Raw genomic sequence first — 56,246 nt, forward strand, 5'->3', positions numbered from 1 at the left:
TTTCAGTGAGGTGAGGTCCTCGGGTGACGCCATGCCGGGCATCCGCCCGTCGGGCAGCAGCGCCCTGGAACCGCCGGGCATCCAGGCCATCGGCGGCCTGGTGCCGGTCGGCAGGAGGTCCCACTGCACGAGCCAGGTCTGCATGGCGCCGATTTGCCATTGCTGCGTCGCGGCCATGTCGTACCCGACGGTGCGGACCACGGCGCTGTCGGCCCTGCGGAACGCGATCATCGACATCTCGACCGCCTGGCCGTGGTGCAGACTCATGTCCCGGGCGTATCCGGCGTCGACGGACTCGTCACTTGGTGCGCGCAGGATCGGCACCAGCACCCCGACGGCGACCCCGACGCTGAGCAGCAGCACCGCGGCGGCGATGCCGGCGAACCAGCGGACCCGTCCTGGCAGTTGCGTGAAGTTCACGGGTTCGTGCACCGATCTGTGGTGGGGACCGTGGACGACCAGCGTGCCACGACGACGATTCCCGCGCGCACGCCACCCGGCGGAATCTCGGGCGCCGGTCAGATCCTCATCAACGGCGAGTCGGCGACGAAGGCAGTCACCTCGCGCACCTCGGACGAGCGATCGCCTTCGCCCGGATCGCCGTCGGCGGCTGAGCGGGAAGCCGGGTCAGCGGCCCGTCAACCGGGCGGGGATCCGGTCGCGGGCGAACACCTCAGCCGGGGTCTCGGCGCGGCGGATCACCTCGACGAGGTCACCGTTGACCAGCACCGTCGCGGGCCGGGGAAACGCGTTGAAGTTCGTCGTCTGCGTCTCGACGTAGGCGCCGGTGTTGAGCAGCGCGACGAGATCGCCGGGCGCGACGTCCTCCGGCACGGTGACGCCGGCGGCGATGATGTCGAACCCGCAGCTGGATCCGGTCAGGTCGGCCGGCACGCCCGGGGCCGCCGACCCGCGACCGGCGAGGACGAAGGGATAGCGGGCGTGCTCCAGCAGCACATCGGCGAGGAACTGTTCCGTCGTGTCCAGCTCCACCCACTGCCGATCGGGACGCTCGGGTGAACGCCGGACGCTGACCACCCGCGTCAGGTGGACGCCGGCCGGCCCGTAGACGGCCCGTCCGGGCTCCAGCTGGAGCGCGACGCCCGTGCTGTCGAAGCCGTGTTGCCGCATGCCGGCGCGCAGGGCCTGTGCGATGACCTGCGTGTACCGCTCCGGCGACGGCGGCTCCGGGGCGGCTCCGCGACCCGCGACTGCTTGCCCGACGGGACTGCCGCGCTCCGCGTATCCACCGCCGAGGTCGATCTCCGCCGGCCGCCAACCGCCGCAGGCGGCTGAGATCCGCGCGATCTGGCGAACATGATCGCTGACCACGCCGGACCAGGTCGACAGGCTCGTGGTGTGCCGGCCGAGGTGCACATGGGTCCCGACAAGGCGCACGCTGCCCGAGTCCACGATCGAACGCGCCGCCCGTTCGGCGTCCGCCAGGGCGAAACCTGGGCGGTACGCCGCAGCGAGCCCGGCGATGGACTCACCACGGTCGGAGAAGTCGCTCGGCCCGGCGAGCGTTTCGCCGCCCGGACGAAGCCGCAACCGCACGAGGGCCGGTCGGCTCCCGCTGCCGGTCAGTGCCAGGACCGTTTCGACCTCGCGGGGACTGTCGAGCGTGATCCGCACGCCATGCTCGATCGCCAGCCGGATCGCCGCCTCGGACTTGTTGGTGCCGTTGAGCGACACGCGGGCGGGATCGACGCCGGTCGAGAGCGCGGCCCGCAGCTCATGCTCGCCGAAGGTGTCACACCCGACGCCCTCCCCGTTGAGCACATGGCGCAGCGCCAGACAGGTGTTGGCCTTGAAGGCCGGCAGCAGCGCGGCCGGACCGTCGGGCCACGCATCCTCCAGCGCCTGCCTCCACCGCCGGGTCTCACGGCGCAGCTGCGTCTCGGACACCGCGAAGACCGGGGTGCCGAACTCCCGCGCGATCCGTCCGGCGCTCACCTCGTCGAGGAACAGCTCACCATCGCGGAACGAAAGGTGCTCATGCAGCGGCATTCCACGATGATAGTCAACTAGAATTTTAGAGTCGACTTCAAAAGCGGGCCAAACCTAGGGGGCTGCCCCGGGGTTGCCCGGCGCTGGGGTCCTGATCACGTGCAGGACCTGGTTCAGTGCCGTGATCGCGAAGATGTGGGTCAGTCGGTCGTCTGGGTCGGCGATGCTGAACCCGCACCCGAGCCGGGCGGCGGTCTTGTGCGCACGAATGACGGCAGCCAGCCCGGACGAGTCGCTGAACTCGATCCCGGCCACATCCACAGTGACCGCGCGGGCGCCGGCGTCGAACGCCTCCAGCACCGCAGCGTAGAAGTCATCGGCTGCGGCGTAGTCGAGGTGCCCGACGGCGACCAGCCGCACCTCACCGGCCGCGCCGCCGCAGTTCGTGATCGTGAGTCCGGACTGGTTCGCCGGTTGTGGGTTGGTGTGCCGGTCATCGTTCGTGTGCATGGCCCCGTCGTCCCTGCGCTCGGCGGTGAGGCGTCAGCCTAACGCCGCGGCGGCCACGCCGCACGACGACGCAATACCAGGCCGTGCTGCCGGCGCGGTGCGCTGTTTCAAGCAGGCGTGGCGGCTGGCCGGCCACGACGACGACGCACCGAACGCCGCCGACGAGGACCGGGGCTGGGGCGAGATCCTCGCCGCAGCCGCGCTGCAGGGCGCCATCTTCGCGGTCGTCAAGGCGGCGGTCGACCGGGGCGGCGCGGTCGCGGTGCGGCGCACCACCCACTGGCCGACCTGAGCCTGCGCGGCTCTGGCGCCTCCGTCGTCCCGAACGGCGCGGAGGCAGCTCACATCTGGGTGGTGCCGGGCAGTACGTCGACGATGGTGAAGACGCGGTCCAGGGCGGTCAGCCGGAAGATCCGCAGCAGCCGCTCGTGCGGGGCGAACAGCGTCAACCCGCTGCCAGCCTCCTGGTGCAGGCGCTTGTGGACGCCGACGAAGACGCTGAGGGCGGTGGAGTCCAGGAACGCCACTCCGGTCAGATCGACGGTCAGCGCCGTCACGCCGTCGTCGAGGTAGGCGTGCAGGTACTGCCGCAGCTCGGCGCTGGTGGCGACGTCGAGTTCCCCGGTGGCTGCGACCACGGTCGGTGAGCCCGGTGTGGAGGTCACGGACAGCTGCATGACGGGCTCCCAACGGGCACCGGCGGATGGCACATAGTAGCTATCGCGCCGGGCTCGGCGGGGCGGCGCCCAGCGCGATGGTCCTCAGCCAGACTGGGCGCCGCCACTGACCATCTTGTACTCCTGGAGAGCGAGCGGCTCGCCCCCTCCGAGATCCGCTGCCGCCCTCTCGCCCACGAGGTGCTCAGCGACGTGCTGCGCCGCACCCGGGGTACGCCATCGGCCCCCGTCGCCCAACTCGCGACCCGCCTGAACGTCAGCATCTAAAACACGGGGTGCGTGACGTGCTCATCGCCTGCTGTGACGGTCACGGGCGAGCGCAAGGCGCCGTGGGCGAACAGCCGACAACCTCACGACGCCCCCCGATCCGACGATCGGCGACGCTGCATGGACCGGCACGCCGCGTCGCGTACGGGGGGCTCGTTCAGGCGAGGATGCCGCGGCGGCGGGCTTCGGCCACAGCGGTGGTGCGGTTGTCGACCTGCAGCTTGGTGAACACCTGGACCAGGTGGGACTTGACGGTGGCTTCGGTGATGAACAGGGCACGGCCGATGGCCTGGTTGGACAGCCCGTCGGCGACCATGCGCAGGATCTCCGTCTCCCGGACCGTCAGCGCTTGCTGCGGTGATCGGGTGCGTTCGACCAGCCGGGTGGCCACCGAGGGGGCCAGCACGGTGTGGCCGGCGGCGGTGTCGTGCACTGCGGACAGCAGCTGGGCCGGGGTGGCGTCCTTGAGGAGGTACCCGTTGGCGCCGGCCGCGATGGCCGGCAGGATGTCGGCGTCGCGGTCGTAGGTGGTCAGGATCAGCACCCGCGGCGGGTTGGGCAGCCGGCGGATGCGTGCGGTGGCCTCAGCGCCGTCGATGCCCCCGCCCAACTGCAGGTCCATCAGCACCACGTCCGGCCGCAGGGTTCGAGCCTGGGCCACGCCGTCCTCGCCGCTGGCGGCCTCACCGACCACGCTGACAGCCGGGTCGGCGTCGAGTGCGGCGCGCAGCCCGCCGCGCACGACCGGATGGTCGTCGACGAGCAACACGCGGATCTCAGGCATCGGTTGCCTCCCTGCGAGGCACGGTGAGGTTGAGCGCCGTGCCCCGGCCGGGCGCCGAGTCGACCTCCATGCTGCCGCCGACCTCGGCGGCGCGGGCCCGGAGGCCGGCCAGTCCCAGCCCGGTACCGGTGCTGGGCCCGACCGGCAGCGCGGGGTCGAAGCCGATGCCGTCGTCGACCACGTCGAGGCTGATCGACTCGGGCAGGAAGGTCAGCGTCACGTCCACCCGCCGGGCCCGCGCGTGAGTGCGCACGTTTGCCAGCGCCTCCTGCGCACCGCGCAGCAGTGTCACCGCGACCGGGGTGGGCAGGCCTACCGGTTCACCTTCCACGTGCAGCCGGGCGCCCAGGCCGGGCTGGTCGGCCACGATGCGGCCCAGCGCCTCGGGCAGCGACCGGCCGGCCAGCTCGGCTGGGGTCAGGGCGCGTACCAGCCGGCGGGTGTCGGTCAGCGCGGCACGGGCGGCGGTGATCGCGGTGTCCAGCTGGGCGTGCAGCACCGGGAGCTGGGCGGGGTCGGTGTCGCGGGCGGTACGCAGCACCAGGACGATGCCGGTCAGGCTCTGGGTGATCGTGTCGTGGATCTCCCGGGCCAGCCGTTCACGCTCGGCCAGTACCCCGGCCCGGCGCTCGGCTGCAGCCAACTGGTCACGGGCGGCGGTCAGCTCGTCGATCAGCTCGGCGCGCCGGCGCACCTGTTCGGCCAGGTCCCGGTACACCAGGGTGATGACCACGGCGATCGCCGCGCCCACCAGCGGCCCGACCACCGCCGGCGCGTCCAGCCGGCCCCGGTCAAGCGCGATGGCCGCGATGGTGCCGACGGTCACCAACGCCACCACCGGTACCGAAGCGGCCAGCGGCAGCAGCTGGGTGTAGAGCAGGAACAGGGGGAACGCGAGCCACACGAAGCTGACCGAACCGACGGCGAGTACCGCGCAGCCGGCGGTGAGCACCACCAGCCAGCCCGCGGCCTGCCACCGCGCTCGACTCCGCCGGGCCAGCAGCATCCCGACCAGGTACCAGCCGGCGACCCCGGCCGCGCCGACGGCCAGCACCCAGTGCCGCGGCCCCGTCCGCCACGCGCCGGCCACCCCCAGAATCAGCAGGGCGGCAAACAGCACATGCTCGCTACGGCGCAGCAGATCCAGCGCCACCGGCCGTGAGCAGCCATTCGACATGATACTGATCACGTTAGCCGGGCCGTGCGCCCGACCGAAGGGGGTTCACCGTCCGGTGCGCCCGGCCGCGCGGGGACCACCGGATTCCGACCGCGCCGGCTCGGCCACCAGATCCGGTCGCCCACCAGCGCCACCACCGCGGGTACCACGATGCTGCGCACCAGCAGGGTGTCGATCAGCACGCCGAGCCCGACGATGAGTCCCAGCTGGGCCAGCGTGGTCAACGGCAGCACGCCGAGCGCGGCGAACACGCTGGCCAGCACGACCCCGGCGCTGGTGATCACGGCGCCGGTGTGGCCTATCGCCTCGATCACGCCGGTACGGGTGCCGTGGGCGGCGGCTTCCTGCCTGGTGCGGTGGGCCAGGAAGATCGTGTAGTCGATGCCCAGCGCGACCAGGAACAGGAACGCGGTCAGGGGCACGTTGACGTCCAGCGCCGGGAACCCGAACAGCCGTGTACCGACGAACGTGCCGGCCCCGATGGCGGCCACTGCCGAGGCAACGTTCACCAGGACCAGCAGCAGCGGGGCCAGCAGCGCCCTCAGGAGCAAGATGAGCAGCAGCAGCGCCACGGCCAGGATGAGCGGTGCGATACGGAGCAGGTCGTCGCGCAACGCGGCCCGAACGTCCAGGTCCTCGGCGTCTGGCCCGCCCACGAACGCGTCGGCGTCTGGTACCGCGTGCACCGCGGCGCGGAGGTCGCGAACGGTGTTGAGGCTCGCGGTGCCGCCCGGCTGCGCCGAGCCGATCACGGTCAGCTTCACCAGCCCGCTGGTGGTGCCGGACGGGCGCACCGACGTCACACCCCGCACGGTACGCGCCGCATCCGCCACCGCGTCGGCGGCCGAGGCCTTGGCGATGACGGTCAGCGGGGCCAACTCGCCGGCCGGGAAATGGCGGGCCAGCACCTCCAGCCCGGCCGCCGACTCGGACTTCACCCGGAACTGCTCCAGCTGGCTGAGCCCGACCCGGGTGCCGGCCAGCCCGCTGGCCAGCGCCGCCATCCCGAGCAGCGAGGCCACCACGACCAGCGCTGGCCGTCGCGTCACAGCGCTCGCAATCCGCCGCCACACCCGGCCCACCGCCGGTGCGGTACCCGGCCGGGGCACGAACGGCCAGAACAGCCGACGCCCGCACACCACGAGCGCCGCCGGCAGCACCAGCAGCGCGAACAGCAGCACGATCGCCAACCCGGCCGCGGCGGCCACCCCCAGCCCACGCGTGTTGGGCATGGCGGCCAGCAGCAGCGTCAGCAGCGAGGCCACCACGGTGACGTTGCTGGCCAGGATCGCCGGGCCGGTGCCGCGCACCGCCGCGGCCAGCGCCGACCGGTGTTCGCCGGCCCGGTGCAGCTCCTCGCGGTACCGGGAGATCAGCAGCAGTGCGTAGTTGGTGCCCGCGCCGAACACCAGCACGCTGATGATGCCGGCATCGAACCGCAGGTTCGCCACCGCACCCAGCTCGGCCGTCACCGCCGCCGCGACCTGGTCGGCCAGGCCCACCACGGCCAGCGGTACCAGCCACAGGACCGGTGACCGGTACGTGATGAGCAGCAGCACTGCCACGATACCGATCGTCGCCGCCAGCAGCGTGAAGTTCGCGCCGTCGAACGCCGAGGCGATGTCGGCACCGAACGCCGGCCCGCCGGTGATCTGTACCGTCAACCCGGCCGGTGCCGCCTCCCGGACGGTGGCACGCAGCCGTTCGATCGTCTGGGCGACCTGGGCGTTCGGCCGGTCAGCGTCGACCATCACGTTGACCGCCGCAGCCTCGCCGTCGCCGGACACGATCGGCGGCGAGGGCTGCTGATGCATCTGCTGCCCCAGCCGCTGCCCGATGTCGCGGACCGCGGCCAGATCATCGCTGCTCAGCCGGGTGCCGTCGGGACGGGTGAAGACCGCCACCACCGGCGCCAGCTCGTGGTGCGGGAATCGTTCCGCCAACTGCCGCACCCGCGCGGACTCCGACCCGGTCGGCAAACTGTCGGCCGCTCCCGGAGCCTCCGCACCCCGCAGCGCTCCCGTCACGCCGGCCGCGACCACCAGGCCCGCGACCAGTACCAACCATGCGCCCTTCCGGCCGGTCACCAGCCGTGCCAGCCGATCCCACACGCCCGCCATCACGCCCCACCCTCGATTCGCAGTCGGCACAGCAACTGCCTTCGACGCTAAAAGCGCGGGCCAGCCGGTACATGGCGCGAAGGTGGGCGGTTGGAACCCAACGAAAGTTGGAGACCCGATGGCGCCGGCTACGGCACCAGCCGCAGCGTCCAAGACCTCCACCTGCGGAACGCCTCAGCGCGTATCACCGGACGGTGACGATGACCGACTCGGCTTCGCTGGAGACTTGGGTGCGGGCGCTGATGGTGGCCAGGCCGGTGGTGCCGCGCCGAGTCACCTCCCGATGCTGGCCAGCACCAGGGCCCCAGCACCGGTGCTCATGTTGGGCGCGTTGCCCGCCGTCACCGTGACACTGCCGTAATGCCAGCCTTCACAGAACAGCTACGCGTTGTCGAGCGGCGTGGGGTCGTCACCGGGTACCACGCGCTTGGCTGAACACGGCCCCATTCACCACATCACGCCCAAAGTGGGCGAGTCGACACCACTTCCGTGGACGTGACCGTGTCGGTCACGCCAGTAGCCGACGAACGACGACGGAATGGTTCAACTTTTGCATACCAAGAAGAAAGTTTTTGCTATCCCTTCTGTGAGTGCAAGGGCTGAGGGTGCTGGACTTTCGATGCAGAGTTTCGAGCTATGCGAGCGGATCGGCCGGTAGCCCGGCCCAGATCGTGACGGCAGGATGCATGCCGTCACGGAGTGCTGTTGTCCGCCGCAGAAGAGCGCGCGAGAGCCGCTCCTGCCATCACTACGCGTGACATCGTGGCGTGCGCCGCCGGTGCAGCCGCACCGGTTCACTTGGTCTGGCGTGGCCGGTCCTCGTAGCTCCACTTCCAACCTTCACGTGCAGGATTGCGCCGTATCATCAAGTTGTTGCGATACTTTGACTGGACTATTGCAAGAATGTGTCGACGGGTGGAAGTATGACCGGCCAGGAAAGTGAGAGGGGAGTGTCCATATGTCAATCTCACGTCGGAAGTTCGTCACCTCGGTCGCGTCCGGCACCGCCCTCGCCGCGGTCTCCACCGGCGAACTGGTCTCCGCGTGGACAGCGACGGCGTTCGCAGCGAGCCCGCCCGGTGACGTGGTCGGCAAGATCTCCGTCGGCTACCAGGGCTGGTTCGCCTGTATCGGCGACGGTTCGCCGATCAACGCGTGGTGGCACTGGAGCCAGAACAACAACACGCCGCCCTCGCCGTCGAACACGACGATCGTGGCGTGGCCGGACATGCGGGAGTTCACCAAGAAGTACACGACCGCCTACGCCAACCTCGGCAACGGTCAGCCCGCTCAGCTGTTCTCCTCCTACGACCAGCAGACCGTTGATACGCACTTCAAGTGGATGCGCGACTACGGCTGTGACACCGCCGCGTTGCAGCGCTTCAACCCCACCGGCGGCGAAGGCCCGATCCGCGACGCCATGACAGCCCAAGTGCGCAGCGCGGCCGAGGCCTACGGACGCAAGTTCTACATCATGTACGACGTCACCGACTGGACGAACATGCAGTCGGAGATCAAGACCGACTGGACCACGAAGATGTCGGCGTACACGTCCTCACCCGCGTACGCGCGCCAGAACGGTAAGCCGGTTGTGTGTATCTGGGGCTTCGGCTTCTCCGAGCCGAGCCGACCGTTCACGCCGGCGCCGTGCCTGGACGTGGTCAACTGGTTCAAGGCGCAGGGCTGCTACGTCATCGGTGGTGTGCCGACGTGGTGGCGCGCCGGAATCAACGACTCCCGGCCGGGTTTCCTCGACGTCTACCACGCCTTCAACATGATCTCGCCGTGGATGGTGACCCGGGCGAACAGCATCGGGGAGCTCGACTCTTACTACAACAACGTCAACGTCGGCGACCAGGCCGACTGCAACGCCAGAGGCATCGACTACCAGCCGTGCGTCATGCCCGGCACCCTGCATGCCGGCGCCCGCGCCCACGGCGACTTCTACTGGCGACACATCTACAACATGACCCGCCTCGGCGCACAGGGCCTCTACGTGTCGATGTTCGACGAGTTCAACGAAGGCAACCAGATCGCCAAGACCGCCGAGAACGCCTCAATGCAGCCGACGAACTTCGGCTACCCCGCCCTCGACGCCGACGGCACCGCCTGCTCCTCGGACTACTACCTACGCATCACCGCCGACGGCGGCAAGATGTTCAAAGGCCAGACCCCGCTGACCGCCACCCGCCCGACCCAACCCAACGGTGGCACGACACCACCCCCGACCGGGAACCTCGCGCTGTCCAAGCCGACGCAGGAAAGCAGCCACAATCAGACGTTCGTGTCGGCCAACGCCACCGACGGCTCTCAGGCCAGCTACTGGGAGTCGGTGAACAACGCGTTCCCACAATGGGTGCAGGTCGATCTCGGGTCGGTACTCGCGGTGGACAAGGCGGTGCTGAAACTGCCGGCCTCGTGGGGCTCGCGGACGCAGACGCTGTCGGTGCAGACGAGCGTCGACGGCGGCACGTTCACCACCGTGGTGAACTCCGGTGGCGTCGGCTTCAACTCGGGCAACGCCAACACAGCCACGCTCAGTTTCGCGCAGGCCAACGCCCGCTACGTCCGGGTCAACTTCACCGCCAACACTGGCTGGCCCGCCGCGCAGTTGTCGGAGCTGGAAGTGTACGGCCCGGTGACCGGCGGCGACACCCAGCCGCCGAGCACGCCCGCCAACCTCACCTCGACCGGGAAGACCTCCAGCAGCGTCTCGCTGTCCTGGACGGCCTCCACCGACAACGTCGGCGTCACCGGATACCAGGTACGCCAGGGAAGTGCCGTCGTCGGGACGACCGCCGCCACATCGTTCACCGTCACCGGATTGAACCCGTCAACGTCGTACACCTTCACCGTCACCGCCCAGGACGCGGCTGGCAACACGTCCGCCGCCTCGAACGGCGTCACCGTCACCACCGACCCGGCACCCAACACCAACCTGGCCCGCGGGAAGCCCACGTCGGAGAGCAGCCACACGCAGGTCTACGGCTCCGGCAACGCCGTCGACGGCAACCAGGACACCTACTGGGAGTCTGCGAACAGTGCCTTCCCGCAGTGGTTGCAGGTCGACCTCGGCTCGGCAACGTCGATCGGGCGGATCGTGCTGAAATTGCCGGCGTCGTGGGGTGCTCGAACCCAGACACTCTCGGTGACAGGCAGCACGAACGGCACAAACTTCACCACGCTCAAAGCATCCGCCGACTACACCTTCAGCCCGAGCGTCAACACCGCCACCATCACCTTCACCGCCACCGCCACCCGCTACGTCAGGCTCAACTTCACCGCCAACACCAGTTGGCCCGCCGGCCAGGTTTCCGAGTTCGAGGTGTACGCCTCCTGACACCGGCCAGAGGCCATCGACCAAACGCACGGACTGCGTACCGGCGGGGTGCCCAGGTCAGTCGTCCTGGACCTGCCGGTGTGCCGACCCAACGCACTGGTCGGCGAGACGGCGCCCGGCCCTTCGGCCGGCGCCGTTCCGCAGGCCTACGAGGTTCAGCGGAACCCTCCACGAATACCACCACGCCGCATGAGCAGGGCGGATGAGTAGTCGCCAACCCTGCGGTGCCTGGTGGCGCTCGTCTGTGCGGCACGTGCGCACCGGCCACGGTGGTCGGCGCGCACGTGTTCATGGTCGCTCCCGCGGCTCAGTGGAGCAGGTCGAGCCTGTTTGTTGGTGTCGTCGACGAAGTAGACGCCGAGGTTCTCCGGTGCGATGGCGAGGCCGAACAGGGCGCCCGCGCCGAGGTCGTCGAGGGTGCGGAACGCGACCTGCGTCTTCTGGCACGGGTTGGTTTCGACGATGTTCCCGTCTCCGCCGTTGACGGTGAGCACGTTGCCGTTGGGTGCGATTGCCAGCCCGAGTGGGCCGGACAGGTGTCCGTTCTGGGTGATGGTGCGTCCGGTGCCGGCGCTCGTCTTGCGGTCGTCCGCATCCGGAATGGCGGCGATGCGGTTCGCGACGGTGTCGGCGACGTACAGCGTGCCGTCCTTACCCAGGCCGACTCCGGTAGGGCCGATGATCAGCGCATTCGGGTCGGTCTTCTCCGTGAATCCGGAACCGATGGTCGTGATCTTGCGCAGCGTCGGCGGTTTGCTTCCCTCGATCTTCAACTCGAGGCGCAGCACGGTTCCCTGGTTGGTGGTGGCGGGTACGCCGCCGACGATTCCATTGAGGACATTCGTGAGGAACAGGTCGACCGATTCCCCGTCATCGTCCGCGGTCATGTCCCACGGGCCGTTGATGCCATGTCCGGAGAATGTCTCGCGCACCTTGCCCTTGCTGTCGAGGACGATCAGGCAGCCCGCCTGGGCCGTCGCGGAGGTGGAGGATGCCGCATCGGACCACGACGTATCGGATCTTGAGCGTGAAGGTCCTGGCGGGTGCGGAGTTGGATGAGTGATGGAGTGGTCTCCCCAGCGGCGGACGGGCCGATGGCACTGATGGCTGGCCGAGTGATCGGTGTAGGCGGTGGCCGTTGTAAATGCTCGGCGTACTCGGTCAGGACGCTCGTCAGGTGCCGTTCGCCGACGATGAGGATCCGGTCGGTGACTCGCGTCGGACCGTACTGACCCAGCGCTCCGCGAAGGCGTTCGCCCCCGGCGCCTGTGGCGGTGTTCGAACCACGTCGATGCCGGCTGCGGTGAAGACCGCATCGAAGGCGGTGGTGAACTTCGCGTCCCGGTCTCGCAGCAGGAAGGGCAGCCTGTCGGCGTGATGGTCGAGGCCCATGAGCAGGTTTACGGGCCTGCTGGGTGACCCAGTCGCCGGTCGGGTGTGCGGTGCCACCGACGATGTGGACCTGCCGGGTGGCGAGCTCGATCCTGCACCCGGCGATGGCGCCGTCCCGGGCGAGCTGGGCCAACATCTGCAGGATCTGACGCCAACCGCCCCTCGGCACCGGCCTGCCAACAATTCTTGCGTCGTCATTGCCGTGGTCGCGGGTCCGGGTCGGTGGGTGGCGGCGCCGCGTTTCAGGGCGTGCTGCGGAACGCGTCGACTCCGTTGCGCCATGTGGTGTCGACGTCGGCGTGGGGTGGGAATCGATGGTTCAGCTCGAGGATGACCATCCCGTGCGCGAAGGCCCAGATGGCCCGCGCTCGTTCGAGATCGCCGCCTGTTGCGTTGACCAGCGGCATCGCGGCTGCCTCCTCGACACCGGGAGTGATCAGGTCGCGACGTAGGGGCCTTTCGGTCATCAGCCGGTACAGGTTCGGCTGGCGGCAGGCGAAGTCGCGGTACGCGGCGGTGAGGGAGGCGATCGGATCGTCGGACCGGTCGACGGCCCGGGTGAACAGTTCGGCTTGTTCCTCGAAGCCCACTGAGATCAGCGTGGCCTCCAGCGCCTGCTTGTCGCGGACGTGTTCGTAGATCGACGAGGCGCGGATCCCGAGGTGGGCGCCGAGGCGACGCATCGACAGCGCGTCAGGGCCTTCCCGCTCGAGAAGCTCGCGCGCGGTCTGCACAATCTCTCGGGCCCGCGGAGTGAGCTGACTCAGCGCTTGGGACGTCATCGGCCGTCCATGGTCCAAGACCCAAACATTTCGGAGCCAACCAATTCGAGGCCAACACGTGGAGCACGCATCTCACATTGCCCTTTCCGCGCCCACCCTAACGGTGTTAGGTTACCAGCCTAACACCGTTAGGGTCGGGATTTCGGCAGTGATCCCAGCCGAGAAGGAGTACCGATGACTGTTCGTACCCCATCAGTAGCAGTCGGTGCCGTCGCCGGCTCCGGGCGGGTCCGTGGCCGCGTTGCGCAGGCCCTGCTCGTCCTCGCCGCATTGGGCGCCGTCGTCGCGGTGGTCAGCGCGGTCAGCGCCGTCGCGGACGCCGGACCGGCCACGCGCATGGTCGAGACGTGGCGCATGCTCGGCTTCGGCGTCTTCGCCGGCGTGTTCCTGCTGCTGGCCTACCGGCCCCGGCTCTACGCCGGGATCTGGGAGCTTTCCATCCTCAACAAGCTCGGACTGAGCCTCGCCGCGCTGTCCTTCGGAAGCGAGACCGCCGGCGCTCGCGCGGCCCTGATCGCCGACGGTGCGGTCACGCTCATGCTGCTGGCCGCATACATCCTCGCCCGGGGCTGGACGGCATGGTCAGCCGCACGGGCCATGGCGTGACGCAGGTTGATGGGCACCGACATGAGTAATGAATACAGCCGGAGGCATCGGCCAGCGGTCGCCGCTGCGCGGAGAACCCTTCCACCCCGGCCGGCACGTTCGGCCGCCAGCCGGTTACCACCGCATACCGCCACCCGACCTCGGCCGCGACTCGCGCCGCCGCCGCGAACCCGGCCAGATCCTGCTCCCGCACCCGGTCCGCAGGGCGCACGTCGAACAACCACACCCCCTGCCGGGTCACCGCGAGCACGTCCGGCACGTGATCCCGGCGCTGCCCACCCACGGTGAACCGCAGCCGGAACGGCTGACCCAGCACCTGCACCACCTCGCCGGCGAAGTCCAGGACCAGCAGCAGCCGCTGCTTGGCCAGACTCTCAAATCCGTGGTGCCGGCCGGTGCTCACCATGAACTGCAGCCCCGGCCGGTGCCGCTGCCGCGCGCTCCACGCGAAGCGTCGCACTGGCCGCATCACCGCGATGCGGCATCGCGCCCAGGTCCCGCACAGAGCAGCCCACGACGCCCTCGTCCGTACGCCAGGCCACCGTCCACCACCTGGCCCAACCCACCTCCGGCGGCGCGGCGTCAAGCTCCAGCCCAGCAAACAGTTCATCCACCGAACACCCGGCAGACCGCACCGGGCGGAGACCAGCGGTCAATGCCGCAGCATCCTGCATGTTCGAGCTGGCTTGACGCATCGGAGCATCGAAGCACAACACTGAACGATCGCGCACGGCAGAGCCCCATTGCCGGCCCGCGCTAGCGCCGCCGACCCGCTGCGCTGATCAACCGCCCCAGCCGGGGCCACACGACATGATGGCCGAGCATCTGCCGCTCCGAAGCTCGATTTTCGGACGTGCCCCATGGCGGACTCCAGCGGTCAGCCAGCGGTCAGGCAGAACGGGTGACCGGCCGGGTCCAGCAGCACCAGCCACTGGTCGCTGCCCGGCTGGTGGTCCGGCCTGACTGCGCCGAGCCCCAGAGCCAGTTTCTCTGCGGCGTCGAGGTCCTCCACCCGGAGGTCCAGGTGGAGCTGCTGCGGCGCCTCCTGACCGGGCCACTGCGGAGCCCGGTATCCGGGAACCCGCTGGAAGCCCAGGTCGTAGCCCGAACCGGCGGTCAGGGCGACGAACTCGTCGGCGTCGTAGCTCCGCCCCATGCCTGTGAGCTCTTGGTAGAACCGGGCCAGAGCCCGGGGATCGGCGCAGTCCATAGTGACGCCTCGCACCGTCGCGATCGGCATCGTCCACACTCCGTCTCATTCAGGTCCGCGGGCCACACGATGGCCTCAGGTAGTGATCCAACCGAACTGTCGTGGCCTGGCTCCGCTCAGCACCGGTCGCACCGCCGGAGTCGGGCGCCGGTTGACCTGCGCCAGCACGACGGCCGTGGCCGTGAACGCGCTGGCGACCCAAAACGCTCGCGACATCCCGTCGATCGGCACGATCGCCGACGTCGCGACGGTGACCAGCACGGCCAGTCCAAGCGCACCGCCCACCTGCTGCATCGCGTTGAGCAGGCTGGACGCCGCGCCGGACTCGGCCGGCTCGACCCGGGAAAGGATCGACATGGCCAGCGGCGTGAAGACGAGTCCCGCGCCAGCACCGAAGAGCAGTACCGGGCCAAGGCTGCCGTCGGCGTATCCGGAGTCCGACGAGATCTGCGCGAGCCAGACCATGCCAGCGGTGACCACTACACCGCCCGCGGCCGCCAGCCTCGGAGCACCGACACGGGGCAGGAGCCTGACCGCAACCGCGGATGAGGCGAGAAGCAGGATCGTCATCGGCAGGAATGCCAACCCGGTCCGCAGTGCGTCGTAGCCGTGCGTCTGCTGCAGGAATTGGGTCAGGAAGAAGAACATGCCAAACATGGCCGCCGGGAAGAGCACCAGCGTCAGGAACGCGCTGGCGCGCGCCTTATCGGCGAACAGCCGCAGCGGGACGATCGGCTGCTGGACGCGGCCCTCCGCAACGAGGAACAGCCCGAGTAGCGCAACCGCGCCCGCCAGAGCGGTCACGACGACCGGATCACTCCAACCGTCGGTGGCGGCACGGGTCAGCCCGTAGACCAGGGCGATCATGCCGGCGGTCGAGGCGAGCGCGCCCGCGATGTCGAAGTGGCCGGCCCGGCGCGGCGTTTCCTGGACGACCATCGGTGCAATGACCACCATCGCGACTGCGATCGGCACGTTGATGAGAAGAATCCACCGCCACGATGCCCAGTCGCTCAGCACGCCGCCGAGAATCAGCCCCAGCGCCGCCCCTGACGCGGCCACCGCCGTGTAGACCCCGACCGCCCGGGTACGGGCGGGGCCCTCCTCGAAATTCGCCGGGATGAGGGCGAGCGCGCTGGGCGCGGCGAGCGCGGCACCGACACCCTGCACCGTACGGGCGGCCAGCAGGGACCAGTCCGCGGCGGCGATGCCGCCAACGAGTGAGGCGAGGCCGAAGACGGCGATGCCGGTGACGAAGACTCGGCGCTGGCCGAGGATGTCGCCGGCCCGCCCGCTCAGGAGCAGCAGGCCGCCGAAGGCCAGCGTGTACGAGTTCACCACCCACGACAGGCCGCTTGCCGTGAAGCTGAGGTCGGTCTGGATCTTGGGGAGCGCCACGTACACAACGGTGCTGTCCAGCACCATCATCAACGGGCAGGCGGCGATGATCGCCAGGACGGCACCGCGCCGGGATGCGGATGCACCCGTCACCGGTGCCGTGCCGTCAGGCACGGAGGCCCTGCTCGACATGGGCAGTCCCTTCGCGGTCGGCTAAGCTGAGGCTGCCTCGGTAATATATTGAGGCTACCTCGACTTAGCAAGAGGTTGTCGTGAACGCTGCGAATACGCCCCACCGCCGGATGCGTGCCGACGCCCGCCGCAACTACGAACGGCTGCTCGCGGAGGCAGAGATCGCCTTCCGGGAACGGGGCACGGAGGCGTCACTGGAGGAGATCGCGCGCCGTGCCGGGGTCTCGATCGGCGCGCTGTATGGACACTTTCCGACTCGGCAGGCGCTGCTGGAAGCGACGCTCCACGAGAGCATCGACCGGCTCGTCGCCGCCGCAGAGGAGTTGCTCATGCACCCGTCGCCCGGCCAGGCGCTTGCTCAGTGGGCCCACGCGACCGCGGCGCACATGTCCGCCTACCGAGGCCTGGCCACCTCGCTGCTGAGCTGCCTGAAGGACGAGAACAATCCGCTGTACCGGGCGTGCCAGCAGATGACCGCCGCTGGCGAGCGCCTGCTCGATCGAGCGCGCGCGGCGGGTCTTGTGCGTGCCGAGGCCAGCGCCGCGGATATGTTCGCACTCATCAACGCGGCCGCCTGGGCCCGCGAGCAGGTCCCCGACGAGCAGGGCGACCGCCTGCTGGCGTTCATGATTGACGGGCTGCGCCCAGTGCCACCCGAGATTCGCATTCCCGCCGCCCTCGGCCCGTGAGGGTCGGGGGCAGCCCTCTCGTCTCCGCCAACTAGCGCGCAAAGGGCCGCCATCTATCGCGCAAAGTCACAGAGCGCGGAGTGCTGCGACAACGCCACGTCAACGCTAAGATCTCGAACTGACGTTCGATTGCCTGGCTGCAGGGCCGCGTCTGAGCGCGAAGGGCCACAGCGGGACAATGGACCAACGTCGGACACGGGTCCGTCCCGCTGCTCGTCTTCGACGCCTGGGAACACGCCTACTACCTGCAGTACCGCAACGTGCGCCCCGACTACGTCCAGCGCCTGTGGAACCTCGTCAACTGGACCGACGTCACCCGCCGCTTCGATGCCGCCCGCCAGGTGCCCAACCTCCTCGCATGAGCATCCAGACCGTGACCGCCGGCCAGTTCGTCGCCCTGCGCGACGAACTGGCCGGCGTCTATCAGGCCGCATTCAGTCGACCGCTATGGAACGAACCCCCGGGACGGAGCAGGCGTACGTCGACCGGCTACCCCCGAAGCTGGGTCGCCCGAACAGGTGCCTGACCTGATCCTCGTCTCGTCCGGGCAGGGTCAACGAGGGTTCGTGAAGGAGCCTGAGGACGCCGTCGAATGGCAGCCGAGACAGCACGCGACGATCCGCGTTCGCTGCGGCCGCCCTGGCGACGACTGCCACTCGACCCGCACCGAGGACAAGGAGGAGGACGGCCGCCCAGCGCCGCCGACGCCATGCGGACTGCGTCGCGTCGAAGCGGACGCGATCTCCTTTGAACGTGCCGCGGCCTTGCGCAATCGCTCAAACGAAGTTCGGTCAGAGCGCCCCGACCATCGCCACCAGGGTGAACACCACGCTTTCGTGGGTCTCGCCGCTGTCAGAGTCCAAGTCTGCGAAGGCGATCGGTGCCATTCGGGTCGAACTGTGGCGCTCGGTCGCGCCGACTGTGCTGATTGGCATCGAACATAGGCGGTGTTGCTGGGTGTGACTACCGGTGCGGGTGCCGGAAACCCTGTCCATGCAGGTCAGGCCGCATGTCGATATTCGTGAATGATGCCGCCGAGGCGGTCACGTCTACGGATGTCCAGGTGCTTGACCGTGGCCAGATCGGTGACCGGTTCCGGGAGCGGTTGCAGCGGCCTGGCGTTCGAGATGCCGCGGTGGGCTCGATGAGCGTTGTAATGCTGCTCGTACTGGTGTAGCGCGTGTAGCAGGTGTGCTTGGTTCCAGATCAACGTGCGGTCCAGCAGTTCGTGGCGGCAGCTTTGGATCCACCGTTCCATGATCGCATTCATGCGGGGCATCTGGATGCGGCTGAGCACGACCTTGATCCCGGTATCGTCGAGGATCGCGTCGAACAGCGCCGGGTACTTGCCGTCGCGGTCACGGATGAGGAAGCGTGCCCGGCAGCCGGCGTCCTGCAGGTCCATCGCGAGGTTGCGTGCGGCTTGGGCGACCCAGGCGCCGCGCGGGTGGGCGGTGGCGCCGAGGATGCGGATGCGTCGCGTGGCGTGCTCAATGACGGCCAGGACGTACAGCTTGGCCCCGGTCAAGGTGACGGTTTCGAAGAAGTCAGCGGCGATGATGGCGTGGGCTTGTGAGTGTAGAAACGCCGACCAGCTCTCGGAGGTCCGCTGCGGCGCCGGGTTGATCCCGGCCTTGTGGAGGAATTCCCAGACGGTCGAGGCGGCGACCTTGATGCCCAGGACGAGCAGCTCACCGTGGATTCTCCGGTAGCCCCACGAGCTGTTCTCGCGGGCGAGCCGTAGCACCAGCGTTCGGATCGAGCGGAGCGTGGGTGGCCGTCCGGCACGTTTGGGGCGCGAGATCACCGCGTGACGGTGGGCGACCAGATTGCGATGCCAGCGAAGCACCGTCTCGGGGCGCACGAGCAACCTGATCTGGCGCAGAACGTCGCGGGGCAGCCGGTGCAGTAGTGCGGCGAGAAAGGCCCGGTCGGCGGGGGTGAGCCGTACCTTCTCGCCGTGCAGTTGCCGTTCAAGGACCGTGATCTGGTGTCGGAGGGCCAGGATCTCCGCATCCTTGGCACGGTTGCTCATGGGCAGCAGCCGGAGCATCGCGAGGGCGTTGGTCACACCGAGGTACGCGAGTCGTAGAAGCATGATGAGTCATCGTCGCCCAGTGAAGTTCAGCGATCGGAGGCGTGTCACAGCGTCGACAGCGACGAGATTTCGATGCGATGCTCAACCGGCCCCGATCAGGGCGGATGGGGTTTCCGGCACCCGCAGTGTTCCAGGAGTCTGCGGGCGTGGTCGTGACGTGCGTCGACGTGGGCGACCAAGACCGGTAGCAGGGGTTGGCGGACGCGGGTGCGGTCGGCGGTGCGTTCGTTGATCCTGCGGCGGCGGTCGCCGACGCCGCGTAGCCCGTGCGGTGGGATCGGGCATGGCGCGACCCAGGGACCCCTGATGCCCGCCAAGTCAAAAGCGTGCTCTCGTGGGTACCAACCTATCGCTTGATTGGTAGGCTCAGAAGCCGTGCTGGCTCCCTGATTCGCGCCGGGGAGTCGCCTCACTATGCAAGGAGACCTCACGATGAAGGTGCTCGTGGTTGGTGGAACCGGCATGATCGGGGTCCACACTGCCCTCTACCTGCGAGATCGGGGAGACGACGTCACCGTCGCCGCCCGAGGGGCGGTCGATGCGGACTCGCCCGTCGCCGACCTGCCCGTCCTCCGCGGGGACTACACCCGCCAGACCTTCACCCGGGAGGATTTGGCCCCCTTCGACGCGGTCGTCTTCGCCGCGGGGCAGGACGTGCGCCACCTGCCCCGCGACGTTGACGAGACGCAGTTCTGGAGGGAGACCCAGAGCGTGGGGGTGCCGGCCTTCGCCGCGCTCGCCAAGAGCGCGGGTGTCTCCCGCTTCGTCCAGGTCGGCAGCTACTACCACCACCTGCGACCCGACCTGGCCGACTCGAACGCCTACGTCGCCGCCCGCCGCGCCGCCGACGAGGGAGCCCGGGCGCTGGCCGACGACTCCTTCACGGTCTGCACTCTCAACCCGCCCTCGATCATCGGTGCCATCCCCGTCATCACGGCCAAGCGCTACCGCCGCATGGTGTCCTGGGCAGCCGGCAACGAGCCGCAGATCCCCGACCACGCACCGGCCGGCGGCACGAACTACCTGTCGGCCCGGTCCCTGGCCGAGGCGATCGGCGGCGCGCTCGACCGCGGCGCGGCCGGCGCGGCATACCTCGTCGGTGACGCCAACCTTACGTTCGCGCAGTTCTTCCAGTTGCTCGTCGACGCGGCCGGGGGCAACCGCACCATCGCCGAACTCGACGAGCCGCACCCCTTCATGCCCGACTCGATGATCGTCCAGGGCCGCGGCAACGTCCTTGCCTACGAACCCGATCCGGCCGAGACCGCGCTGCTCGGCTACACCCGCGGTGACTGCGAGCGGGCCGTCGCCGAACTCGTCCAGGTCGTGCGCGCGGCGACCGCCCCTGCGGCGTGAGCAGGCTCGACGCGGCCGACCTCGCCGCGCTGCGGGCGCTGTCGGAGACGTATGCCGCGGCCGCCGACGACCGTGACGCGGCCGCGATCGGCGCGCTCTTCGCCCCGGACGGCGTCCTCGTCGTCCCCGACCCGCCGGCCCACCTCGCTCCCCACGTGTCCCACGTCGGCCGCCCCGCTGTCGTGGCCGCGCTCGGGGCACTCGCCGGCACCCTGGCCACGACCCACGTCGTGGCCGGGGCGCGCTACCTGCCGACGCCGGCCGGGGCCCGTGGCCGGGTCCGCGGCACGGCCCACCACCTGCTGCCCGGTCGCGAAGGGCACTCGGACCTCGTCTGGTTCCTGCACTACGACGACGAGTACGCGCGCACCGACGAAGGATGGGCCTTCACGCGCCGTGCGGTGACCATCAACTGGATCGAACGCCACCGGGTCTCCGTGACCAGGGCCGACGAGGAAGGAGCCGGCAGATGAGCGCCAGCCGCAGGCTCGAGGACCAGATCGCGGTCGTCACCGGCGGTGCCCTCGGCATCGGCGGCGGCATCTCCCGCCGTCTCGCCGCCGCGGGTGCCCACGTCGTCCTCGTCGACATCGACGCCGAGGCCGCCGCCGACACCGCCGCCGACATCCGCGGCGCCGGCGGCAAGGTCGAGATCGTCCTCGCCGACGTGCGCACCGCTGACGGTGTCGCCGCCGCGGTCGCCGCCGCTTCGGCCCTCGACTCGGGGCGGGTCGACGTGCTCGTCAACAACGTCGGCGACTTCCGCCCAGCCGCCAAGACCTTCCTGCACTCGACCCCGCAGCAGTGGCAGGCGCTCTACGAGATCAACCTGTGGCACGTGCTCGCGATGACCCATGCGCTGCTGCCCGGCATGGTCGAGCGAGGCCGTGGTGCCATCATCAACAACTCGACCGTCGAGGCCTTCCGGGGTATCCCGGCGTGCGCCCCGTACTCCGCCTACAACGCCGGGGTCAGCGCCTTCACCAAGAGCCTCGCGGTGGAGGTCGCCGGGCACGGGGTGCGGGTCAACGCGATCGCGCCCGACCTCGCCGACACGCCGCAAACGCCGGCGGCGGCGATGCTGCGCGGCCGTGACCCGGAGCTCATCCGCACGTGGATCCCCGTCGGACGCTTCGGTGCGCCCGACGACTACGCCGCCGTCGTGGAGTTCCTCGCCAGTGACGACGCCCGTTTCGTCACCGGGCACACGATCCCCGTCGACGGAGGGACCCTGGCCGCCTCGGGCTGGTACGCGCGGGTGGACCGCAAGGGCTGGTCGAACATGCCCAACGAGGCCTGATCGTGGGTGCGCCCGGACCCACGCAGGAGTCCGGGCGCACGGGGCCGTGCTCAGTCGCGGCGGTCGAGGCCGAAGAGCTCGGCTGCCGCCGCGAGCTGGTCGAGGTACTCAGCCAGCTCGCGGTGCCGCACGACGAGGTTGACCACGGTCGCCCCCGCCTCGCCGATCCGGCCGATGAGGTCCAGCGCGGCCTCCGGGCGGCCGATCGGGTCGAGACGGGCCGGAGGCGTGATGACGACGTCGAACCCGTCCGGCAGGTCGTGCTCGGCGAGCATCCGCGGCAAGGTCTGCAGGTCCGGACCGCGATACGTCACCGGGGCCGGTGCCCACCCGTCGGCCAGGGTGACCGCGCGACGCAGCGCTCGCTTGCTGTGACCCCCAACCCAGATCTGGACCTTCTCCTGGACCGCGTGCGGGCTGATGACCTGCTCGGTGAAGTCGTAGTACTCCCCGTGGTAGGTCGCGAGCCGCACCGACAGCGACGCCCGCAGGGCCCGCAGGGCGTCGTCCGCCCGTGCTCCGCGATCGGCGAAGGGGCGAGCGAGCAGCGCGAACTCCTCCTCGAGGTTGCCGACGCCCACGCCGAGGACGACCCGCCCCCCGCTGAGGTGGTCCAGGGTGCCGTACCGCTTGGCCAGCTCGAGCGGATGGTGCAGCCCGAGCACGAGCACGTACGGCAGGAAGCGGATCCGCTCGGTGATCGCCGCGAGGTAGGAGAACGTCGCGACCGGGTCGTAGAAGCGTTCACCCCGGGCCAGACCCGGTGGCACGCTGACGTGCTCCGGGCAGGTGAAGAACTCGAACCCGAGCCGGTCGGCGGTCGTGAAGACCTCCCGCAGCTCGGCGACCCCGGCCTCGGCCTCCCATGCGGGGCGGGGCCCGGAGTCGGCCAGAACCGGGGAGCTGAGGCCGATGCGCACCCCGCTCATTGGTGCACCTCCGCTGCGCTGCGGGCCGCTCATGCCTCGGGGTCGACAGCGCGGGCGAGGATGTCGCGCCCCTCGTCGGTGCCGTCGAGCTGGCGATTCCAGCGGTGGGTCACCTTCCAGCCCTCGTCGGTGCGGATGAACTCCCACCGGTTGGAGCCCGTGCGCCAGATCCGGTAGCCGTTCTGGTCGGGAGCGTTGAGCACGAGCTGCGAGTAGTTCGTCACGACGGCCCGGTCGCCGTCGACGACGATGTGCGGCAGGCCCATCAGGTGGGCGGCGCCGGCGTGGATCAGGGCCTGGTGCCGCTCACCGTGCACCATGCCGCGCAGCGCGTCGCGGCCGTTGAGCACGACCGGGTACGTGTCGTACACGCCGTCCTCGGTCCACATCTGGGCGGTGACCTCGGCCGAGCCGCTGTCCACAGCCGGGCCGTAGCCGGCGACGATCCGCCACAGGGCGAGCTGGTCCTCGGCGGCGGCGAGGCGCCGCTCGGCCTGCTCAAGACGTGCCTCGAGCAGACCGAGCCGGTCGGGCTGCGAGTCGGTCATGGGTGGGTTCCTTTCGGATCGGGGTGCACGCGGGGTCGATCCGGCTCGGGCCGGTCAGGTTCCGGACGCTGTCGTCTCGAAGCGTTCCGGGGCGAGGTCGCGCAGCGCGGCCATCTGCTCAAGGTGGTGAGCCGGCGAGGTGGCCACCAGGCTCGCGTTGACCGCGGTCGCCCCGACGGCATCGGCCGTGCGCAGGTGCTTTCGGGAGCCGTCCGGGTCCCCGATCGGGTCCAGCGGCGGCATCTGCAGCACGAGGTCGAAGTCGTCCGGGCGCTCCACGGAGGTCCACAGGCGGGTCAGCTCCTGCGGCCCGAGGCCGAACGGCGCCCATCCGGTGCCGTGCGCCACGGCGCGGCGCAGCGAGCGGCGGGTGCGCCCACCGAACCACAGCGGCACCGCGGTGCGCGGGGCGTGCGGTTCGACGACGAAGTCGGTGAAGGTGAACCGGGGCCCCTCGTGGTGCGGCACGGCCCTGCCCCATGCGGCGCGCAGGGCCGTGACCGCCTCGTCCGCGACCGCGCCGCGCTCGGCGAACTCGGCGCCGAGCAGGTCGAACTCCTCCTCCAGGCTGCCGACCCCGACCCCGAGGATGACGCGCCCGCCGCTGAGCAGGTCGAGGGTGCCGTAGGTCTTGGCGAGGGCCAGCGGGTGGTGGTAGCCGATGACGACGATGTTCGTCGCGAGCCGGACGCGGCGCGTCGCCGAGGCGAGGAACGACAGCGTGGCCACGGGGTCGAAGTACGTGCCGCCCCGCTCGACGGCGATCCGGGTGGGCACGGCGACGTGCTCGCTGCACGTCAGGTGGTGGTATCCCAGGTCGTCGGCGGCGCGGGCGACGGCCAGCAGTGCACCGCCGACGTCGGGGCCGGCCAGGACGTCGCGTTCCCAGGCGGCCGCGGTGCGCGGGTGCTGGACGACGACCGGGGTGAGCAGCCCGATGCGTGCGGTCATGACACGGTCTCCGATCCGGCGTCGCTGCGCGTCGCGCTGGTGGTCTCGTCGGTGGGGCCGCCGGCTGCGGGCGGGCCGCCGGCTGCGGCCCTCGTCGGGATGCGCCGGAGGCGTTCGAGCAGCGCGCCGAAGTCCTCGTCGTCGTCCGGGTCGAGCGGCAGCCCGAGCCCGAGCCCGTCGGCGAGCCCGCCGTACGCCCGGTCGAGCACGTCCGGCAGCTCGGCATAGGTGCCGTGCGGGATGAGCGTGGCCAGGGTCTCGTCGTCGAGCGTGTCGGCGAGTCCCGCCCAGCGCCCGGAGGCGGCCATCTCGGCGAGCCGTTCGCCGACCTCGCCCAGGCCGAGCCGGTCCAGCGTCGTGCGGTATGCCGGGGTCGAGAAGAGGAACGCCAGCTCCTGGCGGGCGGCGGCGCGGCTCGCGGCGAGTGCGGCCTGCGTCGGACCGGTGATCGACTTGGACACGACGACGACCCGCGGGATCCCGGCGCGTCCGGCCCGCTCGGCGCCGGCGCGGAGTCCGGGGAGCACGACCGCGCGGAGGTGGCTCGGGTGCGAGTTCGTCGCGTGGGTGACGAAGCCGTCGGCGAACTCGCCGGCCACCTCACAGACGCGCCGGTTGACCCCGCCGGTGTACAGCGCCGGGGGCGTGGTGGACAGCGGGCCGGGGTTGAAGTAGGGCTGGAGCCGGGTGAAGCGGTAATGGCTGCCCTCGTGGTCCAGGGGCGCGCCCGTGGCGAACGCGGCGAAGATCGCCCGGATCGAGGCGAGGTAGTCGCGCAGGTGTACGGCCGGCCGGTCCCACGGCACCGAGAAGCGGCCGACGATGTTGCCGCGCACCTGGGTGGCCAGACCGAGCTGGAAGCGACCCTCGGAGAACCGGGCGAGGTCCCACGCGGCGTACGCGGTCACCATCGGGCTGCGGGGGAAGGCCAGCGTCATGCTGGTGCGCACGGTGATCCGGCTGGTGTGCTCGGCCGCGAGCAGGGCGACCGACAACGAGTCGTGCGTGGTCTCGGGGACGTGCACGGTGTCGAAGCCGAGCCGTTCGATGCGCGCCACGACCGCGGGCACCTCGCGCAGCGCCGTCGTCGGCGGCAGCGTCGTGGCCAGCTCCATCCGGGTGGCGGGTGGCTGAGGCGTCATGGGAGGCGCCCGGCCAGGGCGGCGTCGACGACCTCGTCGCCGCTGACGATCCGGGCGAGCTTCTCCAGCCGCGGCGCGCGGCGCAGGTGCGCCCCGCCCTCGACCGGCAGGCACGCGCCGGTGATCCACGACGACTCGGGACCGCACAGGAAGCGGACCGCGGCGGCGACGTCCTCGGCACGCCCGACCCGCGCGAGGGGCTTCTCGGCGACGGTCGCGGCGGCCAGCTCGGGATCGGCCAGCAGCAGACCCGGGTTCTTCCCGTCGGTGGCCACGATGCCGGGGCGCACCACGTTGACCCGCACCGCGAGGTGGCCGAGTTCGTCGGCGGCGACCCGCACGAGGGCCTCGAGCGCGGCCTTGCTCACCGAGTAGGACGGCATGAACGGGAAGGAGTGCCCGCCCGCGCTCGAGGAGGTACACACGATCGAACCCCCACCGCGCGCGGCCAGAGCCTGTCCGCCGTGTCTGATCGCATGCAGCGCCGTCGTGACGTTGCGCCGGAAGTCGTGCTCGAGGGTCTCGGCGTCAAGGGCGAGCACGGGACGGAAGGTCCCGCCGCCGACCGTCGTGACGACGGCCGTCAAAGGGGTCTCATCGGCGACGCGCACCGCGGCGGCCACGTCCTGATCGAGAGCGGAGTCGCCGACGCTGACCCGCACGGGCAGCGCCCCCGGGGCGGCCGCGGCGATCGTCGTGGCGGCCGCCCGCAGCGTCGCCTCGGTGCGCCCCATGATCGTCACGGCGGCGCCGTCGGTGGCGAGCGCGGCGGCGATGGCCCGGCCGAAGCCGCCGCCTCCGCCGATGACGAGCGCACCGCGGCCGGCGAGCGGACCGCGTGCGGCGGTGGCCGGGTCAGCAGTCGTGCTCACGACGTCACCTCCGCTGCGCTGCGGCGCCGCCGCGAGCCAACACTGCGCCCATGGTTCGCGGCTCCTCCACTACGCTCCGGACCGCTCACGAGGTCGCCTCCGCTGCGCTGCGGCGCCGGCCTGAGCCAAGACTGCGCCCCTGGTTCGCGGCCCGAGCCGCTCCGCTGGCCGCTCACGCCTGCTCCCCCGACGGTCGCCGGAACTTGTCCTGCGTCGACGGGTCGTCCATGAGCACGAAGGTGCCGCTGGCCGTGACGCACGTCAGGTCCCCGATGCGCAGCTCGCCGGAGCTGCGCACCTTGCGCCCGTCGCGCCCGTCGTGCCGGGCCAGGATCGTGATCGTCGAGCCGACGGGGATGGCCGCGTGGAAGGAGACGTCGAGCCCGACCGTCACGGAGGCGTACCCGGCGCGGGCGTTGGCGATGCCGAGGGCGTGGTCCATCAGCATGGCCGAGGTGCCGCCGTGCACGTGCCCCGGGGGTCCCTGGAAGGCCAGCCCCAGCGTGACCTCGCCGCGCACTGAGCCGTCCGGCTCGACCCAGAGGCTCACCGGCGGCGACAGCGGGTTCTCGGTGCCGCCGGTGGGGTCGAAACGCCCCGGGCCGGGCTGGCGCCACATCGTCGCGATCCGCTCGGCAAGGCCCGGGGCGTGGGCGTCGATCCGGGCGGTGAGCGCGTCGAGGTCGGCCACGATCCGGTCGGCGTCGCCGTCGACGGCCGCGCCCGCGCGGGTGATCGCGTCGACGAGCCGGCGGGTGGCTGCGGCGACCGCATCGATGCCGCAATCGCGGGGCTGTGCCGTGGCGAGGGTTACTTCCACCGGGCGGGCTCCTTCGGGCAATCTAGTCAACCAAGCGCTTGCTTGACTACACCCTAGCGACCCGGTGGTGTGCTGACAACGGTCGCGCCGCGGCATCGCCGCCCCACTGGTCGCGGTGGTGCCGCGCCCATTGACGCGCTCCGCGACTCCCCCTATGGTTGCCCAAACGAGCGCTTGGTTGGCTCGTGATGTAGCCTGGCGCCGGCAGCCCTCGGGGCACCGACGAGCTCCCACCGATGAGCTCCAGGCATGCACACCACGCGGCCGACGCCATCCGTCACTGGCCGCACCACCGCGCCCTCACGGCCGCCGCCGAGCGACCGGCCGCAACCCCGCCATCCGGGACCCCGCCGCGGCCGCGGCGCGCTCCCGGCTCGGACCGCAGGTCCGGAAAGGAAGACCGTGTCTCGTCTTGCATACCGCCGGCGCCTCGCCGTGGCCGTCACTGCGCTCGCCACCCTCGCCGTCGGAGCCTGCTCCGGCGACGCGGCGGGCGACCCCAGCGCCGCGACCGGTGAGATCGACCCCAGCGCCGTCCTACGGGTCACGGCCTCGTCGCCGTTCCAGAATCTCGACCCGGCCCAACTGGCTCCCGGCGGTTACCCGTACCTCACGCTGATCTACGACCGGCTCACCATGGTCGACGCCAAGGACAACATCGTCCCCGGCCTGGCAACCTTGTGGACCTTCGCCGCGGACGGCTCCTACCTCGAGCTCGCCCTGCGCAACGACGTCACCTTCCACGACGGGACGCCGTTCGACGCCAACGCCGTCAAGGTGAACATCGAGCGCGGTCAGACGCTGCCGGCGAGCACCGTCAAGCAGGACCTCGCCGACATCACCGGCGTCACCGTCGTGGACGCGCACACCGCGCGCCTGAACCTCAAGCCGGGCGCCGGCGCGGTGCTCCCGTCGGCCCTGGCCACCGCCGCCGGCATGATGGTCTCGCCCAAGGCGATCGCCGACGGGGTCAACCTCAAGCTCGCCCCCGGCAACGCCGGGTCGGGCCCGTACGTCGCCACCGAGTTCGTGCCCAACGAGAAGTACGTGGTCAAGCGCGCCGCGGGCACCTACTGGGACCCGAACGCCGGGCGCCTCGCCGGTATGGAGATCACCCGCGTCCCGCAGGGCGCCACCAGGATCAACGGCGTCATCAACGGTCAGACCGACCTCAGCTTCGTCTCCTCGGCCAACGAGATCATCGAGGCCCGCCAGCTCGGCCAGGCCGGCCAGCTCAAGGTGACCACCCGCCCGTTCCGCAACGTCCTGGGCATCCTGCTGCGCGCCAACAAGGGCGACCTCAAGGACAAGCGGGTCCGTGAGGCAATCGCGCGCTCGGTCGACCCGGCCGCCATCAAGGCGCTCTTCGCCGACACGTGCACGCCCACCCGCAGCATCTACCCGGGCAGCCCGTGGGAGGACCCGGCGGCGAAGTACCCGTACGAGTTCGACCTGGCCAAGGCCAAGGCGCTCATCGCCGAGGTGGGCGGGGCCAAGGTGTCGATCAGCTTCTCCGCCGGCACCAACACCGAGCAGCCCGCCACCGCCATCCAGGCCGCCATGTCCCAGGCCGGCATCAACGCCACGCTCAACCCGACGCCGAACTCCGAGACCGAGGCCCGCTTCATCGCCGGCGACTTCGAGCTCGAGGTGTCCAACACCTTCAACCCGCGCATCGACCCGGCGGGGACGGTGAACAACTACCTCACCGGCAACTACAAGCTCGCCACCGACCCCGAGGCCATCGCCCCGATCGCGGCCAAGGCCGCCGACCCCCGCTCCAGCGTCGAGGAGCGCGCCAAGCAGTACCACCAGCTGTGGGACCAGCTGTTCAGCGAGGCGTGGTTCATCCCGATCTGCAACCTCACCAACGCCACCGTCGCCTCCCCGAAGGTGGTCGGGGCCGAGCAGCTGCCGTGGACCAATCTCGGCCTGTTCGACCTGCGCACCGTCGCGATGACGAAGCGCTGAGCGCCCGGACCCCACCCGTCGGCCGGCCGGTCGCCCGCCGCGACCGGCCGGCCCGAAGAAAGGTAGCCAGAGCCAGTGACCCGCCCCGCCGCAGCCGCCCCTCTCCTGGTTGCGCTGTCCCGCGCGCTCGAGCGGCAGCCTGACCTCGCCCTCACCCTCGCCGGCACCCCGTTCACCGTGGCCGAGCTCGATGCCGCGGCGCGCCGCCTCGCCGGGTTCCTCGCCGACCGTGTCGCCCCCGGCGACCGCGTCGTCGTCCTCGCCCGCAACGGCCGGCTGGCCCTGCTCGCCTGGTGGGCGACGACGCTCCGCGGCGGATTCGTCGTCCCGCTCAACACGAGCAACCGCGGCCCCATCCTGGCCCACCAGGTGCACGACGCCGATCCGATCGCGATGATCCTCGAGGACGAGTTCGTGCCCGTCATGGACGACGCCCTCGCCGGCACCGGGCTGCGGGTGCCGGTCCTCGTCGGCGCCGCCGAGGCCGGCCGGCCGTCCGCAGGCCCGGTGCCCGCCTGGGCCACCGAGGTCATCGACTTCGACGCCGCCGTCGCCGAGGGCTCGGCGTTGTCGACGACCCCGGACCTCGACGCGTACGCCACCAGCCACCTCATCTACACGGCCGGCACGACCGGACCGTCCAAGGCGTGCATGGTCAGCCACGGCTTCGCGGCGAACATGGCCCGGCAGATGCACGAGAACCTCGAGCGCCGGGCCGGCGACGTCCTGTGGTCGGCGATGCCGCTGTTCCACATGGCCGCGGTCGGGCACGTCCTGGGCTCGCTCCAGCTCGGCTCCGCCATGGACATCGCGCAGCGCTTCTCCGTCAGCGGCTTCTGGGACGAGATCCTGCGCTCCCGCGCGACGATGGCCGCGCTCATGGGCTCGATGCTGCCGATGATCGCCGGCGCCGCCGAGTCCGAGGCAGCCCGCAAAGCCTTCGGCCAGCTGCGCGTCGTGTCCGGCTCGCCGGTCACCGCCGACCTCGCTGCTCGCTGGACCGAGCGGTTCGGCGTCGAGCGGGTCGGCTCGGGCGCCTACGGCATGACCGAGGCCAGCCTGATCACGTTCACCCCGCCGGGGGAGTACCGCGCCGGGACCGCCGGCAAGGTCAACGAGTCCTTCGAGGTGCGCATCGTCGACAAGGACGACAACCCGCTGCCCGTCGGCGAGGTCGGCGAGATCGTCGCCCGCCCCACCCGTCCGGCGATCATGTTCAACGGTTACTGGCGCCAGCCGGAGAAGACCCTCGAGGTCTTCCGGGGCCTGTGGTTCCACTGCGGTGACTACGGCCGCCTCGACGAGGACGGCTACCTCTACTTCGTCGACCGCGGCAAGGACTACCTGCGCCGCGGCGGCGAGAACATCTCCAGCTTCGAGATCGAGGGCATCGTGGCGGCCCACCCGGCCGTCGGCGAGGTCGCCGTGCACGCGGTCCCGTCCCCCCTGGCCGAGGACGACCTCAAGGTGACGGTCGTGCCCGCGCCCGGTGCGCAGATCGACCCCGCGGAGTTCTTCGCGTGGCTGCACCCGCGGGTCCCGCGGTATGCCGTGCCCTCCCACATCGAGGTCCGCACCGAGCTGCCCAAGAACGCCGTGGGTCGGGTCCTCAAGCGGGTCCTGCGCGACGAGGGCGTGACCCCGCAGACGTGGAGCACGGACCCCCGCGCCGTCACCGGCACCTCGGGCGCGGCCGGCGCAGCGGAGGTGGCGCCGTGAGCGGCCAGCGGAGCGGCTCGGGCCGCGAGCCAGGGGTGCAGGGTTGGCTCGCGGCGGCGCCGGAGCGCAGCGGGGTGACGTCGTGAGCGCCACCCCGGGCCCGCAGCCGGAGGGGCCGCTGGCGGGCCTGCGCGTCCTCGAGCTCGGAGGGCAGGGGCCGGCGCCGTTCGCGACGATGATGCTCGCCGACCTCGGCGCCCAGGTCGTGCGGGTCGATCCGCCGGGCGAGCCCGACCGGCGGGAGCGCGCGCAGGTCAACGCGATCGACCGGGGGCGCACGACCGTCACGCTCGACCTGAAGTCCGAGGCCGACCGGGCGCTGGTGGACCGCCTGCTCGCCGGCGCCGACGTGCTGCTCGACCCGTTCCGCCCCGGGGTGCTCGAACGTCTCGGCCTGGACCCGGCCGAGCTCACCGAGCGTCACCCGCGCCTCGTCGTGGCGCGGATGAGCGGCTGGGGCCAGGACGGTCCCCTCGCCGCGGCCGCCGGGCACGACCTCAACTACATCGCCGTCTCCGGAGTGCTCGACACGATCGGCCGGCCCGACTCCGGCCCCGTCGTGCCGCCGATGTACCTGGCCGACTTCGCCGGCGGCGGCATGGTGCTCGCCTTCGGCGTCCTGGCCGCCCTGCACGAGCGCGCCTCCTCCGGGCGGGGGCAGGTGGTGGACTCCTCGATGCTGGAGGGCAGCGGACTGCTCACCGTCGTGATCCGCTCGATGCTCGCGCGGGGCGCCTGGAACCTCACCCGTGGGACGAACTACCTCGACGGCGGGGCGCACTTCTACCGGGTGTACCGCACCGCCGACGACAAGTTCATGTCCGTCGCGGCCATCGAGGCGAAGTTCTACCGCACGTTCCTGCTCCCCCTCGGCCTCGAGCCGGAGGACGGGCCGGGGCAGTTCGACGAGTCGGGGTGGGCCGGCTGGGCCGAGCGGATCGCGACGGTCTTCGCCGGGCGCACCCGGCAGGAGTGGACCAGCATCTACGAGGGCGTCGATGCGTGCGTACACCCGGTGCTGGACGCCGCGGAGTCGGCCTCGCACCCGCAGGTGCGTGCCCGGCGGGCCGTCATCGACGTCGATGGCGTCGCCCAGCCGGCCCCGGTGCCGCGCTTCTCGCGGACGCCGGCCGGGATCCCGCGGGCACCGCGGCGCCGCGGTGAGGACACCGACCGGGTGCGCTCGGCACTCGCCACGGACCGCCCCTGGGAAGCCTTGGCCGGGCCTTGACCTGCCTTCGCATCCCACCCTACGATCTCAACCAAGCGCTTGCTTGCTTCGGTTGATCCGTGTTCGACGACGAACGAACGGAACGTCAATGACACCCCAGACCCCGGCAGCCCGAACCTCGGGACCCGCCGTCTTCGCTGACATCGTGCGCGGGCGCACGGGTGACGATCACCCGGGCCTGCTGTTCGAGGGTCGCACCATCACCTGGGGCCAAGTCGTGCAGGAAGCCGCCGACCGCGCCGCCGCGCTGGCCGACGTGCCCCGGCCCGAGGACAGGCCGCTGCACCTGGGTGTGCTCCTGGAGAACACTCCCGACTACGTGTACTGGATCTGCGCGGCCGCGCTGTCCGGCGCCACCGTCGTCGGGATCAATCCGACCCGCCGCGGCGCCGAGCTGGCCCACGACGTGCGGCACACCGATTGCGACCTGTTCATCACCGAGGACCGCCTCGCTGGCCTCGTCGACGGGCTCGACCTGGGCATCCCCGCCGAGCAGGTGCACAACATCGACTCCCCGCAGTACGCCGCCTGGCTGGCCCGGTACGCCGGCGCCCCGATGCCCACCGGCAGCGCCGACCCCGGCGCCCACCTGCTGCTCATGTTCTCCTCGGGCTCGACCGGGGCACCCAAGGCGGTCATCTGCTCGCACGGGCGCCTTGCCGCGGTCTCCGAGGCGCTGCTGACCCGCACCGAGCTGACCCGCGACTCGGTCAGCTACCTGGCGATGCCCCTGTTCCACGGCAACGCCGTCATGCTCAACCTCGGGCCCGCCATGGTCTGCGGCGCGACGATCTGCATGGTCCGCAAGTTCTCCGCGTCCGGCTTCGTGCGCGACGTGCACGAGCACGGCGTCACCTACTTCAACTACGTCGGCCGGGCACTGGCCTACGTCCTGGCCCAGCCGGTCGACCCACGCGACGCGACGAGCACGCTGCGCCGCGCCGTCGGCACCGAGGCCTCGGCCGCTGACATCGCCCGCTTCACCCAGCGCTTCGGTGCCGTCGTCTCCGAGGGGTACGGCTCCAGCGAGGGCGTCATGCGGATCAACCGCACCCCCGTGACGCCTGACGAGGCGCTCGGCGTGGCCGTCGCCGGCGCCGAGGTCAAGGTCATGGACGAGGTCACCGGGCTGGAGTGCCCGCCGGCCAAACTTGACGAGACCGGACGGCTCGTCAACGCGGACCAGGCCATCGGGCAACTCGTCGGCGTCGGCATGGCCGCCCGGTTCGAGGGCTACTACAAGAACCCCGAAGCCGCCGCCGAGCGGGTCCGCGGCGAGGACTTCTGGTCCGGCGACCTGGCCTACCGCGACGCCGACGGGTACTTCTACTTCGCCGGCCGCTCCTCGGACTGGATCCGCGTCGACAGCGAGAACTTCGCCGCCGCGTCCGTTGAGCGGATCATCGAGCGCTGGAACCGCGTGTCGGTCGCCCCCGTCTTCGCCGTGCCCGACCCGCGCACCGGCGACCAGGTCATGTGCGCGCTCGAGCTGCGTGCCGGCGCCGGCTTCGACCCCGAGGCGTTCACCGCCTTCCTCGACGAGCAGGCCGACCTCGGCACCAAATGGCGGCCCCGCTTCGTGCGCATCGTCGCCGAGATCCCCACCACGGGCAACAGCAAGGTCGCCAAGCAGGTCCTGCGCCGCGCCGCCTGGGCCACGACCGACCCCGTCTACGTCCGCGACGGCGCGTCCACCGCGTACCGGCCGCTCACGGCAGCGGACGTCAGCGACCTCGAACGGCAGTTCGCCGTCAACGGGCGCACCGCGCTCCTGCCGCCCCCCTGACCCGGCCGGCCCGCCGAACACCGACTGGCGCCCCATGCCCCGAGAGAGGACATGTATGTTCCTGGAGTACACCCCAGCGCAGCGAGAGCTGAGCCGGGAGCTGCGCGCGTACTTCGCGGGCCTGCTCACGCCTGAGGTCCGCGAGGCGCTCGGCGGCACCAACGAGGACCGGCCGGCCTACCGCGAGATCATCCGCCAGATCGGCAAGGACGGCCTGCTCGGACTCGGCTGGCCCAAGGAGTTCGGCGGCCAGGGCCGCCCGCCGCTGGACCAGTACATCCTTTTCGACGAGATCAACCGCGCCCAGGCGCCATTCCCGTTCGTCACCATCAACAACATCGGCCCGATGCTCATGCGCTACGGCACCGAGGAGCAGAAGCGCACCTACCTGCCGGGCATGCTCACCGGCGACGTCATCTTCGCCATCGGCTACAGCGAGCCCGGCTCCGGCACCGACCTCGCCTCGCTGCGCACCAGGGCCGAGGCCACCCCCGAGGGTGGCTGGGTCATCAACGGCCAGAAGGTCTTCACCAGCGGCGCCAGCCAGGCCGACTTCGTCTGGCTGGCCGTGCGCACCGACCCCGACGCCCCGAAGCACAAGGGCATCACCATCCTCATCGTGCCGACGTCGGACCCCGGCTTCAGCTGCACGCCGATCGCCACCAGCGGCATCACCCACACCAACGCCTCCTACTACGAGGACGTGCGCGTCGGCCCCGAGGCCCTCGTCGGCGAGGTCAACGGCGGCTGGCGCCTCATCACCGGCCAGCTCGGTCACGAGCGGGTGGGCCTGGCCGCCATGGGCGGGCGCACGGAGCAGCTGTGGACCGACATCGCCGCGTGGGCCGCCGAGCCCGACGCCGACGGGGTCCGTGTCCTCGACCGGCCGTGGGTGCGCACGCAGCTGGCCCGTGACTACGCGGAGCTGACCGCGATGCGCCTGCTCAACTGGAAGATCGCCGTCGTCGGGGAGGGCCAGAACCCGGCCCCCGCGGCCGCGTCGGTCGCCAAGGTCTACGGCACGGAGACCCACGACCGGGTCTGCCGCAGCCTCGTCTCCGTCGCCGGGCCCCGCGCGACCCGGCGTCCCGGGGCCCCGGACGCCGTCCTCGGCGGACAGCTGGAGGCCTACACCCGCGGCTCCTACATCAACACCTTCGGCGGCGGTACCAACGAGGTGCTGCGCGACATGATCGCGGTCACCGGCCTCGGCATGCCAAGGAAGGGACGGTCCGCATGAGCACTACGACGCAGACCCCGGCCCCCGGCACCACCGACGAGGAGGCCTTCCTCGCCCGCCTGCTCGAGTTCCGCGGCCTCGAGGCCACGTCCACCCGCTACGCTCAGGACGCCGTCAACCAGGCGATGATCCGCCACTTCGTCGAGGCGATGGGCGACGAGAACCCCATCTACGTCGATGAGCAGGCCGCCCGTGACACCGGCCGGGAGGGTGTCGTCGCCCCGCCGCCGATGCTGTCGACCTGGCTCATGGTCGGCTACAAGGCCCACATGGCCGCCGCCGCGGGCGCCGCGCCGGACACGCCCATGGCCCGGCTGCTCGCGATCCTCGCCGAGGCCGGCTACGTCGGGGTCGTCGCCACCAACGACGAGCACGAGTACGTGCGCGAGCTGCGCCTGGGCGACGAGATCAAGATGACCACGGTCATCGAGGACATCTCCCCGCGCAAGACCACGGGTCTGGGCACCGGCCACTTCATCACGACCCTGCGCACCTACACCGACCAGCACGACGAGGTCGTGGCTCGCCAGCGCTTCCGCATCCTGCGCTTCGACCCGTCCGGCGCCAAGCCCGCTGCTCCGGCTCCGGCCGCGGCCGACCCGGCGCTGCGGCACAAGCCGTTCATCCTGCGCGACAACGCCTTCTGGTTCGAGGCCGCCGCCCAGCGCCGCCTCGTCATCCAGGCCTGCACCGACTGCGGCACACTGCGCCACCCGCCCGGCCCGGTCTGCCCCTCCTGCCATTCGTTCGCGTGGCACGAGGTCGAGGCGAGCGGCCGGGGCACGGTGCACAGCTACGTCGTCAGCCACCACCCGAAGGCCCCCGGGTACGACTACCCGCTCACCGTCGTGCTCGTCGACCTCGAGGAGGGCACCCGCCTCGTCGCCGACTTCGCCGGGGACGCCGGCGAGGTCGAGATCGGCCTGCCCGTGCAGGTCGACTGGGTCGACTACGACGAGCACCTCACGCTCCCGCGTTTCCGGGCCGCGACCTCCGTGTCGGAGTCCACCGAACAGGAGAGGAACTGATGGACTTCCAGCTCACCGAGGAACAGGTCACGGTCAACGACCTGGCGCGCGACATCTTCGCGCGCAACGGCGACCCGCAGCGCCTCTTCGACATCGAGGCCGGCCCGGAGCGCTTCGACCGCGTCCTGCACCGCGACCTGGCCGAGTCCGGCGCCCTCGGGCTGCTCGTGCCGGAGGAGCACGGCGGCGCCGGGCTGAGCCTGGGCGATGTCGCGGGGGTCTTCGTCGAGCAGGGCCGCACGCTGGGCACCGTCCCGCTGTGGGAGACCCTCGTCGGCGGCGTCCTGCCGCTGGTGCGCTACGGCGACGCCAAGCAGCAGTCCGAATGGCTGCCCCGCGTCGCCGCCGGGGACGCGGTCCTCACCGTGGCCGTCGACGACCTGTCCGACGCCCGGCCGTACGGCGCCCGCGTCCGCGCGCGGTCCGGCGGTGCGGGAGTCACCCTGAGCGGCACCGCCGTCGGGGTCCGCTCGGCGCACCTCGCCGACGCGATCATCGTCCCGGCCACCGACGAGGAGGGCACGGTCGGGCTCTATCTCGTGCCGACCGCCGGCGCCGGGGTGCGCCTCGACACCTTCGAGCGCACCGACCGCGGGCTCGCCTCCGACGTGCACTTCGAGGGCTCCGCCGCGGAACTGCTCGCCGAGGGCCCCGAGGACGACCGGGTCGACTGGCTGCTGCGCCAGGTCTGGATCGCCCTGTCCGCCCTGCAGAGCGGCATCAGCCAGGCCGCTGTGCGCCAGGCCGCCGACTACACCTCGGGCCGCGAGCAGTTCGGTGTGCCGATCGCGACCTTCCAGGCCGTCGCCCACCAGATCGCCAACTGCCACATCGACACCGAGGCGATGGAGGTCACCTACCTCAACGCGCTCTGGCGCGAGACGACCGAGCGGCCCTCCCGTGCGGCCGTGCACGTCGCGAAGTACTGGGCCGGCGAGGCCGGCGACCGTGTCGCACGCACCGTGCAGCACGTGCACGGCGGCATGGGGGCCGACGTCACCTACCCGATCCACCGCTACATGCTCTGGACCACCCAGCTGGCCAACACTGCCGGCTCCGGGGCCTGGCACCTGCAGCAGCTCGCGGACCTCGTCGACGCGGGGGAGCAGCTGTGAGCGGTACGCAGATCACGATTGAGCAGGTGAGCGTCGGCGACACGCTACCGGAGCTCGAGATCCCTCTGACCCGGACCCTCATCGTCGCCGGCGCCCTCGCGACCCGCGACTACGAGGACGTGCACCACGACCCGGCGCAGGCCGAGCGCCGCGGTACCCCCGACACGTACATGAGCATCAACAACACCAACGGGCTCGTCGGCCGCTACGTCACCGACTGGGCCGGCCCCGCCGCGCGCATGGTGCGCCTCAGCACCCGCCTCGGGGTGCCGAACTTCCCCGGCGACACGATGCGGCTGACCGGTGAGGTCGTCGGCGTCGAGCAGGACACCGTGCGGGTCGCGGTGCGTGGCATGAACAGCAAGGGCGCGCACGCCATCTCCGAGGTGACCGTGCGCCTGCCCCGCGGAACGGAGCAGTGACGTGACGGACAACTTCCTGTCGGGTCGCACCGCGATCGTCGGCATCGGCGCGACGGAGTTCTCCAAGGACTCCGGCCGCAGCGAGCTGCAACTGGCCACCGAGGCCGTCCTGGCCGCCCTCGCCGACGCGGGCCTGAGCCCCGCCGACGTCGACGGCATGACGACCTTCACCATGGAGACCAACCCGGAGAACATGGTCGCCCGCAGCCTGGGCATCCCCGAGCTGAAGTTCTTCTCCCGGATCCCCTACGGCGGTGGCGGCGCCTGTGCCCCCGTCCAGCAGGCCGCCATGGCCGTCGCGAGCGGCATCGCCGACGTCGTCGTGGCCTACCGTGCCTTCAACGAGCGTTCCGGCGTGCGTTTCGGGCAGGGGCCGCCTCCGGCGAAGACCCAGGCCACCTCGGACAACGAGTACCGCTCCTGGGTCAACCCGTACGGTCTGCTCACGCCGGCCCAGCACACCGCGATGTTCGCCCGTCGCTACCTGCACAAGTACGGCGCGACCAGCGAGGACTACGGCCGGGTCGCCGTGCTCGCCCGCAAGCACGCCGCGAACAACCCCAAGGCGTGGTTCTACGGCAAGCCGCTCACCCTCGAGGAGCACCAGGCCTCCCGCTGGATCGCCGAGCCGCTGCACCTGTTCGACTGCTGCCAGGAGACCGACGGCGGCCAGGCGATGGTCATCGTGAGCGCCGAGCGCGCCAAGGACCTGCCGTCCACCCCGGCGTACATCGTCGGGGCGGCCCAGGGACTGGGACCGGACCAGTACCAGATGGTCAGCTACTACCGGGAGGACCTGACCCGGATCCCCGAGGTCGAGCTCTGCGCCCAGCAGCTGTGGGCCCAGTCAGGCCTCGGACCCGCCGACATGGATGCGGCGATCCTCTACGACCACTTCACCCCGTACGTGCTCAACCAGCTTGAGGAGTACGGCTTCTGCGGCCGCGGCGAGGCCAAGGACTTCATCGCCGACGGCAACCTCGAGGTCACCGGCTCGCTGCCGACCAACACCCACGGCGGCCAGATCGGTGAGGCCTACCTGCACGGCACGAACGGCGTCGCGGAGGGCGTCCGTCTCGTCCGGGGCACCTCGACCAATCAGCCCGACGGCGTCCGCAACGTCCTTGTGACGGCGGGCGTCGGAGTACCGACCAGCGCCCTGATCTTGTCCGCGGACGGGTGAAACGCCGGGCGAGCGCCCGGTGGTCACCACCCCACGGATCCCGCCCGGCAACCGCCGGGCGGACACCCCCTCTTGATCAATTCGGCTCGTGTTTGGACGGGTGATATGGGTTTCATCAACAAAACTTGGGAGCGCGTCATCGCGCTGACGGCCGCCGGGGCGCTCGCCATGGTGGCCGGCTGCACCAGCACCAGCCCGACGGACAGCAGCAGCGGTTCCGGAGGCGAGATCGACACATCGGCCGTGCTCAAGTTCGCGTCGGCGGGTCCGTTACGCGACCTCGATCCGGCCCTCCAGACCAGCTACGGCGCCTGGGGCTACCTGTTCCTCGTGTGGGACCGGCTGACCATGCTGGACAAGGACGACAAGGTCGTCCCGGGTCTGGCCAAAGAGTGGAACTTCGTGGACAACGGCAGCGTCCTGGAGCTCAAGCTGCGTGACGACGTGAAGTTCCACGACGGCACGGCGTTCGACGCCGAGGCCGTCAAGGTCAACATCGAGCGGGGCAAGACCCTTCAGGGCTCGACCCTCAAGGGCGACCTTGCCGACGTCGAGTCGGTCGAGGTCGTCAACCCGACGACCGTGCGCCTCAAGCTGGTCAAGGGCAAAGGCGTTCAGCTGCCCGCGTCCTTCACCGGCACGGCCGGCATGATGGTCAGCCCCAAGGCCATCAAGGACGGCGTCGACATCAAGACCAAGCCGGGCACCGCCGGCTCCGGCCCGTACATCGCCACCGAGCTCGTGCCCCAGGAGAAGCTCGTGCTCAAGCGGGCCGACAGCTACTGGGACCCGAACGTCGGCCGCCTCGGCGGCATCGAGCTGCAGCGCGTGCCCGACGCCGCGGCCCGCCTCAACGGCCTGCAGAGCGGCCAGATCGACCTGGCCCCGCTCAGCTCGGCCACGGAGATCGCCACGGTCCAGAAGATCGTCACCCCGGGCAGCGGTCTGCAGAAGCACGAGGTGAAGTTCAAGAACCTCGTCGGCATCTACCTGCGCGCCAACAAGGGCGACGTCAGCAAGCTCGAGGTCCGCCAGGCGATCGCCCACGCGGTCGACCCGGCGGCGATCAGCGCGCTCTTCAGCGGCACCTGCACGCCGACGCGCCAGGTCGTCCCCGAGACGGACCCGAGCCGCGTGCCGAACTACACCTACCCGTTCGAGTTCAGCGTCGACAAGGCCAAGGCCCTGGTGCAACAGGCCGGCGGCGCCAAGGTGACCGTCACCTTCGCCGCGGGCACGAACGCCGAGCAGCCGGCCAACGTCGTGCAGGCGTCGCTGCGGGCCGTCGGTATCGACGCGACGCTCAACCCCGTGCCCAACACCGAGAACGAGCCGCGCTTCATCGCAGGCGACTTCGAGCTCATGGTCGGCACGTCGTGGAGCCCGAAGGCCGACCCGGCGGCGACGGTGAACACCTACCTGCTCAACACCTACAAACTCGCCGCGAACCCCTCGCTCATCGAGGCCAAGGCAGCCGAGGCCGCCAACCCCATGCTGTCGATGGACAAGCGCGCCCCGCTGTACCAGGACATCTGGAAGACGACGCTCGAACAGGTCTGGTTCCTGCCGCTGTGCAACCAGACCGTCGCGAACGTCGCGAAGTCGAACGTCGTCGGCATCGACAACATCCCCATGTCGAACATCGGCATCTGGGATCTGCGCAACATCGCCGTCAAGAAGTAACCGTCGCTCCTGACCACCCGGTGGTGTCGCCGCCGGGTGGTCAGGGCCACCCGCTGTGGCCAGGGCCGGCGGCGACACCCCAGCACGGCCTCGCCGGCACCAGGCCGTGCGGGACTCACACCCCAGGCGCCACCAGGCGCCGCGTGCCACGCTCTGAGCCGAGGTAAGAGATGCTCCGATACGCCGGCAGGCGACTGCTCGCAGCGATACCCCTGCTGTTCTTCGTCCCGTTGCTCGTCTTCGCTCTGATCGAGCTCGCCCCGGGGGACCCGGCCACCATCCTCGCCGGTGACGAACCGACCCCGGAACGCATCGCGGCGATCCGTGAGGAACTCGACCTCAACGATCCGGTCCTGCTCCGCTACATCCAGTGGATCGGCGGTGTCCTGCACGGCAACCTCGGCACGTCCTTCGTCTCGGACCAGAGCGTGACCGACCTGCTGACGCGACGGATGGCGACGACGATGTCGCTGGTGCTCGTCGCGATGATCTTCGCCATCGTGCTCGGGACCGCCCTGGCGCTCGCGGCCACGCTGCGCTCCGGCGGCATCGTCGACCGGGCCGTCAACTGGTTCGCCTCGATCGCGATCGCCATCCCGGGCTTCTGGTTCGGCCTCGTGCTCGTCTCGGTGTTCGCGGTCGGGCTGCAGATGTTCCCGGCGTTCGGCTTCCAGCCGCTGTCCGCCGGCTTCTGGCCGTGGCTGTCGCACCTCATCCTGCCCGGCTTCGCCCTCGGTCTGCTCCCGGCCGCCGAGGTGACCCTGCAGCTGCGCTCGGCGCTCGGGCAGGTCATGAAGACCGACTACATCCTCAACGCCGAGGCCAAGGGCCTGTCGCGCACCAGCGTCGTGTTCAAGCACTCCCTGAAGAACGCGTGCATCCCCGTCATCACCGTCCTCGGCTTCCGCGTCGCGGAGGTCCTCGCCGGATCGGTGACCATCGAGATGATCTACAACATGCCGGGCCTCGGGCGCACCGCCGTCGAGGCCGTGCAGGGGCGCGACGTCCCGGTCCTGCTCGGCTTCGTCCTGTTCAGCACGAGCATCGTCGTGCTCGTCAACCTCATCGTCGACATCTCCTACGGCTACTTCAACCCGAAGGTACGCTCATGAGCGCGAAGCGGACCCCGACGTCCCCGGGGCCAGGGCACGACTCGCACGGAGCCGGCACGCCTGCGGACGGCCTCGCCGGGACCGCGGCCGAGGTGTCCACGGCGGACATCGGCACGGGCGACCCGGAGCCGGCCGCGGCTCCCGGCATCCTCAAGAGCATCGTGCGGCGCCCCACGACGATCGTGGCCGGAGCCTTCCTGCTCGTGCTGACCATCGTCGCGATCCTCGCTCCGGCGCTGGCGCCGCACGACCCCGACGTGCAGAACCTGCTGCTGCGGCTCAAGCCGCCGAGCGCCGAGCACTGGCTGGGGACCGACGACTACGGCCGGGACGTGCTGAGCCGGCTCATCTTCGGGGCGCGGGTCTCGCTGTGGGCGGCGCTGCAGGCTGCGGCCGTCGCGCTCGTGCTCGGCCTGCCCTTCGGCATGATCGCGGGCTACCGCGGCGGCTGGATCGACACGATCCTCACCCGCATCATGGACGCGATCATGAGCGCTCCGTCGCTCGTGCTGGCCATCACGATCGTCGCGGTCCTCGGCTCCGGCATCACCAACGCGATGCTCGCCATCGGCCTGGTCATGGCCCCGCGCTTCTTCCGGGTGGCCCGCGCCGGCACGATGGACGTGCGGCACGAGACCTACATCGAGGCCTCGATCGCCCTGGGGTGCAGCACCCTGCGCACGACGGTGCGGCACGTGCTGCCCAACGTGCTGCCGCCGATCATCCTCGTCATCTCGGTGTCGCTGGGCACCGCCGTCGCGGCCGAGGCGAGCCTGAGCTTCCTTGGGCTGGGCGTGAAGGCCCCCGCGGCCAGCTGGGGCTCGATGCTCTCCACGGCCTCCTCGAACATTCGCCTCGCGCCGTACCTCGTGTGGCCACCCGGCATGATGATCTTCCTCACCGTCCTCGCCTTCACCTACGTCGGTGACGGTGTCCGCCGCGCTCTCGTGCGCACCCGGTCGGGCAACTGACCGGTCCGGCAACAAACAGGAGCTGACATGGCAGGGAAACGGGCGGCCGGCGTGATGGCCCACACCGGGAACGACGCCACCGGCGCGGCGGCGGACCTCCTGCGAGTGGAGAACCTCAACGTCGAGTTCCGCTCCCCCTCGGGTGGGTGGCAGACGACCGTCCAGGACGTCTCGTTCTCGCTGAAGCCGGGCGGGTCGATGGCGCTCGTCGGCGAGTCCGGTTCCGGCAAGACGGTGACCTCGGTCGCGGTGATGGGTCTGACCGGGGCGACGGGCGGGCGGATCGCCTCGGGCCGGATCGTCTTCGACGGCCGGGACCTCACCGCAGGCACGCAGAAGCAGTGGCGGGACCTGCGTGGCCCCGGCATGGGCATGATCTTCCAGCAGCCGATCCGCAGCCTGAACCCGGCCTACACCGTCGGGGACCAGATCGCGGAGTCGGTGCGCAAGCACCTGGGCCTGAACCGCAAGCAGGCCCGGGCACGCGCCGTCGAGATGCTCGAGATGGTGCAGATCCCGCGGGCGGCGCAGCGGGTCGACGAGTACCCGCACGCGTTCTCCGGCGGCATGTGCCAGCGTGTCATGATCGCGATGGTCATGGCGTGCAACCCGCGCCTGCTCATCGCCGACGAGCCGACGACGGCGCTCGACGTGACGGTGCAGGAGCGGATCCTGGAGCTGTTGCGCGACCTGCAGGAGCAGACCGGGGTGGCGCTGCTGTTCGTCAGCCACGACCTCGCGGTGGTGGCCGAGCTGTGCCAGCAGGTGGTGGTCATGTATGCCGGCGAGGTGGCCGAGAACGCGCCCGCCGAGAAGATCTTCTTCAACCCGCGGCACCCGTACACCTCCGGCCTGATCGGGTCGATCCCGAAGCCGGGCCTGAGCACCGACCGGCGGCTGCGCGCGATTCCCGGTGGTATCCCGGCCCCGGGTGCCTGGCCGCACGGGTGCCGGTTCAGCAGCCGGTGCGCGTTCGCCGAGCCGGGCCGGTGCGACGTGGCCCACCCGGGCCTGATCCGTATGGACGGCGCCGGTGAGCACGACGTGCGATGCGTGCGTGCCGCGGAGCTCTCTCTGGATGGAGTGACGGTCTGATGAGCCTGCTCGAGGTCAGGAACCTCACGAAGTCGTTCAGCTCCGGCAGGGACTGGCTCGGCCGGCGTACGAAGTGGTCGCACGCGGTCAAAGGGGTGAGCTTCGCCCTGGAGCGCGGTGAGTGCCTCGCGGTCGTCGGTGAGTCCGGCGCGGGCAAGTCGACGGTCGGGCGCATGGTGCTGCGCCTCATCGAGCCGGACTCCGGATCGGTGACCTTCGACGGGGTCGACGTGCTGGCCACGAAGCCGAAGCAGCTGCGCGAGCTGCGCCAGCGGATGCAGATGATCTTTCAGGATCCGTACAGCTCGCTCGATCCGCGGATGACGATCAAGGACGCGGTCGCCGAGCCGCTTCTCGTGCACACCGACAAGGACCGTGCCACGCGTGAGCGGGAGGCGGCCGAGCTGCTCGACAGGGTCGGCATCGGATCACGCTATCTGGGGCGCTACCCGGCCGAGCTGTCCGGCGGGCAGCTGCAGCGGGTCGCGATCGCACGGGCGCTGACGATGAAGCCGAGCCTCATCGTGTGCGACGAGCCGGTCGCGGCGCTGGACGTGTCGGTGCGGGCGCAGGTGCTCAACCTGCTGCTGGACCTGAAGGAGGAGCTGGGTCTGGCGTACCTGTTCGTCTGCCACGACCTGGCGCTCGTCGAGGTCATCGCCGACCGGGTCATGGTGATGGCGTCCGGTGAGGTCGTGGAGGCGGACACGACGGCGCAGATCTTCGGCAATCCGCAGCAGGAGTACACGAAGAAGCTGCTCGCGGCGATTCCGCTGCCGCTGCCGCGGGACGCGCAGGGCAACCGGCTCGTCGCGCCGGGAAAGGTGGGCTGAACGGTGACCGCTACGACGGGACCGACGCGGACGCAGCTGCTCGCGCGGTTCGCGACGACGACCCGCGACGAGGACATCCCCGCGCCGGTGCGTGACTACGGCAAGCTCGTCCTGCTCGACTCGCTCATCTGTGGTCTGGCGGCGGTGCGGTTACGGCGCAGCCGCATGGCCCAGCAGGTCGCCGCCCGGTTCGGCGGCCCGGCCGAGGCGACGGTGTTCGGGTTGGGGCAGCGGGTCGCGGCGATCAACGCCGTGCACGCCAACGCGGACATGATGAACGCGTTGGATGCGGACGACACCTTCTTCAACTCGGCGCATTTCGCGGTGTTCGGGGTCGCGGCCGGACTGGCCGAGGCCGAGCGGCTGCACGCCGGCGGAGCGAGCCTGTTGCGCGCGAGCATCCTCGCCTTCGAGATCAACGCGCGGCTGAACCTGTCGACCTCCCTCATGGCCTTCGAGGACGGGCAGTTCCGCTGGTCGCCGCTGTCGTCGCACGGGTACGCCTCGATGGGCACGGCCGCGGCGTGCGCCGTGGTCGGCGGCTGGGAGCCGGAGCGCCTGGCGCACGCGCTCGGCCTGATCGCCTGGCTGGCCCCGCCGGCGAAGAACACCTACCTGGCCGAGCGGCGCTCGTTCAACGCGTTCAAGTACGGCCCGTACGGTGCGATCGCGCAGGCCGGGATGCTCGGCGCGGCGCTCGCCGAGGAGGGGTACACCGGCGACCTGGACGTGCTGGACCGCACTCCGGGCTTCATCGAGGCGATGGGCTTCCTCGGGGGTGAGCGGCACGAGATGGTCGCCGGCCTGGGGTCGACGTGGTGGATCAGCGAGACCTCGCTCAAGCCGTACCCGACGTGCCGCTTCACCCATGCCGCGCTCGACGCGATCCGCGCGTTCCCGAACACCCACGGTGTGCCGGTGTCGCAGATCGAGTCCATGGAGATCCGGCTGAGCCCGGCGGCCTACCGGACGTTGCAGTTCCGGGAGCCGGCCCAGCAGATCCCGGACACGCTCGGCGCGCCGCTGGACGGCGCCTTCAACATGCCGTACGCAGCGGCGCTGGTGCTGCTCGGGTACGCCCCGGGTCCGCAGTGGTACGACCCGCAGCGGCTGGCCGACCCTGCGGTGTGGGACCTGGCGCGCCGGATCACGACGGCGCCGGACCCGGTGCTCGACGCGGAGTGGGAGGCCGATCTCAAGGAGCACCCGGGTGGTCAGATCCGCCGGACGCGGGGTGCGCTGACGATCAGGGCCGGTGGCCGGGAGTACGTTGTCGAGTCGGACTTCGCCCAGGGCGACCCGTGGGACGAGGCGACCCGGGCGGACTGGGACTTCGTGGCCGGCAAGCTGGCGACGTTCTGCGACGGGATTCTCGATGCGGGCACGCAGGAGCAGCTCGTCGAGGTGGTCCGGGGTATCGAGGACGTCGCCGACGTCGCCGAGACGTTGTCACCGTTGCTGGCCCGGGCGGCGCAATGAGCCGCCGGGACCGCATCGGTGCGGAGACGAGGTCGTTCGCCTCCTACGGCCGGCCGTGGCTGGTGGTCATCCGTGGGCCGCGCGGGATGGCGTTCGACCGGTTCCTCGTGCGACGGACCGGGTTCTCGCTCGTGTCGTTGCAGTACGCGCTGGCGGGCAGGTTCCCGTACAACCCCACGCTGCTGCTGACGACGGTGGGCCGCCGGTCGGGGCAGCTGCGCGACGCGGCGTTGCCGTACGTGCCGTACGGGCCGGACCTGGTGGTCGTCGGCTCCAAGGGCGGCGGCCCGACGGATCCGGCCTGGGTGGTCAATGCGCGTCACCACGAACTGTGCTGGATCGTCCTGCGGCGCAAGACGATCGCGGTGCGGGCGCGGGTGACCGACGGGGAGCGCGACCCGGAGCTGCTGGCGCACGTCGTGGCGCACAAGCCGAATGTGGCGCGCTACGTTGAACGGGCCGCGGGATTCGGGCGGCAGATCCCGCTCGTCGTGCTGTCCGCCGTGTCGGGAGAGCCGCTGACCCAGGGTCTCAGCCGGTCGTGAGGACGATCCGCCCGACGAAGTCGGAGGCCTCCAGCTGGTCGTGCGCGGCCGCGGCCTGATCGAGCGGGTGCGTGGCGGCGATCGCGGGGGCGGCGGTGACGGCCGAGAGGGTGAGGGCCTCGCACAGCTGGCGGGCCACCGCCTCGGGCCCGGGCCGCCCGATGCCGCGCAGCGTCCAGCCCTTGACCATGAGCCGACCCAGGTGCAGGTGGGCGTGGCTGCCGGCGGTGACGCCGCAGGTGACCAGCCGCCCGCCGGGGGCGAGGATCTTGAGCACGTCGGACCACAGGGTGCCGCCGACCGACTCGACGATGACGTCGGCCTCGCCGCCGGGCAGGGCGGCACGCAGGGCGTCGACGACGTCCGGGCGGTAGTGGTCCACGGCGTCGAGGGCGCCGAGGGCGCGCACGGCGTCAGCCTTCGCCGGGGCGCTGGTACCGATGACGCGCGCGCCCAGGTGGTGGGCGTACTGGACGGCGAAAGTGCCGACGGCGCCGGCGGCGGCCACGACGAGGACCCGGTCGCCGGGGCGCACCCCGGCGAGGTTGACGACCGCGTCGTAGGCGGTGCGTCCGGCGGTGGGCACCGCGGCGGCGTGGACGGCGTCGAGCGCGACCGGCCGTGGGAAACAGTGCGAGGCCGGGACGACGGCGAGCTCGGCGTGGGTGCCGGTGGTCAGCCCGACGACCGCGTCGCCGGGAGTGAAGCCGGTGACGCCGGGACCGGTCCGTACGACGGTGCCGGCGACGTCCCGGCCGAGGATCGTCGGCCCGGTGACCGCCATGCCGTGGGTGCCGCGACGGATGTAGGTGTCGACCCGGTCCAGACTCGCTGCCTGGACCTTCACGAGCACCTGACCGGGGCCGGGCGTCGGGGCCTCGAGCCGGCCGAGACGCAGGCTGTCGGGGGAGCCGGAGTCGAGGACGTAGCTGGCGAGCACGGGGCTCCTCTCAGAGCAGGGCGAGGGTGGCGGAGGCGATGACGTGGTCACCGAGGCTGTTGGTGCCGCGGACGTCGACGGTGACGTGCGTTCCCCCGATGGCCTCGGGCGCTCGTTGCAGGCCGGTGACGACACCGTCGAGGGTGAGGGTGTCGCCGGGGTGATTCTGCGCGGCGAGGCGGGTGCGGAAGTCGACGACGCGAGCTTCCGGCCCGGCCCAGTCGGTGAGGTAGCAGTTGACCAGCGCGCTCGAGCCGAGGATGTTCATGTAGACGTCGCGGGCGCCTCGTTCGTGGGCCGCGTCGCGGTCGAGGTGCACGTCGTTGAAGTCGAAGGTCGCGGTGGCCAGTGCCGCGATGGACAGCTGGGTGACGGGGACCGGCCAAGGGGCGAGGCGCTGCCCGGTGCTCACCTCGGCTGCGGTGCGGGTGCCCGTGCGGCGTTCGGGTCGCGGGGCGGTGAGCACCGGCAGGACCTGGCCGTCGCGGGTGCGTCGGTGGGCCACGACGACCGGCATGCCGTCGTGCACGAGGTCGGGGCGCAGGTCCACGACGTCTGCGCTGAGGCGGGTCCCGTCGGCGAGCTCGGCGGTGCCGACGAGGTAAGGGCGCTCGTCGAGAGGGGCGGCGGCGTAGCCGGGTTGCAGGTGCGCGGTCAGGGTGCCGGTGGTGCCGGCAGGCGGCAGGTCGGCTGGGGCGGCGCCGACCGGGCGTACCGGCCGGGCGAGGCGGTCCCCGGGTGTCGCCGGGACCTCGGTGCGGGTCGCCGGGTTCCAGCGCAGCATCCGCAGGACGACGCGTCCGACCGGCTCGCCCTCGACGGTGCGGTACTCGCTGACGAGGTCGACGAAGTGGCCCTGGCCGAGGCGGGTGGACTTCTGCGGGGAGACCGCGCCGATGGAGGGGAACTGCTCGAGGTGGTCGCCGACGCGCAGCGGGCGCACGTAGGTGTGCTCCGTCTGTACCGCGGCCACCGAGGTGAAGCCGCGCTCGGCGAGGACCTCGTTGACCCGGTCGAGGCTCTCGGCGTGGCGGTGGCTGCGCCGGTTGCCCGGCAGGGTCCACATGTTCAGTGAGGTCGCCGGTGCCACGATGCCGCCCCAGGCGGATCGGGCGGCCCACCGGGGGTCCTGGTAGGCGGGGTTCTCGTCGCCGACGGCGTCGCACCAGATACGGATGGCGGCCTCGGTGACCGGGTCCTTGGCCCGGCGGGGTGGGTCAGCGAGACCGATCAGGGCGTCGAGCCGGGCACGGAAGTCCGCGTCGCTGGCGGTCATGGGGCTCCTTCGCGGACGATACAGTCAACCAAGCGCTTGCTTGACTGTAGGAGGGGGTCGCCCTAGGGTCAAGGCTCAGCGGTCGAACGAGCCGCACCGCCCACCCGTGAGAGGGCCGGAAGTGATCCCGAGCACTCCAGAGACCGCCACCCGCGCGTTCTTCTCGTTCCCGAAGGTGACCGACCCCGCCCGCCACCGCGACTACAACGCGTGGCACCAGCTCGACCACCGCCCCGAGAACCTCGCCCTGCCCGGCGTCGTCCACGGTGACCGCTGGGTGCGCACCCCCGCGTGCGAGCGGCTCGGCAGCTACCCCGACGCCGCACTCGCCGGCAGTCAGTACATGGCGATGTACTGGTTCGCCGAGCCGGCCGCTGACTCGATCCACGAGTGGAAGGACCTCGGCGACCGGGCGATCCACCAGGGCCGGCGACCGGAGCTGGCCTGGACCGAACGGCCGATGACCCGGATGTTCCGCCCCGTCCAGGGCTACGTGGCCCCTCGCGCGCTCGTCACCCTCGCCGCGCTGCCGTTCCGGCCCAACCGCGGGGTGCACGTCGAGGTGAGCCGGGTCGAGACCTCGCAGCACCCCGATGTGGCCGACCTGTCCCAGTTCGAGCACGAGACCCAGGTGCCCGACCTGCTCGCGCGCGACGGCGTCGCGGGCGTGTGGACCTTCCGCAGCGCCCCGAGCGGCAGCAACCCCACCGGGCCGGTCGTGCGGATCCGGCTCATCTACCTCGAGGCCGACCCGGTCGAGTTCACGCGGGCCCTGGCCGCGGACCCGCTGCCCGCCCCGCCCGCGGCGCTCGCCGGCACGGCCACCCCGCTGCTCACCGGGCCCCTGGCCACCATCACCCCCTGGGTGTGGGACTGGTTCGACGAGCCCGCCGCCGCGGCGACGGACAGCGTGGCCCGGGGATGAGCGAGGTCACCGGCCTGCTCGATCGCTACGGGCCATGGGCGCTGGTCGTCGGCGGTTCCGAGGGGGTCGGCGCCGCCTTCGCCGACCAACTGGCCCGGGCCGGCCTCGGCGTCGTGCTCGTCGCCCGCAAGCCCGAGGCCCTCAACGAGGTCGCCGACCGGGTCCGGTCCCACGGGGCCCCGTGCCGCGCGCTCGCCCTGGACCTGCTCGACGCGGACGCGACCGCCAGGATCGTCGAGGCCGTCGCCGATCTCGACCTCGGCCTGCTCGTCCTCAACGCCGGCGCGAACACCTACCGCAGCCGCTTCGTCGAGGCGGATCCCGCCCGGGTCCAGGCCGTCATCGACCTCAACGTCACCCGCCCGCTGGAGCTCTGCCGGGAGTTCGGTGCCCGGCTCGCCGCGCGTGGCCGCGGCGGCATCCTCGTCGTCGGCTCCTCGGCCGGCTACCTCGGCCACGCCGACATCAGCATCTACGCCGCGGCGAAGTCCTTCGCCCGGATCTTCACCGAGGGCCTGTGGCTCGAGCTCGGACAGGTCGGCGTCGACGTGCTGCACCTCGTGCTCGGGCTCACCGCCACCCCCGCCATGGAGCGGGCCGGCCTCGACCTGACCGGCGCAGCCGACCCGGCCGATGTCGCCGCCCAGGGGCTGGCCGCCATGGGTACCGGCCCGGTGCACGTCGTGCGCCAGCAGGCCGAGGTCGTCGCGCGGCGCTCCGCTGCGGACCGGGCCGCCCTGGTCGCCGGCAATTACCGCGGGATGCGCGCGATGCTCGGCCGATCGAGCCCCGACCCGACCTGACGGCCCGGGGCGACGACCCGCACGGACGACTCAGGACCCGCCGTGCGGGTCCGGCTCACCGGCCCCGGGACCCGGGCCGCCGGGCGGCCACGGGCGGCTGACCGGGTCGGACCCGTCGCGGGCTCCCCGCAGCGAGGCGTCGGGGATCGGCCACTGTCCAGCGAGGTCGTCGACCCGCTGCCACTCCGAGACGGTCAGGCGTTCCTGCACCCGCCACTCACCCGCGCGGCGGGTGACGAGGTCGACGTAGCGGAACCCACTGACGATGTTGCCGTGCGGCGGCTCGGACGTGCTGCGCTGCAACGCGATGCCGTACGTCTCGGCCCGGGCCCGGTCCGGCTGCGCCGGGTCGAGCTCGACCAGGACGTTCGTCAGGTAGTGCATCGTCATGGTGCGCCGCGCCACGAGCGCGAAGACCACGTTAAGCGTCGTGTCCCGGTCGGCCACGGTCCCGCCGAGGGTGATCCGGGCGTCCGGATGGAAGGCGCTCGCTGCCAGGTCCCGGTCCATCCGGTCCACCCCGCGCGCGTAGCGCAGCAGGGCCCGCTCGATGGCCCGCTCGGCGAGCAGTACGTCCAGCTCGCCCGGGCCGGACCGGAAGGGCTGGGGGACGCCGGCGGTCGCGGGCAGCGTCGCCGCGGGTGTGGTCGGGCGGGACCGGTCGGTCACGGCGAACTCCTGGAAGTGAGCGGTGGACAACGGGGGAGGTCGGTCATGTCGCGGGCACGGGGTCGCTGTCCCCGCGGCGGCGCAACCGTACGAGCACCGCGGCCGCCATGGCCAGGCACGCGGCGGCGTACAGCAGGAAGGCGGTCGCGGAGCCGAACCACGTGCTCAGCCCGCCGAGCAGGAGGGCACCGAACGGCATACCGCCCCAGCCGAGGAAGTAGAGGCTCATCGCCCGGCCGCGCTGCGCGTCGTCGACGACCCGCTGGACGATCGTCTGCAGGGTCACCATGGTGCCGATGCTGAACGCGCCGCACAGCAGCGCGGCCCCCGCGAGCAGGGGCACTGTCGGCGCCGTGCCGAGCAGTGCGGTGCTGACGGCGAGCAGGCCGAGGATGATCGCGGCGTGCCGCACGGTCGCGATGCGCTTGGAGAGCCGGGCGACGACGAGGACCCCCATGAGCGAGCCCAGCCCGGTCAGGGCCACGAGCATGGGGAAGACCTTGTCCGGGTGGTCCGAGGTCGAGGCCGCCCGGACGGCGAGCTGGGTCGTGAAGGCGCACCCGAAGAACGCGTTCACCCCGACGATGGTCAGGCAGAGGGCGGCCGGTGGCCGCTGCAGGGCGTGCCGGATGCCGGCGCTGACCTGCGCGGTCAGGCTCTCCCGGACCACCGGGACGGCCGGCGGGACGCGACGGGTCCGGATGGCGAACGCGGCCGCGACCGAGGCGAGGCTGAGCGTGGCGTACATCATGAACGTGCCGAGCGCCCCCCAGGCCACGAGGATCAGCCCGGCGACGGCAGGGCCGATGGAGCGGGCGAGGTTGAGCCCGGCAGCCTGGAGCGGGACGGCGGTGCCGAGCGCCTCGGCCGGGACGGTGTTGGCCACGAGGGCCTGGGTCACCGGCGACAGGAAGCTGATCCCGGTGCCGGCGAGGAAGGCGAGCCCGAGCAGCACGGGCAGGTCGGCGATCTCGGCCGCGACCGTCGCCGCGCAGACCCCGGCCAGGACGCTGACCGCCAGGAGCACACCGATCTGCAGCCGCCGCCGGTCGAAGGCGTCGGCGAGCACCCCGGCCGGGATGGAGAAGAGGGTGTACGGCACGAGCAGGCAGAAGAAGAGTGCGCCCATCGTCGCCGGGGTGCCGTCGACCTCGGAGAGCACCGACTGGAAGGCGATGTTGCAGCCCCAGTAGCCGCCCTGCGACAGCACCAGGGTCAGGAGCACGAAGCGGAAGTCTCGGAATCGCAGTGCCGAGAACATTCCCACGTCATCGCCGTCCTTCTGGTCGTTTTCCGCACCCTACCAAGCGCTTGCTTGCATCACCAGTGCGGGTGTGGTTGTCTGGCCGCACCTCGAGTGAAAGGACGTGTGGTGGGCGGCTTCTGCGCAGGACGCACGGTGATCGTGACCGGTGCCGGACAGGGACTGGGCCGGGCCCATGCCCTCGAGTTCGCCCGGCAGGGCGCCGACGTCGTCGTCAACGACATCGACAGCAACCGGGCGGCGGCCCAGGCCGTCGTCGACGAGATCCTCGCGTCCGGCGCCCGAGCGGTCGTCAGCACCGGCGACGTCAGCGACTGGTCCTACGGTGAGCGCCTCGTGCGCGAGGCCGTCGAGACCTTCGGCGGGCTGCACACCCTCGTGAACAACGCCGGCATCAACCGCGACCGGATGCTGGTCAACATGAGCGAGCAGGAGTGGGACCTCGTCCTGCAGGTCGACCTCAAGGGCCACTTCGTGCCGATGCGCCACGCCGCCGCCCACTGGCGGGACGAGGCCAAGGCCGGCCGCCAGGTCGCCGCGCGCGTCGTCAACACGTCCTCCGGCGCCGGGCTCATGGGCAGCGTCGGGCAGGGCAACTACGGCGCCGCCAAGGCCGGGATCGCCGCCCTGACCCAGATCGCGGCCGCCGAGTGGGCCCGCTACGGCATCGTGGTCAACGCGATCGCCCCCTCGGCCCGCACCCCGATGACCGAGGCCGTCTTCGCCGAGGCGATGGCCGCCCCCGAGACGGGATTCGACGCGATGGACCCGGCCAACGTCTCCCCACTCGTGGTCTGGCTCGGTTCCGACGCCGCGCGGGCCGTGACCGGCGCCGTCTTCGAGGCCGCCGGCGGTGAGGTCTCGCTCGCCGACGGCTGGCGCCACGGGCTGGCCGCCACCAAGGGTGAGCGGTGGGAGCCGGAGGAGCTCACCGGCGCGATCGCGGACCTCATCGCCCGCTCCGAGCCGCCGACCCCCGTCTACGGCGCCTGACATGGGTTCGGCGGCGGCGCGGGCCACCGGGGTACCGGTGAGCGACGAGCAGTTCCGGGCCGAGATCCGCGGCTGGCTCCACGAGGCCCTCACCGGGCCGTTCGCCGAGGCCGTCGGCACCGGCGGCGAGGGGCGCGAGCACGAGGCGCACGAGTTGCGCCGCGAGTGGGAGCGTCACCTGGGCAGGGCCGGCTGGATCGGTCTCGGCTGGCCCAGCGAGTACGGCGGACGCCCGGCGACCCTGGCCCAGCAGGTCATCTTCCACGAGGAGTACGCCCGCGCCGGCGCCCCCGGCCGGCTCGGGCACATGTCCGAGCAGCTGCTCGGCCCGACCCTGCTCGCCTTCGGCACGCCGGAGCAGAAGGCGCGGTTCCTGCCCGGCATCACCAGCGGCGCGGACATCTGGTGCCAGGGTTACTCCGAGCCCGGCGCCGGCTCGGACCTCGCCGGGGTCCGCACCCGCGCCGAGCGACAGGGCGACACCTACGTCATCACCGGGCAGAAGGTGTGGACCTCGCTCGCGCACCTGGCCGACTGGTGCTTCGTTCTTTGCCGCACCGACCCCGACTCGACCCGCCATGCGGGCCTGTCCTACCTGCTCGTGCCGATGGACCAGCCCGGCATCACGGTGCGCACGATCACCCAGCTGACCGGCACGAGCGAGTTCAACGAGGTCTTCTTCGACGGAGCCGTCGCCGCCGCCGAGCACCGCGTCGGCGCCGAGGGCGCGGGCTGGAAGGTCGCCATGGGCACCCTGGGCTTCGAGCGCGGCGTGTCCACCCTCGGCCAGCAGATCGGCTTCCGCCAGCGGCTCGACGCCGTCATCGCCCGGGCCCACGACAACGGCGCCTGGCAGGACCCGGCGCTGCGGGACCGCCTCGTCGACGCCTACATCGGGCTGCAGGTGATGCGGCACTCCGCGGTGCTGCTGCTGGCGTCCGCCGGTGAGGGGCTGTCCGGCCTGGAGGCGTCGATCTCCAAGCTGCAGTGGGCGACGTGGAACCGCTCGCTCGGCGAGCTCGCGGTCGACGTCGAGGGGGCCGGGGCGCTGCTCACCGGGCCTGCGTACGAGCTGGACGACGCCCAGACCCATTTCCTCTTCAGCCGCGCCAACACGATCTACGGCGGCTCCAACGAGATCCAGCGCAACATCATCGCCGAGCGCCTGCTCGGCCTGCCGCGATGAGGTGAGCACGATGCCCGAAGTGAACGCCGACCCTCAGCCGGTGGCCGAGGAACTGGCCCAGATCCGCGCCTCCGTCGCCGAGATCCTCGACGAGCAGGCAGACCTGCGCCGTACCCACGAGGTCATGGTCGGGGCGCCGGGCCACGACCCGCAGCTGCATGAGCTGCTCGCGGCTGAGCTGGACCTGCTCGGACTCGTCGTGCCGGAGCACCTCGGCGGGCTCGGCGCCGATGTGGCCGCCGGGACCGCCGTCATCGAGGAGCTCGGGGCCCGGCTCGTGCCCGGTGCGCTCGCGACGAGCCTCACCGCGATCCTCGCCGCCCGGGCCATCGGCGCAAGCGCCGGGCCCCTGCTGGCGCGCGTCGTGGACGAGCAGCTGACCCTGGCCATTGCCATCGCCGAGGACGGCACGGGTTGGGACCTCGAACAGACCGCCACCCGCGCCGGCGGCACCGGCGACGAGTGGGCGCTCACCGGGACCAAGACCCTCGCCGTCGGGGTCGAAGCCGCCCAGGTCGTCCTCGTCACCGCTCGGGACGCGGGCGGTGAACTGGGCGTCTACGCCGTGGACCGGGCCGCCGACGGGGTGGAGGTGCAGACGCACATGACGCTCGACCAGACCCGGCGGCTGAGCACGGTGCACCTCCGCGGGGCCGCCACCACCCGGGTCGATGCCCCCGGCGGCGAGGGCGCCCGGGTGCTGCTCGACCACGTGCGCGCCATGCTCGCACTGGAGTCGGCCGCCGCCGCCCGCGCCTGCCTCGACCTCACCGTCGAGTACCTCAAGGTCCGCGAGCAGTTCGGCCGCCCGATCGGGTCGTTCCAGGCCCTCAAGCACCGCTGTGCCGACCTCGCCGTCGCGGTCGCCGGAGCGAGGGCCACGGCCGACCACCTGGTCACAACGCTGCGCACCGGCGCCGCCACCCGCTCGCACGACGCGGCACTGGCCAAGCTCGTGTGCACCGACACGCTGATGACCGTGGCAGCCGAGGCGATCCAGTTGCACGGCGGCATCGGGTTCACCTTCGAGCACGACGCGCATCTGTTCTTCAAGCGCGGGAAGTCGGCCCAGCTGCTGGCCGGTTCCCCGTCGGCGGTTCGCGCCGAGGTGGCGGCGCTCGCCGGGCTCTGAGCCGGCCGCCGACGTCTACGGCAGGCAGCAGCGCACGACCGAGGGGGTCCGCACCGACGCGCGGACCCCCTCGGTCGTGCCTGCCCTGCGGGCTCAGCCGAGCGGACCGGTGCCGGGCGGCTGGGCGGCCAGGTGACGCGACGGGATCTCACCGCCACCGGCGACGACGATCTCCGTGCCGGTGATGTAGCCGGCCAGCGGCGAGGCGAGCAACAGGCAGGCCGCGGCGACGTCGGCCGGGGTGGCCATCCGCTGCATGGGGATCGTCCGGGCCACGCGGTGCTGTCCCGCCTCGTCGCCGTAGTAGAGGTGCGACAATTCGGTCTGCACGAGACCCACCGTCACCTGGTTGACCCGCACGGCCGGCGCGAAGTCGATGCCGAGGCACTGGGTCAGCATCGTCAGGCCCGCCTTGGCGGCGGCGTACGCGGCGGTGTCCGGGGCCGGGTTGGAACCGGCGACCGAGCCGATGTTGATGATCGTCCCGCCGCCCTGACGCTGCATGACCTCGTTGGCGGGCTGGGCGACGTAGAACGGAGCGAGCAGGTTGAGCGTGACGATCGCCGAGACGAAGCGCGGGGAGACCGTCGCGGTG

General features: G+C 71.3%; 54 protein-coding genes and 2 pseudogenes (2 of these 56 only partly in view). 32 read left to right on the top strand and 24 right to left on the bottom strand.

The features are described from left to right. The 3 genes from AB0J72_RS22970 to AB0J72_RS22980 form a co-directional block, all read right to left on the bottom strand. Positions 1–432, bottom strand: partial view of a DUF305 domain-containing protein gene (locus AB0J72_RS22970; RefSeq protein ID WP_363401808.1) — the 5' portion only. Its footprint begins 210 nt before the window's first position; only the first 432 of its 642 coding nucleotides appear in the window; the start codon lies at positions 430–432; its stop codon lies off the left edge, out of view. Between the two features lie 195 nt (positions 433–627). Beyond that, the gene (locus AB0J72_RS22975; protein WP_363401810.1) at positions 628–2,010 is read right to left on the bottom strand and encodes a hypothetical protein; all 1,383 of its coding nucleotides are present in this window, start codon (positions 2,008–2,010) and stop codon (positions 628–630) included. Positions 2,011–2,064: 54 nt separating this feature from the next. Further along, complete coding sequence (locus AB0J72_RS22980; RefSeq protein ID WP_363401812.1) at positions 2,065–2,460, bottom strand: STAS domain-containing protein; 396 nt, start codon at positions 2,458–2,460, stop codon at positions 2,065–2,067. On the opposite strand from AB0J72_RS22980, the gene AB0J72_RS22985 reads away from it, so the two are divergent. Next, entirely contained in the window at positions 2,459–2,752 is a 294-nt protein-coding gene (locus tag AB0J72_RS22985) for a DUF4235 domain-containing protein (RefSeq protein WP_363401814.1), read from the top strand. The genes AB0J72_RS22980 and AB0J72_RS22985 overlap by 2 nt on opposite strands. Positions 2,753–2,801: 49 nt before the next feature. Here the strand turns inward: AB0J72_RS22985 and AB0J72_RS22990 are convergent, their stop codons facing one another. After that, positions 2,802–3,137 carry an STAS domain-containing protein gene (locus AB0J72_RS22990; protein ID WP_363401815.1) on the bottom strand — a complete coding sequence of 112 codons (336 nt, stop codon included), beginning with the start codon at positions 3,135–3,137 and terminating at the stop codon, positions 2,802–2,804. Positions 3,138–3,254: 117 nt separating this feature from the next. On the opposite strand from AB0J72_RS22990, the pseudogene AB0J72_RS22995 reads away from it, so the two are divergent. Then, positions 3,255–3,404: pseudogene (locus tag AB0J72_RS22995) on the top strand (transcriptional regulator); the annotation flags it as partial. A gap of 157 nt (positions 3,405–3,561) precedes the next feature. Here the strand turns inward: AB0J72_RS22995 and AB0J72_RS23000 are convergent. The 3 genes from AB0J72_RS23000 to AB0J72_RS23010 are packed head-to-tail and all read right to left on the bottom strand — an operon-like array spanning position 3,562 to position 7,485. Then, complete coding sequence (locus AB0J72_RS23000) at positions 3,562–4,188, bottom strand: response regulator transcription factor (protein ID WP_363401817.1); 627 nt, start codon at positions 4,186–4,188, stop codon at positions 3,562–3,564. Further along, positions 4,181–5,365: a sensor histidine kinase gene (locus AB0J72_RS23005; protein WP_363401819.1), complete on the bottom strand. Its 1,185-nt coding sequence runs from the start codon at positions 5,363–5,365 to the stop codon at positions 4,181–4,183. The genes AB0J72_RS23000 and AB0J72_RS23005 overlap by 8 nt, the downstream gene beginning before the upstream one ends. Before the next feature lie 8 nt (positions 5,366–5,373). Continuing rightward, entirely contained in the window at positions 5,374–7,485 is a 2,112-nt protein-coding gene (locus AB0J72_RS23010; RefSeq protein WP_363401821.1) for an MMPL family transporter, read from the bottom strand. Positions 7,486–8,443: 958 nt separating this feature from the next. Here AB0J72_RS23010 and AB0J72_RS23015 point away from each other — a divergent pair. Then, positions 8,444–10,825, top strand: coding sequence for a discoidin domain-containing protein (locus AB0J72_RS23015; protein WP_363401823.1), 2,382 nt, complete (start codon positions 8,444–8,446; stop codon positions 10,823–10,825). Positions 10,826–10,980: 155 nt separating this feature from the next. Here AB0J72_RS23015 and AB0J72_RS23020 read toward each other — a convergent pair whose 3' ends face one another. Next, positions 10,981–11,757 (bottom strand): hypothetical protein, encoded by a 777-nt coding sequence (locus AB0J72_RS23020; RefSeq protein WP_363401825.1) that lies wholly within the window; start codon positions 11,755–11,757, stop codon positions 10,981–10,983. Positions 11,758–12,002: 245 nt separating this feature from the next. Here AB0J72_RS23020 and AB0J72_RS23025 point away from each other — a divergent pair, with 245 nt between their 5' ends. Next, a complete protein-coding gene (locus tag AB0J72_RS23025) occupies positions 12,003–12,203 on the top strand; it encodes a hypothetical protein (RefSeq protein ID WP_363401827.1) in 201 nt (66 codons plus the stop codon). A 256-nt stretch (positions 12,204–12,459) separates the two neighbouring features. On the opposite strand, the gene AB0J72_RS23030 is transcribed toward AB0J72_RS23025, so the two are convergent. Then, the gene (locus AB0J72_RS23030) at positions 12,460–12,999 is read right to left on the bottom strand and encodes a TetR/AcrR family transcriptional regulator (RefSeq protein ID WP_363401829.1); all 540 of its coding nucleotides are present in this window, start codon (positions 12,997–12,999) and stop codon (positions 12,460–12,462) included. A 174-nt stretch (positions 13,000–13,173) separates the two neighbouring features. On the opposite strand from AB0J72_RS23030, the gene AB0J72_RS23035 reads away from it, so the two are divergent. Continuing rightward, positions 13,174–13,605: a hypothetical protein gene (locus tag AB0J72_RS23035; protein ID WP_363401831.1), complete on the top strand. Its 432-nt coding sequence runs from the start codon at positions 13,174–13,176 to the stop codon at positions 13,603–13,605. Here the strand turns inward: AB0J72_RS23035 and AB0J72_RS23040 are convergent. The 3 genes from AB0J72_RS23040 to AB0J72_RS23050 form a co-directional block, all read right to left on the bottom strand. Next, positions 13,535–14,215: a TnsA-like heteromeric transposase endonuclease subunit gene (locus AB0J72_RS23040; protein ID WP_363401833.1), complete on the bottom strand. Its 681-nt coding sequence runs from the start codon at positions 14,213–14,215 to the stop codon at positions 13,535–13,537. The two genes, AB0J72_RS23035 and AB0J72_RS23040, sit on opposite strands and share 71 nt — an antisense overlap. Positions 14,216–14,482: 267 nt before the next feature. After that, on the bottom strand, positions 14,483–14,845 hold the full coding sequence (locus AB0J72_RS23045) for a VOC family protein (protein ID WP_363401835.1): 363 nt from the start codon (positions 14,843–14,845) through the stop codon (positions 14,483–14,485). 45 nt (positions 14,846–14,890) lie between these two features. Beyond that, complete coding sequence (locus AB0J72_RS23050) at positions 14,891–16,327, bottom strand: MFS transporter (protein ID WP_363401837.1); 1,437 nt, start codon at positions 16,325–16,327, stop codon at positions 14,891–14,893. Between the two features lie 98 nt (positions 16,328–16,425). Here AB0J72_RS23050 and AB0J72_RS23055 point away from each other — a divergent pair, with 98 nt between their 5' ends. From AB0J72_RS23055 to AB0J72_RS23065, 3 genes and pseudogenes are all read left to right on the top strand, one after another. Further along, positions 16,426–17,034, top strand: coding sequence for a helix-turn-helix domain-containing protein (locus tag AB0J72_RS23055; protein ID WP_363401839.1), 609 nt, complete (start codon positions 16,426–16,428; stop codon positions 17,032–17,034). 185 nt (positions 17,035–17,219) lie between these two features. Beyond that, positions 17,220–17,396, top strand: a pseudogene (locus AB0J72_RS23060) (Fe-Mn family superoxide dismutase); the annotation flags it as partial. Beyond that, a complete protein-coding gene (locus tag AB0J72_RS23065) occupies positions 17,393–17,560 on the top strand; it encodes a hypothetical protein (protein WP_363401841.1) in 168 nt (55 codons plus the stop codon). The pseudogene AB0J72_RS23060 and the gene AB0J72_RS23065, both read left to right, overlap by 4 nt. A gap of 474 nt (positions 17,561–18,034) precedes the next feature. Here AB0J72_RS23065 and AB0J72_RS23070 read toward each other — a convergent pair whose 3' ends face one another. Further along, on the bottom strand, positions 18,035–19,105 hold the full coding sequence (locus tag AB0J72_RS23070; RefSeq protein WP_363401843.1) for an integrase core domain-containing protein: 1,071 nt from the start codon (positions 19,103–19,105) through the stop codon (positions 18,035–18,037). Positions 19,106–19,564: 459 nt separating this feature from the next. On the opposite strand from AB0J72_RS23070, the gene AB0J72_RS23075 reads away from it, so the two are divergent. From AB0J72_RS23075 to AB0J72_RS23085, 3 genes are read left to right on the top strand one after another with little or no spacing between them, the layout of a single operon-like run. Continuing rightward, on the top strand, positions 19,565–20,488 hold the full coding sequence (locus AB0J72_RS23075; RefSeq protein ID WP_363401844.1) for an NAD-dependent epimerase/dehydratase family protein: 924 nt from the start codon (positions 19,565–19,567) through the stop codon (positions 20,486–20,488). Then, on the top strand, positions 20,485–20,961 hold the full coding sequence (locus AB0J72_RS23080) for a nuclear transport factor 2 family protein (protein ID WP_363401846.1): 477 nt from the start codon (positions 20,485–20,487) through the stop codon (positions 20,959–20,961). The genes AB0J72_RS23075 and AB0J72_RS23080 overlap by 4 nt, the downstream gene beginning before the upstream one ends. Next, positions 20,958–21,788, top strand: a complete 831-nt coding sequence (locus AB0J72_RS23085; protein WP_363401848.1) for an SDR family oxidoreductase — start codon at positions 20,958–20,960, stop codon at positions 21,786–21,788. Before AB0J72_RS23080 ends, AB0J72_RS23085 begins: the two co-directional genes overlap by 4 nt. Before the next feature lie 50 nt (positions 21,789–21,838). Here the strand turns inward: AB0J72_RS23085 and AB0J72_RS23090 are convergent, their stop codons facing one another. The 6 genes from AB0J72_RS23090 to AB0J72_RS23115 all read right to left on the bottom strand — a co-directional run bounded on the left by AB0J72_RS23090 (position 21,839) and on the right by AB0J72_RS23115 (position 27,050). Then, entirely contained in the window at positions 21,839–22,717 is an 879-nt protein-coding gene (locus AB0J72_RS23090; protein WP_363401850.1) for a TIGR03619 family F420-dependent LLM class oxidoreductase, read from the bottom strand. A 29-nt stretch (positions 22,718–22,746) separates the two neighbouring features. Next, positions 22,747–23,265, bottom strand: coding sequence for a nuclear transport factor 2 family protein (locus AB0J72_RS23095; RefSeq protein ID WP_363401852.1), 519 nt, complete (start codon positions 23,263–23,265; stop codon positions 22,747–22,749). Between the two features lie 54 nt (positions 23,266–23,319). Then, the gene (locus tag AB0J72_RS23100) at positions 23,320–24,216 is read right to left on the bottom strand and encodes a TIGR03619 family F420-dependent LLM class oxidoreductase (RefSeq protein WP_363401854.1); all 897 of its coding nucleotides are present in this window, start codon (positions 24,214–24,216) and stop codon (positions 23,320–23,322) included. Then, positions 24,213–25,358 carry a TIGR03617 family F420-dependent LLM class oxidoreductase gene (locus tag AB0J72_RS23105; protein WP_363401856.1) on the bottom strand — a complete coding sequence of 382 codons (1,146 nt, stop codon included), beginning with the start codon at positions 25,356–25,358 and terminating at the stop codon, positions 24,213–24,215. Before AB0J72_RS23105 ends, AB0J72_RS23100 begins: the two co-directional genes overlap by 4 nt. Beyond that, positions 25,355–26,230 carry an SDR family oxidoreductase gene (locus AB0J72_RS23110; RefSeq protein WP_363401858.1) on the bottom strand — a complete coding sequence of 292 codons (876 nt, stop codon included), beginning with the start codon at positions 26,228–26,230 and terminating at the stop codon, positions 25,355–25,357. Before AB0J72_RS23110 ends, AB0J72_RS23105 begins: the two co-directional genes overlap by 4 nt. Positions 26,231–26,402: 172 nt before the next feature. Continuing rightward, positions 26,403–27,050, bottom strand: coding sequence for a PaaI family thioesterase (locus tag AB0J72_RS23115; protein WP_363401860.1), 648 nt, complete (start codon positions 27,048–27,050; stop codon positions 26,403–26,405). 402 nt (positions 27,051–27,452) lie between these two features. Between AB0J72_RS23115 and AB0J72_RS23120 the strand changes: the two genes are divergently transcribed. The 16 genes from AB0J72_RS23120 to AB0J72_RS23195 all read left to right on the top strand — a co-directional run bounded on the left by AB0J72_RS23120 (position 27,453) and on the right by AB0J72_RS23195 (position 46,463). Further along, a complete protein-coding gene (locus tag AB0J72_RS23120; protein ID WP_363401862.1) occupies positions 27,453–29,021 on the top strand; it encodes an ABC transporter substrate-binding protein in 1,569 nt (522 codons plus the stop codon). Positions 29,022–29,096: 75 nt separating this feature from the next. Next, a complete protein-coding gene (locus AB0J72_RS23125) occupies positions 29,097–30,740 on the top strand; it encodes an AMP-binding protein (RefSeq protein WP_363401864.1) in 1,644 nt (547 codons plus the stop codon). Between the two features lie 82 nt (positions 30,741–30,822). Beyond that, positions 30,823–31,971: a CaiB/BaiF CoA-transferase family protein gene (locus tag AB0J72_RS23130; protein WP_363401866.1), complete on the top strand. Its 1,149-nt coding sequence runs from the start codon at positions 30,823–30,825 to the stop codon at positions 31,969–31,971. A gap of 145 nt (positions 31,972–32,116) precedes the next feature. Further along, positions 32,117–33,757, top strand: a complete 1,641-nt coding sequence (locus tag AB0J72_RS23135) for an AMP-binding protein (protein WP_363401868.1) — start codon at positions 32,117–32,119, stop codon at positions 33,755–33,757. Between the two features lie 55 nt (positions 33,758–33,812). Then, complete coding sequence (locus AB0J72_RS23140; protein ID WP_344510877.1) at positions 33,813–34,997, top strand: acyl-CoA dehydrogenase family protein; 1,185 nt, start codon at positions 33,813–33,815, stop codon at positions 34,995–34,997. Continuing rightward, positions 34,994–36,025 (top strand): MaoC family dehydratase N-terminal domain-containing protein, encoded by a 1,032-nt coding sequence (locus AB0J72_RS23145; RefSeq protein ID WP_363401870.1) that lies wholly within the window; start codon positions 34,994–34,996, stop codon positions 36,023–36,025. Before AB0J72_RS23140 ends, AB0J72_RS23145 begins: the two co-directional genes overlap by 4 nt. Continuing rightward, positions 36,025–37,140, top strand: coding sequence for an acyl-CoA dehydrogenase family protein (locus tag AB0J72_RS23150; protein ID WP_363401872.1), 1,116 nt, complete (start codon positions 36,025–36,027; stop codon positions 37,138–37,140). Before AB0J72_RS23145 ends, AB0J72_RS23150 begins: the two co-directional genes overlap by 1 nt. Next, positions 37,137–37,562, top strand: a complete 426-nt coding sequence (locus tag AB0J72_RS23155; protein WP_363401874.1) for a MaoC/PaaZ C-terminal domain-containing protein — start codon at positions 37,137–37,139, stop codon at positions 37,560–37,562. Before AB0J72_RS23150 ends, AB0J72_RS23155 begins: the two co-directional genes overlap by 4 nt. A 1-nt stretch (position 37,563) precedes the next feature. Then, positions 37,564–38,745: a lipid-transfer protein gene (locus tag AB0J72_RS23160; protein ID WP_344510869.1), complete on the top strand. Its 1,182-nt coding sequence runs from the start codon at positions 37,564–37,566 to the stop codon at positions 38,743–38,745. 105 nt (positions 38,746–38,850) lie between these two features. Then, complete coding sequence (locus AB0J72_RS23165) at positions 38,851–40,428, top strand: ABC transporter substrate-binding protein (RefSeq protein ID WP_363401877.1); 1,578 nt, start codon at positions 38,851–38,853, stop codon at positions 40,426–40,428. 170 nt (positions 40,429–40,598) lie between these two features. Further along, the gene (locus AB0J72_RS23170; protein WP_360565159.1) at positions 40,599–41,540 is read left to right on the top strand and encodes an ABC transporter permease; all 942 of its coding nucleotides are present in this window, start codon (positions 40,599–40,601) and stop codon (positions 41,538–41,540) included. Beyond that, positions 41,537–42,511, top strand: a complete 975-nt coding sequence (locus AB0J72_RS23175; RefSeq protein ID WP_363401879.1) for an ABC transporter permease — start codon at positions 41,537–41,539, stop codon at positions 42,509–42,511. Before AB0J72_RS23170 ends, AB0J72_RS23175 begins: the two co-directional genes overlap by 4 nt. 27 nt (positions 42,512–42,538) lie before the next feature. Further along, positions 42,539–43,606 (top strand): ABC transporter ATP-binding protein, encoded by a 1,068-nt coding sequence (locus AB0J72_RS23180; protein WP_344510861.1) that lies wholly within the window; start codon positions 42,539–42,541, stop codon positions 43,604–43,606. After that, positions 43,606–44,439, top strand: coding sequence for an ATP-binding cassette domain-containing protein (locus AB0J72_RS23185; protein WP_344510859.1), 834 nt, complete (start codon positions 43,606–43,608; stop codon positions 44,437–44,439). Before AB0J72_RS23180 ends, AB0J72_RS23185 begins: the two co-directional genes overlap by 1 nt. 3 nt (positions 44,440–44,442) lie before the next feature. Then, positions 44,443–45,918 (top strand): MmgE/PrpD family protein, encoded by a 1,476-nt coding sequence (locus AB0J72_RS23190; protein WP_363401882.1) that lies wholly within the window; start codon positions 44,443–44,445, stop codon positions 45,916–45,918. Continuing rightward, entirely contained in the window at positions 45,915–46,463 is a 549-nt protein-coding gene (locus AB0J72_RS23195; RefSeq protein ID WP_363401884.1) for a nitroreductase/quinone reductase family protein, read from the top strand. The genes AB0J72_RS23190 and AB0J72_RS23195 overlap by 4 nt, the downstream gene beginning before the upstream one ends. Here AB0J72_RS23195 and AB0J72_RS23200 read toward each other — a convergent pair. Together AB0J72_RS23200 and AB0J72_RS23205 are read right to left on the bottom strand one after the other, a co-directional pair. Next, positions 46,450–47,403: a zinc-binding dehydrogenase gene (locus tag AB0J72_RS23200; RefSeq protein WP_363401886.1), complete on the bottom strand. Its 954-nt coding sequence runs from the start codon at positions 47,401–47,403 to the stop codon at positions 46,450–46,452. The genes AB0J72_RS23195 and AB0J72_RS23200 overlap by 14 nt on opposite strands. A gap of 10 nt (positions 47,404–47,413) precedes the next feature. After that, positions 47,414–48,679: a MaoC family dehydratase N-terminal domain-containing protein gene (locus tag AB0J72_RS23205; protein WP_363401888.1), complete on the bottom strand. Its 1,266-nt coding sequence runs from the start codon at positions 48,677–48,679 to the stop codon at positions 47,414–47,416. Between the two features lie 106 nt (positions 48,680–48,785). Between AB0J72_RS23205 and AB0J72_RS23210 the strand changes: the two genes are divergently transcribed. Together AB0J72_RS23210 and AB0J72_RS23215 are read left to right on the top strand one after the other, a co-directional pair. Continuing rightward, on the top strand, positions 48,786–49,604 hold the full coding sequence (locus AB0J72_RS23210; RefSeq protein WP_363401890.1) for a hypothetical protein: 819 nt from the start codon (positions 48,786–48,788) through the stop codon (positions 49,602–49,604). Then, positions 49,601–50,407, top strand: a complete 807-nt coding sequence (locus AB0J72_RS23215) for an SDR family NAD(P)-dependent oxidoreductase (RefSeq protein WP_363401892.1) — start codon at positions 49,601–49,603, stop codon at positions 50,405–50,407. Before AB0J72_RS23210 ends, AB0J72_RS23215 begins: the two co-directional genes overlap by 4 nt. Positions 50,408–50,437: 30 nt before the next feature. On the opposite strand, the gene AB0J72_RS23220 is transcribed toward AB0J72_RS23215, so the two are convergent. Beyond that, entirely contained in the window at positions 50,438–51,076 is a 639-nt protein-coding gene (locus AB0J72_RS23220; protein WP_363401894.1) for a nuclear transport factor 2 family protein, read from the bottom strand. Positions 51,077–51,119: 43 nt separating this feature from the next. Beyond that, complete coding sequence (locus AB0J72_RS23225; RefSeq protein ID WP_363401977.1) at positions 51,120–52,337, bottom strand: MFS transporter; 1,218 nt, start codon at positions 52,335–52,337, stop codon at positions 51,120–51,122. Between the two features lie 111 nt (positions 52,338–52,448). Between AB0J72_RS23225 and AB0J72_RS23230 the strand changes: the two genes are divergently transcribed. The 3 genes from AB0J72_RS23230 to AB0J72_RS23240 are packed head-to-tail and all read left to right on the top strand — an operon-like array spanning position 52,449 to position 55,651. After that, on the top strand, positions 52,449–53,333 hold the full coding sequence (locus tag AB0J72_RS23230) for an SDR family oxidoreductase (protein ID WP_363401896.1): 885 nt from the start codon (positions 52,449–52,451) through the stop codon (positions 53,331–53,333). 37 nt (positions 53,334–53,370) lie between these two features. Next, positions 53,371–54,519 (top strand): acyl-CoA dehydrogenase family protein, encoded by a 1,149-nt coding sequence (locus AB0J72_RS23235; RefSeq protein ID WP_363401979.1) that lies wholly within the window; start codon positions 53,371–53,373, stop codon positions 54,517–54,519. 10 nt (positions 54,520–54,529) lie between these two features. Further along, a complete protein-coding gene (locus AB0J72_RS23240; RefSeq protein WP_363401898.1) occupies positions 54,530–55,651 on the top strand; it encodes an acyl-CoA dehydrogenase in 1,122 nt (373 codons plus the stop codon). Between the two features lie 93 nt (positions 55,652–55,744). Here the strand turns inward: AB0J72_RS23240 and AB0J72_RS23245 are convergent, their stop codons facing one another. Beyond that, on the bottom strand, positions 55,745–56,246 hold the 3' portion of the coding sequence (locus AB0J72_RS23245) for an SDR family oxidoreductase (protein WP_363401900.1). Its footprint extends 314 nt past the window's final position; the window shows 502 of its 816 coding nt (coding positions 315–816); the start codon falls outside the window, past its right edge; its stop codon occupies positions 55,745–55,747.

The organism is Dactylosporangium sp. NPDC049742 (assembly GCF_040674675.1).
Classification (GTDB): domain Bacteria; phylum Actinomycetota; class Actinomycetes; order Mycobacteriales; family Micromonosporaceae; genus Dactylosporangium; species Dactylosporangium maewongense.

Excerpts from the sequence above, each read along its gene's own strand:
- AB0J72_RS22975 (WP_363401810.1), bottom strand. The coding sequence starts at position 2,010 with ATGCCGCTGCATGAGCACCTTTCGTTCCGCGATGGTGAGCTGTTCCTC.
- AB0J72_RS22985 (WP_363401814.1), top strand. The coding sequence starts at position 2,459 with ATGGCCCCGTCGTCCCTGCGCTCGGCGGTGAGGCGTCAGCCTAACGCC.
- AB0J72_RS22980 (WP_363401812.1), bottom strand. The coding sequence starts at position 2,460 with ATGCACACGAACGATGACCGGCACACCAACCCACAACCGGCGAACCAG.
- AB0J72_RS22990 (WP_363401815.1), bottom strand. The coding sequence starts at position 3,137 with ATGCAGCTGTCCGTGACCTCCACACCGGGCTCACCGACCGTGGTCGCA.
- AB0J72_RS23000 (WP_363401817.1), bottom strand. The coding sequence starts at position 4,188 with ATGCCTGAGATCCGCGTGTTGCTCGTCGACGACCATCCGGTCGTGCGC.
- AB0J72_RS23005 (WP_363401819.1), bottom strand. The coding sequence starts at position 5,365 with ATGTCGAATGGCTGCTCACGGCCGGTGGCGCTGGATCTGCTGCGCCGT.
- AB0J72_RS23010 (WP_363401821.1), bottom strand. The coding sequence starts at position 7,485 with ATGGCGGGCGTGTGGGATCGGCTGGCACGGCTGGTGACCGGCCGGAAG.
- AB0J72_RS23015 (WP_363401823.1), top strand. The coding sequence starts at position 8,444 with ATGTCAATCTCACGTCGGAAGTTCGTCACCTCGGTCGCGTCCGGCACC.
- AB0J72_RS23030 (WP_363401829.1), bottom strand. The coding sequence starts at position 12,999 with ATGACGTCCCAAGCGCTGAGTCAGCTCACTCCGCGGGCCCGAGAGATT.
- AB0J72_RS23035 (WP_363401831.1), top strand. The coding sequence starts at position 13,174 with ATGACTGTTCGTACCCCATCAGTAGCAGTCGGTGCCGTCGCCGGCTCC.
- AB0J72_RS23040 (WP_363401833.1), bottom strand. The coding sequence starts at position 14,215 with ATGAACTGTTTGCTGGGCTGGAGCTTGACGCCGCGCCGCCGGAGGTGG.
- AB0J72_RS23045 (WP_363401835.1), bottom strand. The coding sequence starts at position 14,845 with ATGCCGATCGCGACGGTGCGAGGCGTCACTATGGACTGCGCCGATCCC.
- AB0J72_RS23065 (WP_363401841.1), top strand. The coding sequence starts at position 17,393 with ATGAGCATCCAGACCGTGACCGCCGGCCAGTTCGTCGCCCTGCGCGAC.
- AB0J72_RS23075 (WP_363401844.1), top strand. The coding sequence starts at position 19,565 with ATGAAGGTGCTCGTGGTTGGTGGAACCGGCATGATCGGGGTCCACACT.
- AB0J72_RS23085 (WP_363401848.1), top strand. The coding sequence starts at position 20,958 with ATGAGCGCCAGCCGCAGGCTCGAGGACCAGATCGCGGTCGTCACCGGC.
- AB0J72_RS23090 (WP_363401850.1), bottom strand. The coding sequence starts at position 22,717 with ATGAGCGGGGTGCGCATCGGCCTCAGCTCCCCGGTTCTGGCCGACTCC.
- AB0J72_RS23095 (WP_363401852.1), bottom strand. The coding sequence starts at position 23,265 with ATGACCGACTCGCAGCCCGACCGGCTCGGTCTGCTCGAGGCACGTCTT.
- AB0J72_RS23100 (WP_363401854.1), bottom strand. The coding sequence starts at position 24,216 with ATGACCGCACGCATCGGGCTGCTCACCCCGGTCGTCGTCCAGCACCCG.
- AB0J72_RS23105 (WP_363401856.1), bottom strand. The coding sequence starts at position 25,358 with ATGACGCCTCAGCCACCCGCCACCCGGATGGAGCTGGCCACGACGCTG.
- AB0J72_RS23140 (WP_344510877.1), top strand. The coding sequence starts at position 33,813 with ATGTTCCTGGAGTACACCCCAGCGCAGCGAGAGCTGAGCCGGGAGCTG.
- AB0J72_RS23145 (WP_363401870.1), top strand. The coding sequence starts at position 34,994 with ATGAGCACTACGACGCAGACCCCGGCCCCCGGCACCACCGACGAGGAG.
- AB0J72_RS23150 (WP_363401872.1), top strand. The coding sequence starts at position 36,025 with ATGGACTTCCAGCTCACCGAGGAACAGGTCACGGTCAACGACCTGGCG.
- AB0J72_RS23165 (WP_363401877.1), top strand. The coding sequence starts at position 38,851 with ATGGGTTTCATCAACAAAACTTGGGAGCGCGTCATCGCGCTGACGGCC.
- AB0J72_RS23170 (WP_360565159.1), top strand. The coding sequence starts at position 40,599 with ATGCTCCGATACGCCGGCAGGCGACTGCTCGCAGCGATACCCCTGCTG.
- AB0J72_RS23175 (WP_363401879.1), top strand. The coding sequence starts at position 41,537 with ATGAGCGCGAAGCGGACCCCGACGTCCCCGGGGCCAGGGCACGACTCG.
- AB0J72_RS23180 (WP_344510861.1), top strand. The coding sequence starts at position 42,539 with ATGGCAGGGAAACGGGCGGCCGGCGTGATGGCCCACACCGGGAACGAC.
- AB0J72_RS23185 (WP_344510859.1), top strand. The coding sequence starts at position 43,606 with ATGAGCCTGCTCGAGGTCAGGAACCTCACGAAGTCGTTCAGCTCCGGC.
- AB0J72_RS23195 (WP_363401884.1), top strand. The coding sequence starts at position 45,915 with ATGAGCCGCCGGGACCGCATCGGTGCGGAGACGAGGTCGTTCGCCTCC.
- AB0J72_RS23205 (WP_363401888.1), bottom strand. The coding sequence starts at position 48,679 with ATGACCGCCAGCGACGCGGACTTCCGTGCCCGGCTCGACGCCCTGATC.
- AB0J72_RS23215 (WP_363401892.1), top strand. The coding sequence starts at position 49,601 with ATGAGCGAGGTCACCGGCCTGCTCGATCGCTACGGGCCATGGGCGCTG.
- AB0J72_RS23225 (WP_363401977.1), bottom strand. The coding sequence starts at position 52,337 with ATGTTCTCGGCACTGCGATTCCGAGACTTCCGCTTCGTGCTCCTGACC.
- AB0J72_RS23240 (WP_363401898.1), top strand. The coding sequence starts at position 54,530 with ATGCCCGAAGTGAACGCCGACCCTCAGCCGGTGGCCGAGGAACTGGCC.